A 52,333-nucleotide genomic window follows, 5' to 3' on the forward strand; every position below is an offset into this window, starting at 1 on the left:
AACCATTGGGGTTCTCATCCCCAGAACGCAAAAAAACTTCCCGAAGGAAGTTTTCTTTAATACGTCCCAGGAGGGATTCGAACCCCCGACCGACGCCTTAGAAGGGCGTTGCTCTATCCAGCTGAGCTACTGAGACATGATTTTTTCAAGCAAAATTGATTTTATCACATGCATACAGGAATATCAAGCATTTTATTTTGATGTATTTTTCGTATATGATATTTGGCGGCAGTAACGTTTTTTTCATTATATTTAAGGTTATGTTAGAATATCAGGAGAAATCAAAAATAGATCGACATTCAATATAATATATACATCTATTTAGGTTAATTCCAACTGGAAATTCAGGATATAGAGGAGGTGCTCCCATTAAGGAATCCACGACCCCGGAAACCGAGCATAACAACAATATTGTGCTGTTTCCTAAGACGCTGGACTATTACCAGATTCAATTGACAGTTATGCTTGAAAATGAACGGTATGGTGAAGCGATGAAATTGCTTCACTTTTTGCTGCAATGTCAGGGACAGGAAGAGCGCCACTATGATGAATGGCGAGCTCTGCTCGAATGGCTTCAGGCTGCGTTCCCTCAATATGAAGAAACCTCGCCTGCCTTTCTTGAAGAACGAGAAGAGGAAGAAGAGATCAGTGAGGAAGACATGGCACGGCATCATGCCCGAATGAAGCTTCAACAGGATGATGGCTATGCAGACAAGATGCTTCGCACAGCCATGGAAGAGCCGCTGTCTGAACAGACGATGCTGGCTTTGGAGCAACTGGCCTATCTTGATCTGCCGAAGATTGACGAGGCACTTACGAGTTGGTTAAGAGATAAGTCGCTTCACCCTCTTCTTCAATTTCGGGTGCTGCAGACCTTGCGTCGGCGAGGTGTTCAAGGTATGATCCAGTTTACGAGAGGCGAAGAGCAGGTTGAAGTCGAAATCGATACCGTACCTCTTAGACCAGAGGAATTCCCGCTCCAAATTGTTCAGATTCTGGAACGAGTGGCAGATCAGACGGAGGTTCATGAACCTACGCTCTTTTATTTTGCCCAGGAACTGTGGATACAATATGTCATGGCGGTGTATGGAACCCGCGATTATGTATCGATGCTGGAAGAAAATGATTCCATGACAGATATATGGGCAGCAGCTCTACATATGACCGTTGCAGACAGTTTGGGTGGTTCGCATGATGAGGAGAATACACGCTCAATGTATGCTGTGACAGGCGCGATGCGCTTTCGTCTGGAGCAGGCTTATCGTTCCATGAAACAGTTTGTATCAGCCGGTTTGGACGGTTAATCGAGGTCGGAAACGTTTTCCTTAAACTGTATCAAGGGATTCCCCTTGAAAAAGAATCTAATCTTGTTTATACTAAAATGGTTATTTTGTACGTGATTGCCTACGTGAACATGTGAATTTTGGAGGGGAAAGTATACAATGAAAGCAACTTGGGAAAAGATAGAGAAGAACCTTGGGGTTCTTGAGGTTGAAGTGGATGCGGATCGTGTAACTGCAGCACTCGACAAAGCTTTTAATAAAGTGGTTAAACAAGCAAACGTACCTGGATTCCGTAAAGGTAAAGTACCACGTTCCATCTTCGAAGCACGTTTTGGTGTTGAGAGCCTTTATCAAGAAGCAATCGACATTTTGCTTCCTGAAGCTTATACAGAAGCAATCGACCAAACGGATATCTTCCCGGTTGATCGTCCTGACGTAGATGTTGAACAATTCGCTAAAGGACAAACATTCAAGTTCAAAGCGAAAGTAACTGTGAAACCTGAAGTTACTCTGGGTGAGTACAAAGGAATCGAAGTTGCTGTAGCAAAAGGTGAAGTAACGGATGCAGAAGTGACTGAAGAACTTGAGCGTCTTCAACAACGTCACGCTGAACTCGTTGTAATCGACGAAGGTTCCGCTGCTAACGGTGACGTTGCAGTAATCGACTTCGACGGTTCCGTTGATGGTGTACCTTTCGAAGGTGGACAAGCTGAGCGTTATTCCCTGGAACTGGGTTCCAACACATTCATTCCTGGATTTGAAGAGCAAGTTGTGGGTCTGTCCACAGGTGACTTCAAAGACGTTGAAGTGACTTTCCCAGAGAGCTACCATGCAGCAGAACTTGCTGGCAAACAAGCGGTATTCAAAGTGAAAATTCACGAAATCAAACGCAAACAGCTTCCTGCATTGGATGATGAGTTTGCTAAAGATGTTAGCGAATTCGACACACTTGAAGAGTACAAAGCTGACCTGAAAACACAATTGGAATCCCGTAAAGCTGACGAAGCCAAAGCTGCACAGGAAAATGCAGTTGTAGAAAAAGTGGCTGAGAACGCTGAAGTGGACATTCCGGCTGCAATGGTTGACAGCGAAGTACAAAACATGATGCGTGATTTCGACAACCGTCTGCGTAACCAAGGTATGAACCTTGAAATGTTCCTGAGCTTCTCTGGCCAGACTCAAGCTGACCTGAGAGGACAAATGCAAGAAGATGCTTCCAAACGTGTTCGCAACAACCTGGTGCTTGAAGCTGTAGGTAAAGCGGAAAACATTGAAGTATCTGACGAAGAAGTGAATCAAGAACTCGAGAAAATGGCTGAATCTTACAAGCGTCCTGCTGAAGAGATCCGTGGCATCCTCGAAGGTAATGGTTCCCTGGACAGCCTTCGCGATGAAGTAAAACTGCGTAAAACAATTGACGTTCTTGTTGAGAACAGCACAGTTGTTGAACCAGTTGAAGCTCCAGCTGAAGAGGTTGTTGCAGAAGCTGACGAAAAATAAGACAAGCTGTAATCAACTTGTCAGTTGAATAAACGATAAGGCACGTGAACTATTGCGTGCCTTATTTTTAAATTATGACATCCATTTTATAGAAACTGAAGTAATTATATGGATGAATACTAATTTTATTGATCGGTGTACACTTTTTACATACCTATGTACTTCATGCAAATAAAAAACGGCAAGACGGCATAGGATGGCTTCAATTTGCACATACATAGAAAACATGGTTAAATATGATCAGGCTAAAAAAGTAAACAAACGGTTGTCTGACCTCTCTTGTGAAAAATGACATTGTCACAGGAAAGTGTTAGAATGAATTTGGGTTTGCTTTACAGGTGGCCTATGTCTAATTACATGTAGAAAAGAGGTTGGTCTCATGAGTCTGGTGCCAATGGTTATAGAACAAACCAATCGAGGCGAACGGTCTTACGATATATATTCACGTTTGCTGAAAGATCGCATTATCTTTCTAACCAGTGCGATTGATGACGATGTAGCCAATCTTGTCATAGCACAGCTTTTGTTTTTGGCAGCCGACGATCCTGAGAAGGATATCAGCTTGTACATTAACTCACCTGGTGGTTCTGTCACCGCAGGGATGGGTATATACGATACGATGCAGTTTATCAAGCCGGATGTATCTACCATTTGCGTAGGGATGGCAGCAAGCATGGGCTCGTTATTGCTAACAGCCGGTGCACCTGGCAAAAGATATGCGCTGACAAACAGCGAAGTAATGATTCATCAGCCGCTTGGCGGTATTCAAGGACAGGCTGCGGATATTAAGATACACGCAGAATGGATTATTAAAACACGTCAGAAACTGAATCAAATATACGTCGATCGTACGGGTCAGCCTCTTGAGAAAATTGAGCGGGATACAGACCGTGACTTCTTCATGAGCGCTGAAGAAGCTAAGACGTACGGCATTATTGACCAGGTGCTCAGTAGACCGATCAATTCCTAAAGGGGTGGTTTCATGTTTAAATTTAACGATGAAAAAGGGCAATTGAAATGCTCTTTTTGCGGTAAATCTCAGGAGCAGGTACGCAAGTTGGTCGCTGGACCAGGCGTGTACATTTGTGATGAATGTATCGAACTTTGCACTGAAATCGTTGAGGAAGAACTCGGTCATGATGAAGAAATAGACCTGAAAGATATTCCGAAACCAAAAGAAATTCGTAATATTCTGGATCAATATGTTATTGGACAGGAACAAGCGAAAAAATCATTGTCTGTTGCGGTGTATAATCATTACAAACGGATTAACACACAAAGCAAGATTGAAGACGTTGAATTGTCAAAGAGTAACATTTTGCTGTTAGGACCAACAGGTTCTGGTAAAACGTTGCTTGCGCAAACGATGGCAAAAATTCTGAATGTTCCTTTTGCGATTGCAGATGCTACTTCATTAACAGAAGCGGGTTATGTGGGTGAGGATGTAGAGAACATCCTGCTTAAGCTGATTCAAGCTGCTGATTATGATGTGGAAAAAGCAGAGCGTGGCATTATTTATATCGATGAGATTGATAAAGTAGCACGTAAATCCGAAAACCCATCCATTACTCGTGATGTATCGGGCGAAGGTGTGCAACAGGCTCTCTTGAAGATTCTTGAAGGAACTGTGGCTTCTGTACCACCACAAGGTGGCCGTAAGCATCCTCATCAAGAATTCATTCAGATCGATACAACGAACATCCTGTTCATTTGCGGCGGTGCCTTTGATGGTCTGGAGCAAATGATCAAACGCCGGATCGGTAAAAAAGTCATTGGCTTCAATACCGTTTCTGAGCAAAAAGACCTGAAACCAGGTGAATATCTGGGTATGGTATTGCCGGAAGATTTGCTGAAATTTGGTCTGATTCCGGAGTTTGTAGGCCGTCTGCCAGTCATCTCCACTTTGGAGCCGCTGGATGAAGATACATTGGTACGGATTCTTTCCGAACCGAAAAACGCGCTTACGAAACAGTACCAAAAACTGCTTGAGCTGGATAATGTGAACCTGGTATTTGAACCAGCTGCATTGCTCGCGATTGCCAAAGAAGCGATCAAACGTAACACGGGTGCACGTGGATTGCGTGCCATCATTGAAGGTATCATGCTTGAAATCATGTATGAAGTGCCTTCACGTGAAGATGTTACGAACTGTGTCATTACTGAAGAAGTGGTTGAGAAAAGAGTCGTGCCTGAACTAAGCCAATCGAAGGACGATAAGCAGGAAGAAAGCGCCTAATAAAGGTCTGAATCCCGTTGAACTCTGAATTATAGACTTGTCAGTTCTCCACTCTGGCAGAAGGCGAATTCATGTCTCTGTCAGGGTGGAGCTTTGACGTTGTGGGGAGAGAAATCACTCATGTATTTAAGACAGGATACACGTCCCGTAAAAGTGGGAAACGTAACGATCGGTGGCAGTAACGAAGTTATTATCCAAAGTATGTGTACAACCAAAACGGCAGACGTTGAAGCAACGGTAGCAGAGATTTTGCGACTGGAAGAAGCCGGCTGTCAAGTGGTACGTGTCACGGTGAATAATGAGGAAGCTGCTGCAGCCATCAAGGAAATCAAGAAACGCATTAATATACCGCTCGTAGCGGACATTCATTTTAACTATAAGCTGGCTTTGCTTGCGATTGAGAATGGTATTGATAAAGTACGGATTAATCCAGGCAACATCGGTAAACGTTCCAAAGTGGAAGAAGTTGTGAAAGCATGTAAAGAGCGTGGTATTCCAATTCGGATCGGGGTAAATGCGGGGTCTTTGGAAAACCATCTTCTTGAGAAGTATGGGTATCCTACGGCCGATGCTATGGTAGAAAGTGCATTGTATCACATTGGTATTCTGGAAGAGCTTGATTTTCACGATATCATCGTGTCACTCAAAGCATCGGATGTGCCGATGGCCATTGAGGCATATACCAAAGCAGCTCAGATCATACCGTATCCGTTGCATCTCGGAATCACTGAAGCAGGTACACTGTTCTCGGGTACGATTAAAAGCTCAGCAGGTATGGGAGCCTTGTTGTCCATGGGCATTGGTTCTACGATGCGGATATCACTGAGTGCAGACCCGGTAGAAGAAATCAAGGTTGCTCGTGATCTGCTCAAAACATTTGGACTAATTACAAATGCAGCCACATTGATCTCTTGCCCAACCTGTGGACGTTTGGATATCGATCTGTTCTCCATTGCCAACGAAGTGGAAGAGTATATCTCCAAACTGAAGGTGCCCATTAAAGTATCCGTGTTGGGTTGTGCAGTGAATGGTCCAGGTGAGGCAAAAGAAGCGGATATCGGGATTGCCGGTGCTCGTGGAGAAGGTCTCTTGTTCCGTCACGGCAAGATGATCCGTAAAGTGCCTGAAGAGATTATGGTTGAGGAATTGAAAAAAGAGATCGATAAAATCGTCGAAGCCTATGAAGAGACAGGTGTCATTCCTGGTCGTTCGCACTGATTGATTCATATCTGGTTACAACAAAAGCCCGCCAGCGATGGCGGGCTTTTGATATTCTCGCATACAAATTCCGCATCGCCCGTTTACGTCTCGCTGAAAAGGCTATACTACCAAGTATTAGCACGATCTCATGTGAGAATAGCGACAAAATAGGAGGATGTGAAGACATGGAATTTGGTATGGTCATCATGTTGATTCAGTTATTTTTTGGAGTGGTGATTGGTTTATATTTCTGGAACCTGCTGCGTGGCCAGAAAACGAACCGCAGTGCCGTTGAGCGAGAATCTCGCAAGGAACTGGAGAAGTTGCGCAAGCTGCGTTCAATCTCACTCACCAAGCCGTTGTCGGAGAAGACGCGTCCCGCGACCATTAACGATATTGTTGGACAAAAAGACGGGCTTCGTGCCCTTAAAGCTGCATTATGCAGTGCGAATCCGCAACATGTTATCATTTATGGTCCTCCCGGAGTCGGGAAGACAGCTGCCGCAAGGGTTGTGCTGGAAGAAGCGAAGAAGAATCCATCTTCTCCTTTCAAACCGGACGCCAAATTCACCGAGCTGGATGCAACAACAGCCCGTTTTGATGAACGTGGTATTGCGGATCCTCTAATCGGTTCGGTTCATGATCCGATATATCAGGGAGCAGGAGCCATGGGCGTTGCAGGTATTCCCCAACCGAAACCGGGGGCTGTGACGAAAGCGCACGGAGGCATGCTTTTTATTGATGAAATTGGTGAATTGCATTCCATCCAGATGAATAAGTTGTTGAAAGTGTTGGAGGATCGCAAGGTGTTTTTGGAGAGTGCGTACTATAACTCGGAAGACACGCATACTCCTGCTTATATCCACGATATTTTTCAAAATGGTTTGCCAGCCGACTTCCGCCTTGTTGGAGCAACGACACGTTCACCGCATGAACTGCCACCAGCTTTGCGTTCGCGCTGCATGGAAGTTTATTTCCGCCCTTTGTTGCCTGAGGAGATTGGACAAATTGCAGAAGATGCAGTTCAGAAAATAGGGTTCAGTCCATGTCCGGATGCCGTTGATGTGGTTAAGCGATATGCAACCAATGGGCGTGAAGCCGTCAATATCATCCAGCTTGCTGCTGGACTTGCGTTGACAGAGAAGCGTGAGACGCTTCAGGCGTCCGATGTGGAGTGGGTGGCTGGTAGTAGCCAGATTCAGCCCCGGCCTGACCGAAAGGTCCCCTCACAGCCGCAGGTGGGGTTTGTGAACGGCTTGGCGGTATATGGACCGAATATGGGAACCATTTTGGAAATTGAAGTGTCTGCTGTTCCTGCCCTTAAGGATCAAGGCCGAATCAACATTACAGGCGTTGTGGATGAAGAAGAGATTGGAGGCGGTTCGCGTACACTCCGGCGAAAAAGTATGGCTAAAGGCTCGGTTGAAAATGTGTTAACCGTATTAAAAGCCATGGGTATTCGTCCGAATGATTATGATTTACACGTGAATTTCCCAGGTGGGACACCTATTGATGGACCATCCGCCGGGATTGCCATGGCGACGGCCATTACATCAGCCATTCAGGGACGCCCTGTGGATCATGAGACAGCGATGACTGGCGAGATCAGTATTCATGGTCGGGTAAAGCCTATTGGTGGGGTGCTGGCCAAGGTGGAGGCTGCTTTTCAGGCGGGAGCAAAGACGGTTATTATTCCTGCGGAGAACTGGCAGTCCATTTTCGAGAATCTGGATGGCTTGCGCGTTATTCCGGTAGATACGGTACAGGACGTATTCCGTGAAGTGTTCGCCTGGGTTCCGGAATCACAACAGATGGAACAGACGAAGCTTGCAGAGGAGGCAATTGCACCTGCACCGGAGATTTTTCCACCGGCATCCGCTTCCTATTTGCGTGCTGACGTGCCTCGTCCAGGACAGGTTACAGATTCGGGAAGCTGCTAAGCGCTTCCCTTCATTGGTTTTTTATGTGAACATTTGATAGAATAATGAATGACTACAACCTGAGAGCCATTGGAGGTGCGAAAGCGATGGGACCGAGCAAAGTAAAAGGTCGTCGTTTTCCTTTACTGCCTTTAAGAGGACTTCTCGTCTACCCGAGTATGGTACTGCATCTCGATGTGGGCCGGGAGAAATCGGTCAAGGCTTTAGAAAAAGCGATGGTAGAAGAACATTTGATTCTCCTATGTTCCCAAGCCGAAGTAAATATTGAAGAACCAACACAAGAGGACATTTTCAGAATCGGAACCGTGGCCAAGGTCAGACAGATGCTGAAGCTTCCGAACGGTACGATTCGTGTACTCGTGGAAGGCTTGGAACGGGCCGAAATTATTGAATATACGGACAATGAGGAATATTATGAAGTACTGGCCAAAGAGCTGCCTGAAGAGGAGAATACCCATCCAGAGACGGATGCCTTGATGCGTACTGTTCTGAACCAGTTCGAGAATTATATTAATCTGTCCAAAAAGGTGACACCAGAGACACTCGCAGCGGTGTCTGACATCGAAGAACCAGGGCGACTGGCTGATGTCATCACGAGTCACCTGTCCTTGAAGATCAAGGATAAACAGGAAATTCTGGAGACCATCGATGTGCGGGAACGTCTGGAGAAATTGCTGGATATCCTGAACAATGAGCGCGAAGTGCTGGAGCTTGAACGCAAGATCAGCCAACGTGTGAAGAAACAGATGGAGAAAACGCAAAAGGAATATTATCTGCGCGAGCAGATGAAAGCGATCCAGAAAGAACTGGGTGAAAAAGAAGGTCGTGCAGGTGAGGTTGAGGAACTTCGCAATCAGATGGAAGAACTCGGCTTGCCGGACAAAGTGAAAGAAAAGGTTGAGAAAGAAATTGATCGACTGGAGAAAATGCCTGCAAGCTCAGCCGAGGGCGGAGTCATTCGCAACTACGTGGATTGGCTGCTCGGCCTTCCTTGGAGCCAAATGACAGCAGATGATCTGGATATCCAAAAAGCCGAGGATGTGCTCAACGCAGATCATTACGGGTTGGAAAAGCCCAAAGAACGTGTGCTTGAATATCTGGCTGTCCAGAAGCTCGTCAAAAAGCTCAAAGGGCCAATTCTCTGCCTGGTTGGACCTCCGGGGGTCGGTAAAACATCACTTGCCCGTTCGATCGCAAGATCACTGGGGCGGGAGTTTGTTAGAATCTCTCTTGGCGGCGTGCGTGATGAAGCTGAGATTCGTGGACACCGACGCACCTATGTAGGAGCTATGCCTGGTCGTATCATTCAAGGGATGAAAACGGCGGGTTCACTTAATCCGGTATTCCTGCTCGACGAGATCGATAAGATGGCTTCGGATTTCCGCGGAGACCCTTCGGCAGCGTTACTTGAAGTCCTGGATCCGGAACAGAACAATACGTTTAGTGATCATTTTGTAGAATTGCCGTTTGACTTATCCAACGTTATGTTTATAACAACTGCCAACACGGTACACAATATTCCGCGTCCATTGCTGGATCGGATGGAAATGCTCAACATCCCTGGTTACACAGAGCTGGAGAAGCTGCAAATTGCTAAAAACTATTTGTTGCCCAAACAGAAGCAGGACCATGGTCTGGAAGAAGAGCAACTGGAAATTCCGGATGACGCGCTCTTGCGTGTAATTCGTGAGTATACACGGGAGTCAGGTGTGCGTAATCTGGAACAACAGATGGCTTCGTTATGCCGGAAAGCTGCCAAGAATATCGTATCTGGTGCAGAGGGGCAGATTAGTATCACATCAGATAAGATCAAAGACTACCTTGGACCTGGCAAGTTCCGTTATGGCATGGCCGAACTGGAGGATCAGATTGGTACCGTAACGGGTCTGGCGTGGACTGAAGTGGGCGGAGATACCCTTGTTATTGAAGTGACAGTTGTGCCTGGAACAGGTAAATTGACTCTGACGGGTAAACTGGGGGATGTCATGAAGGAATCGGCACAAGCCGCATTCAGTTACACGCGTTCCAAAGCTACTCAGCTCGGGATCGCGCCAGACTTCCATGAGAAGAACGATATCCATATTCACGTTCCGGAAGGAGCGATTCCGAAGGATGGTCCATCTGCTGGAATTACGATGGCAACAGCGTTAATCTCAGCCCTGACGAACAAACATGTGTCCAAGGATATCGCGATGACTGGTGAAATAACATTGCGTGGACGTGTATTGCCAATTGGTGGTTTGAAAGAGAAATCACTGGCAGCCCATCGTGCAGGTTATAAAAAAATATTATTGCCCAAGGATAACGAACGGGACCTGCGTGACATTCCAGACAGCATCAAGGAAGATGTGGAGTTTGTCCCTGTAGCCCATATGGATCAGGTATTGCAGCATGCGCTTGTTGAGCAGGCAGGAATTCACCTGTAATCCATGTATCCGAAAGGTTCGTATGAAGATTAGACCGTTCTGCGGAGGCTTCGGCGTCCGCTGGAACGGTTTTTTTGGTATGATAGAACAATCCATGGCATAATAACTTTAACAGGTTATGCATAGCAAAGGCGTTCAAGAGAGGAAAGATACAATATGAAAGTAAATCAATCTGAATTTATTATCAGTGCCGTTCGGCCTGAACAATACCCCGATGACGGTCTGCCAGAGATTGCGTTGGCGGGACGCTCCAATGTGGGGAAATCTTCCCTGATCAACCGTTTGATCAATCGTAAAAATCTGGCTCGGACGAGTGCAACACCAGGTAAAACACAGCAGCTGAACTATTATAAAATTAATCAGGATCTCTACTTCGTCGATTTCCCGGGATATGGCTACGCTAAAGTTTCCAAAGAGCAACGCTTTGCCTGGGGTAAGATGATGGAGAAATACTTGCTCGGACGCGAGGAATTGAAACTGGTTATGCAGATGGTGGATATGAGACATGAGCCATCCAAGGAAGACAAGATGATGAATGAATGGCTTCGTCATAACGGATTGCCTTTGGTTGTGGTAGCAACCAAGATGGACAAGATCCCCAAAACACGCAGAGCCAAACATATCAAAGTCATTAAGGAATCTTTGGGTCTTCGTTCAGGGGATTTGTTTGTACCGTTTTCATCCGAAGAGGGATTGGGGAAAGAAGAGTTATGGGACATCATTACCCGCCATGCCCGCATTGATAAGTATGCACCAGTGCCGGATGCAGAGAGTGCTTCTGAAGAGGAAGAAAACAATCAAATTAACGGATAACCGAGCTAGCATACTATTTTAGTGCGCGAATGGGAGCATGCTAAGTGAAACGTTGTTGAGATCAAGATTAATCCGGTTTTTTATGGGATTTCGTGAGGATTCATTATCTGGGTCTGGAGCATATTAGCGTTAGGGTAGTGTATAATGAGCATAGGTGCATGTTGCCAACAGTACCAAAAATACCGGCTTTGCCGGCCTGAAGAATTTTGAGATTACTGCTTCATGTGCAGGAAGGCAAAACAATCGGGAAAGAATTGAGGGATTTGTATGGCTCAGCGGTTAGCCACAGAGTATGTTAAGGCGACTATGAAATTGTCAGAACCCCAGATGCATCAGTTTTTGCGCATGACAGAAGACGGCCGTCTCCATCATCGGGTTAAGGTGTTGGACAATGGATGTCAGGAGATTGTGCTGGGGGATGTAAGTGGAGAAGAGGTTCATTTCCCATTTGACCGCATAGAAGGATTTTATATCTGTGAGTTATCTTGCCGCCTGGTGAATCTGCATCTGACCAACGTTGTCCGAAAACTCTTTATGACTTTTAAGGGTGACGGGGTTGTTCATCGGATCTATAAAGGGTTCACCATGACGTATGTTTATGCTCAAGGCACTGTCCGCAAAATTGTGGAGACAACCGGGGAGAACACCCGAGTGATCTATGAATACAAAAATACGTTGCTTGAATTGCAACATCTGTTCCAGGCGAGAGATGTAGAACGCGAAATCAACCGTGTGTATGCCGAGATTGATTCACTGCTGGACAATAGAAAAGATGCGACTGCTGAACAGCTTCAACAGATTGATCAGAGACTTGTGCGTTATCAAAAACGGTTGTTTGAGCTTGAAGCTTATTAACCTGAAATTGTATGTTTATACATGTATATGAATGTAATAAATCCCCTTGTTTCTTCCGGGCAGTGGTACTTGCCAATGCGGAGGTTTCAGGCGGATTTTTTTATTTTACAATCTTCTGGAAAAGGGTTGATTTCACGCTGATTCAATGTTATTTTTAATCTCGTTGAAAACAATATAGGAACCAGGATTCACTCAGGACATTATATGTTGCGGGAGATTTTTCCCTCGGGAAGTGAATGACGTAGGTCCTAGCGGATGAAATTTTTCAAACATTTTATTCCTAGGAAGGGGGAACCGAAGGATGGAATATTCAACTTTCGGAAGACACGTTGCTGTTGATACTTGGGGTGTCGACTTTAATCTACTGAACAATGCGGAGTACTTGCAAGCCCAAATGGTTGAAGCAGCGGAGGCATGTGGCGCGACAGTAATGTCCGTGCAGTCCAAGCAGTTTGACCCGCAGGGAGCAACCGTACTAGTACTATTGTCTGAGAGCCATCTCTCCATTCATACGTATCCTGAGAGAGGTTTTGCAGCGATTGATTGTTACACTTGTGGGGATACCGTTGACCCACAGCTGGCCATTGACTATCTGGTATCCGTATTAAAGCCTGAAAAAACGTATGCAAAGAAGCTGGTACGTGGATTGGGCGAATTGCAAGTGGAAACACCAGAGATGAACAACCAGATCGAACGGGTTTAAATAATTATAAGTATATTGCATACAAAATGTTCACATATCGGGATGGGCTCATAACCTCCCAAGCTCAAATAGTCATGGAATTATTCCATGACTATTTGTTTTAATATCCATATCGTTATGAATATGAGAATCGACACATTTTAACGCATAACGGTGAACTTTGGTGAGACACTACAATAAATGACAGTGCATATGATGATGAACATGGGGATTTCATAAACATTTCATAAAAATGACCCGGTCAAGGCTATGATGTGTGATATAATTAACCATGTCAATCATAAATGGATAGACATATGCAGTAAGCACTTTGATTGGAAATTTATTAGGCAGGTGAACTTGCAATGCACATCGTTGTCGTTGGTTTGAATTATCGCACGGCGCCTGTAGAGGTTAGGGAACGATTCACATTTGCAGAAAAGGACTTGTCTGAAGCGCTGCAGCAGCTCAAGCTGACCAAGAGTGTATTGGAAGGTGTAATCGTAGCCACATGTAACCGTACCGAGTTGTATGTTGTGGTGGACCGTCTTCACATGTGTGGTTATTTTATTCGAACATTCATGGAACAATGGTTTAATGTACCACGGGAAGAATTTACGCAACACTTATATATATATGAAGATGACCAAGCCATGCGCCATTTGTTCCGTGTGATCTGCGGACTGGATTCCATGGTCATTGGTGAGACTCAGATTCTTGGACAGGTGAAACAGGCTTTTCTTAAAGCGCAGGAAGAGAAATCAACAGGCACCTGGTTTAATATGCTGTTCAAGCAGGCAGTTACGCTGGGCAAACGGGCACATTCGGAGACTTCCATCGGGGAGAGCGCCGTATCTGTCAGTTATGCTGCTGTTGAGCTCGGTAAGAGGATTTTTGGCATGTTCACAGACAAGAAGGTGCTCATTTTGGGTGCCGGCAAGATGAGTGAACTAACCGTGAAACATCTTTATGCGAACGGGGCATCCGAAGTCATCGTAGCGAATCGTACGCTCGCAAGAGCCGAAGAATTGGCAGCCAAGTTCCGGGGTACACCTTGTACGATGGAACAGGCATTAGATCGGCTTAATGAAGTTGACATTGTAATTAGTTCCACTGGAGCTGAACGATATGTCATGGATGCAGCAGTGGTACGGGAGAGCATGAAGCGTCGTCAATCTCGTCCATTGTTCCTGATTGATATTGCGGTTCCGCGCGATATTGATCCGGCGATTGGTGAATTATCCAACGTATTTCTCTATGACATTGATGATCTGGAAGGAATCGTGGAGAGTAACCTGGAGATGCGTAAGGCGGAAGCTGCCAAAATTGAGAGAATGATCGAGCTTGAGATGGAAGATTATTATCATTGGCTCAAAACGTTGGGGGTTCGTCCCGTTATTCGTGCTTTGCAGGAAAAAGGTGTCTCCATTCATGAAGAAACGATGGATAGCCTGTTTAATAAACTGCCTGAGCTTGATGAACATCAACGTAAAGTCATTCGTCGTTTGACCAAGAGTATTGTGAATCAAATGACGACAGATCCGATTAATCGGATTAAGGAAATGGCAGGCACGAAGCAAGGTGACGAAGCTCTGCGCATGTTTACTCAGATTTTCGCTCTGGAAGATGCAGTGGAGATGGCTGCTGAAAAAGTGAGTCAGAGTGATGCTACAGCTTTGGCAAAACCAGCCGCTCATCTTAACGAAAACCGGCAAGACCCCGTGCCGGCTTATGCTCCGGCAGGCGTATAAGGCGGGTGGGCAGCTTGACCCTTGCTGAACAAGTCTATGAAGCTCTAATCTATATGTATGCCCTGAGCCTACTGTTCTATTTCTCGGACTGCATTCGACGCAATGCGGGGGCGAAGCGGACAGGCACAGGGTTTCTTGTTGTTGTTTGGGGACTGCAGGTTACACATGTCATACTGCGCATGTGGACCGAAGGCCATTTCCCAATTTACACGACCTTTGATTTTTTGTTTATCTTTTCATTCAGTATTGTGCTGATGTCTCTCGTCATGACCCGTATCCAGCGTTCCGAATTTGTGATTTTGTTGCTGAATGTTGTAGGTTTTTCCGTTACTGTACTAAACCGATTATGGTTTACGGCCGGAGAGATATCACTGCATAACTGGCAGACGGTACATGGATTACTCATCATGCATATCACCTTGGCGAATCTTGGTTTTGCGGCGTTGACCGTCGCTACGGTATTTGCCTTGTTATATCTGTTCCTGCACCATAAGTTGAAGAAAAAAAAGTGGAATGATACGATGCGACGGCTGCCAAGCCTGGAAGTGATCGGTAAGTATATGGACGGTGCTACGTTGATCGGAACACCGCTCCTAGGTGTTTCTGTGATGCTTGCCGTATTATCCATTGTGGCGGAAAGACGCTGGATTCTACTCCTGGATCTCAAAGTTATTGCGACAGGCCTTGCCATAGCCATCTATGTAGGTTACTTCGTATCCAAGAAAAGAAAACAGTTCTCTACGATGATCATGGCAAGATGGACATTGATCGGGTACGGATTTGTCATTGTGAGTTTTTTATCCAATGCGTATTCAGCGTTTCATCGTTGGACGGGAGAGTGAAGGGGATGGAACGTTACACACCGATATTTGTGAATACTTCAGGCAAGAATTGCTGTGTGGTTGGTGGTGGACGTGTTGCCGAGCGCAAAATTAAGGGATTGCTGCATGCCGAGGCACAGATTACGGTGATTAGTCCGGAGCTTACTCCCGTATTAAAACAATTGCATCATGAATCCCGAATTCAATGGATAGATCGGTCCTACCGCAATGGAGATTTGCGGGGGGCCTTTCTCGTATATGCAGCGACTGACCGGTCAGAGGTCAATGCAGCTGTGGTTCGGGATGCTGAAGCTGAGGGCATACTGGTGAATGACGCGATGTCCTCGGAGCACAGCAGTTTTATTACGCCCAGCGTGGTCAGGCGTGGGAGATTAAGCATAGCGATATCCACCGCAGGAGCAGGGCCGGCAGCAGCTGCAGAGATACGTGCCACACTAGAACGACAGTTCGGTGATGAGTATGAGACGTACCTTGAGTTTTTGCACCAGATGAGGACCGAGGTGAAGGCACGCGTATCTTCTTCTAGGCAGAGAAGCACTTTGCTTCGGCAGTTAACTGAGATGCACATATTAGAAGACATTCGTACAGGTCATTTTCAGTGGTGGACCGAAGAAGAAATCGGGAACTGGATATCCCGCAATCAGGAGGAAGTATAGATATGCGTACAATTAAAGTTGGTAGTAGACAGAGCGCGCTTGCGCTAACCCAGACAGGCCATGTCATTCAGGATTTACGCGACATTTGTGAGCGGGAAGGATTAGTTTTTGACTTTGAAGTACATAAGATTGTTACGAAGGGAGATCTCATTCTGGATGTAACGCTGTCAAAAGTGGGAGGCAAAGGATTGTTTGTCAAAGAGATTGAACAGGCGATGCTTGATCGTACCATTGATATGGCTGTGCACAGTATGAAGGACATGCCTTCCGAGTTACCTGAAGGATTAGTTAATGGTGCTGTTCCCCGTCGTGCAGATCCACGGGATGCGTTAATTTCAAATGGTGGACTTACTCTGGATCAACTGCCAGAAGGGGCAAGAGTTGGTACAAGCAGCCTGCGCAGGTCCAGTCAACTGAAGGCCTATCGCCCGGATTTGCAATTGGAATCGCTTCGCGGCAATATCGATTCCCGTCTGCGGAAGCTGGAGACCGAAGGTCTTGATGCGATTATTCTGGCTGCTGCAGGGTTGTACCGGATGGGGTGGGAAGACCGGATTACCGAGTACTTGACCGAGACAGCTTGCCTTCCGGCTGTGGGCCAGGGTGCGCTTGGTATTGAATGTCGTGAAGACGATGAGGAATTGTTACACTTGTTGCAGCTGTATAACGATCCCGAGACAGCATTTCCTGTACTGGCGGAACGCCGTTTTCTCAGTGTATTGAATGGGGGCTGTCAGGTTCCGATTGGTGCTCATGCGGTATGGCTGCCTCAGCAAGATGCAGATTCCCTCAATGGCAAAAACACGTTACAATTAACAGGTATGGTCGGTACACCGGATGGTGGACTGATTCTTAAGGAAGCTCTGACTGGCAAAGACCCGGTTCGTCTGGGAGAAGAAGTGGCTTGGAGATTGATCGAACGGGGAGCAGAGCAGATACTGGCAGAAGTTAGGGGATGAAGACATGGTGGGGAAGGTTTTTTTGGTAGGAGCAGGTCCTGGGGATGCAAAGCTGATTACGGTAAAAGGGTGGGAATCCATCGGTAAAGCCGATGCTGTAGTCTATGATCGTTTGGCAAGTCCGAGATTGTTAAAACAAATGAAACCCGGCGCGGTTAAGATTTACGTGGGCAAGCGCCCGGATCGGCATACGATGAAACAGGAAGAGATCAATCAACTGCTGGTTGATCTGGCTCTCGAAGGCAAGGTTGTGGTTCGGCTTAAGGGCGGCGATCCGACGATCTTTGGACGCGTCGGCGAAGAGGCAGATTTGCTGCACAAGAACGGAATTCCATTTGAGATTGTGCCTGGGGTAACAGCTGCGATAAGTGTACCTGCTTATGCCGGAATTCCCGTGACACACCGTGACTATGCGTCCTCCATCTCTATCATTACGGGGCATGAAAGTCCGGACAAGCTCGATCGCAGCATCCATTGGGATAAAGTAACGAATGCAACGGGCACACTTGTATTTATGATGGGTGTTGCCAAAATTGGATATATCAGCGAACAGTTGATTCGTCATGGTCGTCCAGCGCAGACACCGGTAGCTCTTATTCGTTGGGGAACAAGAGCAGAACAGGATACCATTACAGGTACCCTTGAAGATATAGAAGCGAAAGTGATTGCGGCCAATTTCCAACCGCCAGCTGTTATTGTGGTGGGGGATGTCGTGAATCAACGGGAACAGTTGAAATGGGCAGAAGCGCTACCGCTGTTTGGCAAACGAATCCTGGTGACCCGAGCTCGCAGTCAGGCGAGTGAACTTGTGGATCGCATTGAGGAACTGGGCGGGGAGCCGTATGAGTTTCCGGTCATTGAGACGGTTATGCCGTCCAGTGAATCTGCGAAGCAAAGTGTCAAAGACGCGTTCAGTGCTTTAAATACCTTTGACTGGGTATTTTTCACAAGTGTGAACGGCGTGGAGTTTTTCTTCCGCCATCTGGAACAGGAAGGCAAGGATATTCGCTCAATTCATCAAGCGAGAATTGCTGCCGTAGGACCTGCTACAGCAGACGCTTTGCGTAAACATGGAATCGTTGCTGAGGTGGTCAAAGGACCTTTCCAGGCCGAAGGTATGCTTGAGGCTTTTGAAAGTGAATTGAAGGAAGGCCAGAAGGTACTGCTTCCGCACGGTGATCTGGCCCGTACGTGGTTACGTGACCAGTTGAGAGAACGAGGGCTTCAAGTCACTGAAGCCATCATCTATGATACGATCCTCGCCGGTGAGGATGATGATGAACTGCTCAAGCTGCTTGAAGAAGGCGGTATTCACGCGGTGACCTTTACAAGTTCATCGACGGTAACCAACTTCATGAGTATGTTGAAACGTATGGGGTTGCAAGATCCGTTGTCTTTATTAGAAGACGTAGAGGTTGCATGTATCGGACCGGTTACAGCGAAGACCGCAGAGGCCGCTGGACTAAAGGTTACTCTGATGGCAGAGGAAGCGACGATGGATAGCTTGATCACAGTTCTGTGTGACTGGAAACGGACAGGTACCCAAGAAGGAGCTCTTCGGAATTAATACACATGTAATATGTCAACAATGAAGCGTGCTGAATTCGACAAGATACCAGCGCGCTTCCCTTTTTGCTCTATTTAACTATCAGGGAGGTTTAACACATATGAGTTTTCCAATTGTACGGCATCGCCGTTTACGCCAATCCACAGGTATTCGCAATATGGTCAGAGAGACCCATCTAACCGTGGATGATTTTATTCAACCAATCTATGTAACGTATGGAGAAAATGTAAAATCCGAAATTAAATCCATGCCTGGCGTATTCCGCTTCTCACTGGATCGACTTCAAGAGGAAGTAACAGAAATTGCCGAGTTGGGAATTCCGGCGGTGTTATTGTTCGGTATACCGGAGACCAAGGACAGTGTGGGTTCATCTGGCTTCGCTGAAGATGGCATCGTGCAGGAAGCGACGAGATTGATCAAATCCTGGTACCCAGAGTTGCTGGTTGTTGCAGATACTTGCCTGTGTGAATTCACGGATCACGGTCACTGCGGCATGGTACACACCGTGGAGATTGACGGTCACATCTGCGGAGATGTGTTAAATGATGAATCACTTGATCTGCTCGTGCAGACGGCAGTGTCTCAAGCCAAAGCAGGAGCGGACATCATTGCACCATCCAACATGATGGATGGATTTGTACAGGCGATCCGTGCCGGGCTGGATGAGAATGGATTCAGTCATATTCCGATCATGTCCTACTCTGTCAAATATGCGTCGGCTTTCTATGGCCCATTCCGTGAAGCAGCAGATTCAACGCCGCAATTCGGGGACCGCAAATCATATCAGATGGACCCGGCCAATGCACGTGAAGCTTTGCGTGAAGCTGAAACAGATGTGCTGGAAGGAGCGGACATGTTGATGGTAAAACCATCGCTCTCCTATCTGGATGTTATGCGCACCATCAAGGATCAATTTGATCTTCCGCTTGTCGCTTATAACGTTAGTGGCGAGTATGCCATGGTGAAGGCAGCGGCGATTCAAGGCTGGATCGATGAGAAAAAAGTCGCCATGGAAATCCTGCTCAGCATGAAACGCGCAGGTGCAGATATGATCATTACCTATTACGGAAAAGACGCTTCACGCTGGTTGGCTGAGAAATAAAATAATCGTTATTAAGGAGGATACTCATGACAGCACAACAAGGTAATCGTCGTAATGATGAGCGCTCACGTAGCGCGTTTGAGGAAGCTAAGCAGTACATACCCGGGGGGGTGAACAGCCCTGTGCGCGCATTCAAATCGGTGGGACTGACGCCGATCTATGCAGAGCGCGGCGAAGGGTCCAAGATTTACGATATTGATGGCAATGTTTTTATTGACTATGTGGGTTCGTGGGGTCCGCTCATCATGGGACATGCACACCCTGACGTAGTCGAAGCTTTGCGTGAGACAGCCCTTAAAGGAACAAGCTTTGGTGCACCTACCTTGCTGGAGACCGAGATGGCGAAGCTGGTCTGTGAGCGTGTACCTTCCATCGATATCGTGCGGATGGTTAATTCCGGTACGGAAGCAACCATGAGTGCCATTCGATTGGCACGCGGGGTAACCGGTCGCAGTAAAATTTTGAAGTTTGAAGGATCATATCATGGACATGCAGACAGCTTGCTAATCAAGGCTGGGTCGGGTGTTGCAACGCTGGGCCTGCCAGATAGTCCAGGTGTGCCTGAAGGCGTAGCTGTGAATACCATTACGGTACCGTATAACGACCTGGAGTCTGTGACGCTTGCTTTTGAACGTTATGGTGAAGAACTGGCCGCTGTTATTGTGGAACCTGTGGCGGGTAACATGGGGGTTGTACCTCCGGCTTCCGGCTTCCTTGAAGGCTTGCGCAGTCTGACAACGCAATATGGCAGCCTGCTTATTTTTGACGAAGTTATGACCGGTTTCCGCGTGGGGTTGAACTGTGCCCAAGGACGGTTTGGCGTTACACCTGACCTGACTTGTTTGGGTAAAGTGATCGGTGGCGGACTTCCGGTTGGTGCTTATGGTGGTCGTCGGGATCTGATGGAACAGATTGCCCCTTCGGGACTGATCTATCAAGCAGGTACACTAAGCGGGAATCCGCTGGCTATGGCAGCAGGATATACCACGCTCAAATTGTTAACACCAGAGGTCTATGACCGTCTGGAGACATTGTCTGCACGTCTGCAAGCCGGATTCGAGAAAAATGCAGCTGAGACGGGGGTTGCGATAACCATTAACCGTGTGGGTTCCATGGTTTGTCCATTCTTCAGTGCTGTTCCAGTAACGAATTATGATATTGCCAAAGAAAGCAATTTGGATCAATTCCGTCGTTATTTTGCCGCCATGATTGATCACGGTGTGAGTGTTGCACCTTCGCAATACGAAGGCATGTTTGTCTCTGGTGTGCACACGGAGCAGGATATTGACGATACGATCGAGGCGAATCGTAAAGCTCTTCAATCGCTATGACGCTCAAAAGTTGGAAACGCCGCGGGGAATGGCTTGAACTGATGCCCGGGAAAGCCGTCACAGGCAGTTCGGACAAACAGATGGCTGCGGAGCAATGGCTATTGTCCGAGCTTCAGTTCCCGGAGAAACTGCTCCGTCAGCTGAAAGCAAATCGAGGAATACAACTTGCAGGGGACCGGCTTCGGCTGGCCCTTTTTGCGTCCCAACCGATTGATGTTGAACCACGCTGGGCTGACGTGGATGTATTGTATGAGGATGATTTCTGTCTGGTTATGCACAAACCGGCAGGCATGAAACTGCATCCGGATGGAAGCCGTGCTGATCAGGCCATTACGCTGGATCATGCGGTTGCTTCCTATTATGAAATGAATGGAATACAGGCAAGTGTGCGTCATGTTCATCGACTGGATGAGGATACAACCGGACCTGTCCTGTATGCCAAAAATGCGTTTGCCCTCACCAAACTTGATGAAGCGATGCGTCGCAAAGAGATTGGCCGCCATTATGTTGCCATTGCAGGTGGACAAATTCCCCTTGAACTCCACAAAATTGATGCTCCCATTGGCAAGGACAGACATCACAAACAGCGCAGACGTGTCTCGGAAGGTGGTCAAGAAGCTGTTACTCATGTGGAGATCGTCGAAGTATGGGAACGAGCAACCCTTGTGCGATTGAAGCTGGATACAGGACGAACACATCAAATTCGTGTACATCTGAGTTACGCGGGACATCCGCTCATCGGTGATGAGTTGTATGGAGGAAAAGCGGATGCCATTGGTCGGCAGGCGCTTCACGGAGAAGTGCTGAAGTTTAACCACCCGTTAACTGGAGTCATGATTGAAGTGAGTGACCCTTGGCCGTCCGATTTTACACAATTGGCAGAGCGTGAAAAGGGATATTAATAATGATATAAAGCGAACTTTAATAGCTACACGCAGCAAGGTTTTTCAAAAGGTGGCATGCTCATCTCATTCAAGGCATATAGATGGGGTAACGAAGGATTTGGACCATGGATCAGTCCCATGAGAAGGATCATGGTGAACATATGCCGAAAGGAGGACGCCACCTTTGTTGAATCAACCTTATGGTTTGCGGTTCGATATTTATGAGCGCGTTCATTTGTCTGAGGGAGTCCCTGCGATTGAGGAATTGGAGGAGATTGAACTATACCCGCGCATTCAAGTCATAGGGCAGGATGATCATGCCACGTTAAGAGGGCATCTTTTACTTACAGGTGCGTACAGAGGAGAAAATGAGGCTTCAGAGGAACTCAAACATTTCATTCCCGTGGAGATCACAGTGCCGCTGAACCGGGTCAGATCAATTGAGGATATTTCCATCGAAATCGAGAATTTCGACGTGGATCTCTTATCCAATCGCAGTCTGAACATTACTGGCGTGTTGTCGCTGCGAGGCATCGAGGGCTTTCCTGTTGAAGAGCCGCAAGTGTGGTCAGCAGATGAGTTTACAGTTGTCCACTCACCTGATGCCCAGCATACCAACCGTTCCGATGAAGCAGAACAGACAGATAGCGATCCTAACACATTTGCACAAGAGTACCTGCTCCAGCGAAGTGAGGAAGAGCAACTTGCGAATGCAGCAGAACTTGCATATGGTGCACCGGAATATGCTGATCTGTCCACAGAAGAAGAAACATTAAGGAACAGTGAAGAGTGGCAGCAGGGAAATTCAAATGCATCATCGGCTGAGTCACTTCAATCTGAGGAGCAAATTGCGGAGTACGCTAACGAAAACAGACAACCTGAAGCAAACGGAGATTCCGCTTCTCTGACAGCGAATGCAGATGAATTGGCATCTCAAGAGCAATACAGCGAACCTTCTCCGATCTCGTCGTTTATGGCTGAGACCGCTGATCGGTTAGCCTCTTATCCTGAGTCGGAACCGTTGTTGCCTCTGGAAGAAGAGTCTTCGGCGTGGTCCGAGCCTTCCGTGGATGCATTGCCTGCCAACCCGAGAAATTCAGAACAAGCAGTCCAGGAGTCTAGTGCTCAATCATCTAATGAGTTGGCAGCACCGGATGTACCGGACGCACCGGATGTATGGCACTTCGAATCAGCGAGATCTGTACCTCAGCAGGAGAATCAGGAAGCTGCTGATGTTCCGGTCGAATCACAGGCGGAGAACTGGCAAGGTGTATTTGCTTCGTCCGAACCAGGCAACGCTGAGGAAGACCGACCGTCTTTTGAAGTGACTGGGGCAGACGAGTTCGTGCAGAACGAAGCATTTGTTCCTGAACCTGTGGCTGAGACGGAAGACAAGCCGGAGCTGAAGGTTGCTTTTGGAAGCAAAAAGGAATCCGCACCACGGCAAGAGGAGGGCGTAGGTATCTCTTCCTTGTTATCCTCCGGCAGAGCGGCACGCGATGCTGAAGTGGAGCGAGGCGATGAGGTTCCTGCGGGTGTGGTGCAGGAAGAAACGTATCCTCCTGATGATGTAGAATGGAAGAATCTGTTCCTGGGAACGATTGTCGACCAGACCCCATTCCGCAAAGTGAAACTGTGCATCGTCCAGCGAGAAGATACACTGGATGCCATTGCAGATCGATACCAATTAAGCACGAGGGAACTTCAGTTGTATAACCGATTGTCTGAACAAGTTGTGGAAGAAGGCCAGATATTATACATTCCTTAATTCGTAGTTAAAGCCTTCGTTAAGACCCGTGACCCCCTTGGGGATTGCGGGTTTTTGCTTGATTCGCCCTAAACCTGCATTCCAGCGCTCTTTATCCGCTGTTGCCAGGTTGACTATCGTGCACGAGCAAGGTATGATGTGTGTAGGTTTTTTGAAGAACAACGTGGAACGGGAGTAGTAGACAGTATGACCTTTCAGAGAGTGGAATCGCAACGCTGTGAGATTCCGCAGGAACCAACTGATCGAAGTCGCCCGGGAGTTGCCTGTTTGAATACAGGGGATGAATGAGATCTATCGTCATTTATTTCTGAGGTAGGATGGGCCGGTAGCAGCCGTTATCTGCTTGAAGTGTCACGTCATGAACAGAGGGTGAAGTCTATCTTGCTGTAGGCGTGAAACAAAGGTGGTACCGCGAAAGCTAACCTTTCGTCCTTTGATGGATGAAAGGTTTTTTTTGTTTTTTTTGGCGAAGATGATGAAGTAACGGAGGAATGACACATGTCTGAGGAAAAAAAATCAGCTGCAACAGAAATGCCGACCACTTACGATCCTAAGGCGGCAGAGGACAAATGGTACTCCACCTGGATGGAGCGTGGATATTTCAAAGCCGGTCAACGTAAAGATGCCGAGCCGTATACGATTGTAATTCCACCCCCGAATGTAACGGGGATGCTGCACATCGGACATGCGCTCGATTTTACACTGCAGGATATTCTGATCCGTACCAAACGGATGCAGGGTTACGACGCACTGTGGCTCCCAGGTTCCGACCATGCGGGAATTGCTACCCAAACCAAAGTGGAGCAGAAACTGCGTGAAGAAGGTCTGACTCGTTATGATCTGGGACGCGAGAAGTTTCTGGAAAAGGTATGGGACTGGAAAGATCAATATGCTACGACCATTCGTCAACAATGGGGCAAAATGGGGTTGTCACTTGACTACTCACGTGAACGTTTTACGCTGGATGAAGGTCTGTCCCAAGCGGTTCGCAAAGTATTTGTTCAGCTGTATGAAAAAGGCCTTATTTATCGAGGCAAACGCATCATTAACTGGGACCCGGTGAACCGGACAGCTCTGTCCGACATTGAGGTTGAATATAAAGAGGTTCAGGGTCACCTGTACCATCTGCGTTACCCGCTCAAAGACGGAAGTGGCTACGTTACAGTGGCAACAACGCGTCCTGAAACGATGCTGGGGGATACAGCAGTTGCTGTTCATCCGAAGGATGAGCGCTATGCAGATATGATTGGCAAAGTCCTTGTACTGCCTATCATCGGACGCGAAATTCCAATTATCGCTGATGATTACGTGGATAAAGAGTTCGGAAGTGGTGCAGTTAAAATCACGCCTGCGCATGATCCGAATGACTTTGAAGTAGGTCTTCGTCATGATCTGCCTCAAATTACGGTCATGGATGAGAGCGGCACAATGAATGCAGAGGCCGGCAAGTATCAGGGACTGGATCGCAGTGACTGCCGCAAGCAGATTGTTGCTGACTTGAAAGAGCAGGGTGTGTTGATCAACATCGAGGATCACACGCATCAGGTTGGACACAGTGAACGTACCGGGGCTGTTGTTGAACCGTATCTGTCTACCCAGTGGTTTGTTGAGATGAAGCCACTTGCAGAGCGAGCGATCAAGAAACAACAGAGCGGTGAAGGGGTTAATTTTGTTCCAGACCGTTTTGAGAAAACGTATCTGAACTGGATTGAGAACGTTCGTGACTGGTGTATTTCCCGTCAACTGTGGTGGGGACACCGAATTCCTGCCTGGTATGATGAGGAAACGGGTGAAATTATCGTATCTGCTGAAGATCCGACATTGCTGCCAGAGAATGCTGGTCGCAAGTTGAGACAGGACGAAGACGTACTCGATACCTGGTTTAGCTCCGGCTTATGGCCGTTCTCGACACTAGGCTGGCCGGAAGATACGGAAGATCTGCAACGTTATTATCCGACAAGTGTTCTTGTGACAGGGTATGACATCATATATTTCTGGGTTGCACGTATGATTTTCACTGCATTGGAATTTACGGATGAGATTCCGTTCAAAGATGTACTGATGCATGGTCTTGTTCGTGATGCGGATGGACGCAAAATGTCCAAATCACTGGGCAACGGTGTAGATCCGCTGGATGTGATTGAGAAGTACGGCGCAGATGCGATGCGTTACATGATTTCGACCAGCAGCACGCCAGGTCAGGATTTGCGTTTCCGTTGGGAACGGGTGGAGCAGGCACGTAACTTTGCCAACAAGATCTGGAATGCTTCGCGCTTTGCATTGATGAATTTGGAAGGATTCACTTATGAAGAACGGGACATTAGCGGAGAGCTTGGTACAGCGGATTATTGGATTTTGCACCGTCTGAACGAAACTTCCCGCGATATTACGCGTCTAATCGAAGCGTATGAATTTGGGGAAACGGGTCGTGTACTGTATAACTTTATCTGGGATGACCTGTGTGACTGGTACATTGAGTTTGCCAAGCTGTCCTTCTATGGGGAAGATCCGGTTGCCAAGAAGAAAACACAATCCGTGCTGGCTTATGTGCTGGATCAGACGATGCGCCTGATTCATCCGTTTATGCCATACATCTCCGAAGAGATCTGGCAGCATCTGCCTCATGAAGGTGAGACCATTACGCTGGCAGCGTGGCCGGTATATGATCCTGCTCTTGAGAATCCGGAGGCTGTTGCCGAGATGAACCTGCTCATGGATACCATTCGTGCAGTTCGAAACATTCGTGCAGAAGTGAACGTACCGATGAGCAAAAAGATCGAGTTGATGGTCAAAGCAAATAGTGCTGAGACGTCCAGCATCATTGCGCGTAACAGTCACTACATCAAACGTTTCTGTAATACATCCGAGTTCGATAGTGGGCTTGATTTGAACTCACCGGATAAGGCAATGACTGCGATCATTACGGGGGCAGAACTATACTTGCCACTCGCAGGTCTTATTGATATCGAGCAGGAAGTGGCTCGCTTGGAGAAAGAGTTGCAGAACCTTGAGGGCGAAGTTCTCCGTGTGGAGAAAAAGCTGGCGAATGAAGGCTTTGTTGCCAAAGCTCCTGCCAAAGTAATTGAGGAAGAACGCGCCAAACAAGCAGATTATTCCGACAAACGGGATAAAGTGATTGCACGAATCAATGAACTAAAAGGTTAATATATTTGGGTCGGATGGAGAGCCATTATGCCATCCGGCCGCTTTTTTCACTCAAACTCGGGACCGAAGGTGAATCAGATGACGGAATTAGACGGGACAGACGCAGCAGCTCCTTTACTTACGTATAACGAGGCCGTGGAATGGATCAATGGCCTTATTCCTTTTGGCATACGACCTGGATTGGAACGAATCGAGAGTCTAATGTCCATGTTAGGCAATCCACACCAACGTCTCAAATTTATTCATGTCGCGGGAACGAACGGCAAAGGTTCGACTTGCGCTTTTTTGACGTCAGTGCTTCTTCAGGCTGGATATGATGTGGGTACCTTTACGTCGCCTTATATCACCAAGTTTACAAACCGTTTTCAATACAACGGTGAGGATATTCCTGAAGAAATCCTGCTTAAGCTCTCGAATCGATTACATCCACTGGTCATTGAAATGGCCTCCACTCCGCTGGGATCACCCACTATGTTTGAGGTGTCCACGGCTCTTGCGCTTCTGTACTATGCAGAGGAGTGTTACCCTGACGTTGTGGTATGGGAGACGGGGCTAGGGGGAAGGATGGACGTAACGAATATTGTCGCACCTGTTGTGTCCGTCATCACCAACATTGGTATGGATCATACGGATGTGCTTGGAGATTCGATTGAACAGATTGCTGGAGAAAAGGCAGGTATAATCAAGCCGGGAGTACCCGTTGTAACTTGCGCGACTCAGCCCGAAGCTGTGAAGGTGATTCAGGAGAAAGCACAGCAGCTTCAATCAAGCGTGTATTTGGCTGGAGACCAATTCTCTTATCATAGACTGGACAGCAATGAGAACGGACAATCTTTTCATTTTACAGGCCCGTTTCGTGATCTGGACGTTCGCATACGCATGCAGGGCTCACATCAATGTGACAATGCAGCGGCTGCACTTATGGTGCTTGAATTGCTTAGACAATACATGGCATTTATGCTGGATGACAACGATATCGCACTTGGACTGGAGAATGCTTTCTGGGCAGGAAGATTCGAAAAAGTCGTCGATGAACCTCGAATTGTGCTCGATGGAGCACATAATCCGGAAGGTGCAGAGTCACTGGCCAAGAGCATTACGGATGTCTATCCTCACAACAAGTTAATTTTGATGATGGGTATGTTGGCAAATAAGCATCACGAAGCGTATTTGCAGCATATACTGCCACTAGTGGATACGCTGATCCTGACCGAGCCAGATTTCCGACGCAAAATGGATGCAGCCGAATTGCTGCAGATTGTCGAACGGGTACGTCCCGCCATTGCGAAGCAGGAACTGGAAATCATCGTCGAGCCCGAATGGGCAAAGGCACTTGATCTATTGAAGTCACGGACGGAAGCGGAAGATCTGGGGGTGGTCTCCGGCACACTGTACCTGATTGCGGATGTGCGGGCAGCCCTTTTGCATCAAACCGATTCTGAAAAAGGTTGGTGAAAGTTTTGTTAAATACATCGGAACACGTTCATTTTATAGGGATTGGCGGATATGGCATGAGTGCCATCGCAAGAGTTATGCTGGAAATGGGATACACCGTTACCGGATCGGATGTCGCTTCACAGGAGTTGACCGAGAAGTTGGCAGCCAAGGGAGCGAAAATATATATCGGACATACGGCAGAGCACGTTACTGGAGCTGACCTGGTTGTCTACTCTACGGCAGCGCCTGCTGATAATGTGGAACGGGTAGCCGCAGCTGAGCTGAATATTCCGATTCTGCATCGTTCCCAGATGCTTGCACGTTTGTTGAACGAACGTAAAGGTGTGGCAGTGGCTGGAGCTCACGGGAAAACAACCACCTCATCCATGATTGCACTTGTTATGGAGAAATGTGATACGGACCCGACATATATCATTGGCGGAGAAATCATGAATGTGGGAACCAACGCCAAGGCAGGCCAGGGTGACTGGGTAGTCGCTGAGGCGGACGAGAGTGATGGATCATTTTTACAGTACCACCCATGGCTCGGAATTGTAACGAATATTGAGGCAGATCATCTGGAAAATTACAACAGTGATTTTGAGGAGCTTAAAAAGGCTTATGTGCAGTTTCTGAGCCAGATTCGTCCGGAAGGAACAGCCATTGTGTGTTCTGACGACGAAAATGTTCAAGCGATTTTGCCAGCACTCAAGTCACGGATTACAACCTATGGTATTGATCGTGCTGCAGATTATACTGCAACCGATATTGTGCTGGGGGATCGTCGTATCTCCTTTACGATGAATCATCAGGATACTGCTATGGGCACGGTTGAATTATCAGTGCCGGGTAAGCATAACGTTTATAATGCGATGGCTACTGTGATTACCTGTCTGGAAGCAGGCATTCCATTTGAGAAGATTGTGGAGGCTATCATCCAGTTCCACGGAGCCAAACGCAGATTCCAGGTATTGGGTGAGGCACGTGATATGCTGATCATTGATGATTATGCTCATCACCCGACTGAGATTGAAGCTACCATTAGTGCAGCCAAAGCAACAGGCAAACGCATTATTGCGGTATTCCAGCCACAGCGTTATACGCGTACGTTCTTCCTGCTGGATGCGTTCAGTCGTGCTTTTGCGGAGGCAGATGAAGTGCTTATTACGGATATCTATTCTCCTGCTGGCGAAAAACAGATCGAAGGGGTAACCTCAGCCAGACTGGTTGAACTCATCGTTCAAAACAGTAATGCTTCTGCTCGTTACCTTCCTACGAAAGAAGAAGTGGTAGCTGACCTGCAGCATCGTCTGCAGCCAGGAGATCTTGTGATTACAATGGGTGCAGGTGATATCTGGAAAGTTGGCGATACACTCGCCAAAGGTTTGAAATAAGTCAATTGAGAAAACGCCTGTCTTCAATACGAAGCAGGCGTTTTTTTACTTTATATGGAATGTTTACTGCCTTCTCTGCATATAGCTGATATAAATGGGACAAAGGAGAGGGTACGGGTGAGCAATGCTAGAATGACGTTTCGCTTCGGGGATCATGAGTCGGACAAGCCTGAAAACAAGAGGATATCCGCGTCCAGTCCATTGGTGACGTTAAGTGAAGAATTACCGCAGCATCAACCGCTAACGCCAAAACAGATAGATACAACCCCGTCATGGACACCTGAGGATATCCCCGGAGACTGGGGAGAGACGGTGCTGACAAGCTCTACTGTACCTGAACCTGACGAGCGGGTGAGTCATGATTCGAACTTGAACTTGGATGAGCCCCATTATTCCGGGAACCGTTCCGGCTATGGTTATGTTAATCACGCTGACGATCCGGAGGCAGAGCGTCGTGATTTGTCCAATATCCATGATGATCAAGGCCACGACTGGCTTGCAGATTCCGAGAACTATTCCTATAAACGCAACCGCCCTCCAAGGGGATGGAAAATGATTGGTTCTGTCACCGGGGCACTTGTTACCGGAGCACTTTTTGGCATGGTTATTCTTTCATTTTTCAATAAAGAAGGAGTCGCCAAACCAGACGATATTCTGCCTGTCAATCAGGCAGTTTCCACTGTGACTGGTCAGGAGGGTACTGCAGGTGCAGAGCAGCAGCTTCAGACAACGGGTACTGGCAGCACGTATTATGCACTTCAATACGGTGTATTCAGTTCTCCTGAACGAGCGGAGCAGGCCAAGCTTGAGCTGGCTCAGGCAGGTATAGCCGCAGGGTCTGATCCTGAAGACGGCAATCGAGTATATGCAGGCATTTCGGCTGATCGTGAAGAGGCCAAGCTACTTAGCTCCAGACTAAAATCCCAGGGAGTCGAACTGTATGTCAAGGAGATCGTGAACCCGGAGATCAATCCGGCTATATTCGGTGGCAAGCAAGAGGATGTGCAGCTTTTCTTCACAAACAGTTCTGCACTGGTCGAACAATTGTCTACCTTGTCCATTCAGCAGTTGGGACAATCCGCACCGACAGCAGTCTCTACTGAAACGATGACCGCGATTCAGAATAAGCACCAGTCATGGTTAACCGGTCTGAATAGCCTCTCACCCGGCCTGACTGCGGAGGTACAACCTATTGTTGGTGGTATGGAGAAATCAATGAACAGTGCAATTACGGCTATTGCAGAGTACAACAAGAACCCGGATGATGTGCACATGTGGTCCGTGCAGTCCGATCTGATGGAATATGTTCTACAGCAGAAAAAATGGCTCGAAGCGATTAAGCAGTAACACACACTTTCCCATAACAACGCTTGGAAAGACCCTTCCGGCAAGGAACTGGAAATAGTTCCCCTTGCCGGATTTGTGTTTGTATTGACGTACAAAACCCCGTATAATAATGTGGGTGTCAAAAAATGGCGAGGGAAGATTACCGATGAAAAAAAACTTCGGCATGTTATTGCTGTTTCTGCTGCTCGGCTGGATGGCCGGAGCGTGGATCGCCAAGGCACTGCAGCCTGTTAAGGCAGTAGCCTTTCTTACGAAAGCCACGACCATACGTTGGTCGCCACAGGCTGATATGGATATTATCAGTTATGATATTTCACTTCAATTTCAAATGAGCCTCCTGAGTCTGATCGGTATAATTGCCGCTGTGTGGCTTTATCGCAGACTGTAGGAGAATGACGAGTTATGACGAAAAAAAATTAACCAGTGACATCTATTATCGTGATCCGGACAGGATGTTGCCGTGGCATAAGGAGCCGTTCATTTTGGATAACACAAAGCAACGCCCTATTATTCTGGCCTCTACATCGCCTCGGCGCAAAGAACTGATCGCATCACTCCATCTAGCGTTTGATGTAATACCAAGTCATGCCAATGAAGATACACCACCAGAGTGGACACCTGAACAGACGGTGCAGGAACTTGCTTTGCGCAAGGCGTTAGCCGTGTATCGCGGGCTTGAAGGCCGCGAGCAGGAAGCCATTATTGTTGGTAGTGACACCGTTGTTGTTCTGGATGGTGAGATTCTAGGAAAACCCGTAGACGAAGCGGATGCTGAACGTATGTTATCCCGGTTGCAGGGGCGTGTACATCGTGTGTTTACTGGGGTCGCCTGTATCGATGCAGGCAATGGACAGTCTGTCGTTCATTACCGACAAACCGATGTAACGATGAAAGAACTGTCGGATGCGACCATCCGTGCTTATGTGCAGACAGGTGAGCCTTCAGACAAGGCAGGATCATATGCCATTCAGGGCATAGGTGCTTCACTGATCGACCGCATTGAAGGATGTTATTTTAATGTGGTTGGCTTGCCACTATCCCTGCTGAGTGATATGTTGGATGGGTTTGGCGTACATGTGTTGCCGCGAGCATGAATGAAGCCAATTGACGTTTTGAAATGAAAAGAGGGAACATATGGAGTCGCCTCAATACATGATGCGCGACATCCCCCAAGAAGAACGCCCGAGAGAACGCATGATGGAATACGGGGCGGGCGCCTTAAGCCATGCTGAATTGCTGGCCATTTTACTTCGAACAGGCACAAGACAGGAATCCGCGGTGCATATGGCACAGCGGATTCTGACCGAAGCGGGTGGCATTCGCTCGTTAATGGATCTGAGTCTGGAAGAGTTAACTGCGATGAAAGGAATCGGCAATGCCAAGGCTGTACAATTGAAAGCTGGCATTGAGCTGGGTCATCGGATTGCTAAGAGCAAACTAACACAGTCCACTTCAATACGTACACCGCGTGATGCAGCTGACATTCTGATCGAACAATTGCGATATTTGCAAAAAGAACATTTTGTGTGTCTCTTTCTAAATAGCAAAAATCATATTATTGCCCAGGAAACACTCTCCATGGGCAGCCTTAACGCTTCGATTGTACATCCACGTGAAGTGTTCCGGGCTGCTATCAAATGCAGCAGCGCATCGATTGTGTGCGCACACAACCATCCGAGCGGTGATCCTACGCCCAGTCCGGAGGATATCCAAATAACCAAGAGACTGATTGAAGCAGGCGCTATTGTTGGTATTGACGTGCTTGATCATATTATTATCGGAGATGGAACGTACGTAAGTTTGAAGGAGAAGGGCTTAGTATAATATAATGGTTGGCGTTGATGTTTTCCTATGAATGTTAACGGCGTTGTCCGTAAAAGATAGGTTCACTTTACAAATGCAAAATAACAAATGCGAATATTAGCTCCACGTGTTACGTGGGAATGAAATTATCACGCTCTGAATCAGAATAGAGCGGCTATATGAGGCAGAAAAGGAGATTATGTTATGTTTGGTGGTTTTACGAAAGATTTGGGTATTGACTTGGGGACAGCAAATACGTTGGTTTATGTACGAGGAAAAGGAATTGTGGTGCGCGAACCTTCGGTTGTCGCAATACGTACAGATACAAAAAGTATCGAAGCAGTAGGTGAATCCGCCAAAAAAATGATTGGACGTACACCTGGTAACATTCGTGCCATTCGTCCAATGAAAGATGGCGTTATCGCCGATTTTGATACAACGGCAACGATGATCAAATATTTCATCCGCGAGGCGCAGAAACAACGCTCCATGTTCCAACGTCATCCAAACGTGATGGTATGTGTACCATCCGGGATCACTGCAGTAGAACAACGTGCGGTTGAAGATGCAACCAAACAGGCTGGAGCACGTGAAGCCTATACAATTGAAGAGCCTTTCGCGGCTGCAATTGGTGCAGATCTGCCAGTATGGGAACCAACGGGTAGTATGGTTGTCGATATTGGTGGCGGTACAACGGAAGTGGCTGTTATCTCGCTTGGTGGTATTGTAACGAGCCGTTCCGTTCGTGTAGCAGGTGACGAGATGGATGAATCCGTTATCCAGTACATCAAACGCCAATACAATCTGATGATCGGTGAGCGTACGTCGGAGCAATTGAAGATGGACATCGGATCAGCAATGCCATTGGAGCAAGTAGAAACGATGGAAATTCGTGGACGTGACCTCGTTACAGGTCTGCCGAAGACCATTACGATTACTTCGGACGAGATCAGCGAAGCGTTGGCTGATACGGTGAATGCGATTGTTGAAGCGGTAAAAGTAACACTCGAGAAATGCCCGCCTGAACTTGCAGCAGATATCATGGATCGTGGAATCGTTCTTACAGGCGGTGGGGCATTGCTTCGCAACCTGGACAAGCTTCTGGCTGGTGAGACAGGAATGCCTGTCATCGTGGCTGAGAATCCGCTGGATTGTGTAGCGATCGGAACAGGTAAAGCGCTAGAGAATATTCATTTGTTCAAAAGCAGAAGCAGTTCGGCAGTTCGTTCCAAACGTTAATGGGTATTTGCCTAACTTGGCATAGCGACTAAGTGGCAAGATATCTTTATAGAGGACCCGGTTAACCCCGGGGATGAGCTATTACCCGCTTAACAGGGGAGGATCGGCTGATATTCTCGCAGGGACTACAGGTCTGACAGTCTCCCCGCCGGGCATGGCTCGGAAGAGAATATGGATGTTAGAGGGTGTTCGAACTGTTTAAACTGCTAGGCAACAAAAGACTTTTTGTTTTGCTGGTGGGCCTTGTTACATTTATCGCGTTAATGGGCTTTACGCTCAGTCCGCGAACCACTCTATCCTGGCCGGAGAAATTCCTGAAGGATTCAGTTGGATTTGTACAATACGTATTTTACAAGCCCGCTTCCTATGTAGCGGGCTTTTTCAAAGATGTGGCGAACATGCGTACGGTATATGAAGAGAATGAAGAGCTTCGCATCGCGATGGGGCACTATACCCGGGACCGGCTGAAGTACAATGATATGGAGCAAGTGAATGAGCAGCTGCAGAAAGCGCTCAATTTTACCGAAGAACAGAAAAATCGGTATAATTACGGTTCACGAATTGCTCAGGTTATCAGTGCCAATTCGGATCCAAACAGCAGAACGATTAACATTGATATTGGTGAAAATGCGGGGATTAAGCCGGGGATGGCTGTTACCTCGCAGGAAGGGCTGGTGGGCGTGATTAGTCATGTCAGCTCATATACGTCAACCGTTAATCTGTTAACGTCCATGGACGCCAACGATCCGACATCCAACGCCATTGCAGCAACGGCTGTAGGTAAAGAGAAAGTATTTGGCATGATTGAGAGTTATGATCCGAAGACGGGCATGCTCAAGATGACCAAAATCTCGGAAGATTCTAATATCCAAAAGGGTGATGAGATCATCTCCTCCGGAATCATCAATAACTTTCCGAAGTACATGCGGATTGGTGAAGTGAAGAGTGTCGAGAAAAGTGAATATGGTTTGACCAAAACAGCTACAATTGAGCCATATGCAAGCTTCCTAGATTGGAAAGAGCTGATTGTCATTATCCCGCCTGAGGTAAAAGAATAATGGTGACGCGCAAGCAAGTCTTGTTCCTGTTGTTATTCGTTTTGTTCATTGCGGAAGGTACGATTTTGCCACTGCTCATTCCTTCTGGATGGCAGATGCGTATTTCTGCCAACCTGGTCTATATCGTAATTTTGTTTATCGCTGTGTATCATCATCGGCACACGGCACTGGTGCTTGGTATATTTTTTGGACTATTGCATGACGTCGTATTCTACGGTGAGATGATTGGACCTTATGGATTCTCGATGGGATTATCGGCCTACATGATGGGACTCATTTTTCAAGCACCGCGTGCACCACTGCCGGTTATGGTATCGGTTGTCATTTTGGGAAGTCTGCTTAATGACACCATGCTATTCTTCCTGTACAAGCTCTTCCAACTTAACCACGTGACCTTTGACTGGGCTTTGATTGAATACATGATTCCTAATTTGTTCATTCATTTTGTGTTTGCCTTGATCATATATGTCCCGCTTCGGAAACAATTGGAGCGGATCGGCAAGAGACGGAGCAAGACAGAAGAAGCTTCCTAAATACATTTATGGAGCGCAAAGCAGGAACTTGGGGCCCGGGGCACGAAATGTAATGAGATGGGAGGGACAGGCTTATGACGGTAAAATCGAATCACGTAACGATTAAAGGCATCCGAGACGGCCTGGTTTTCCTGTTGGACGATCAATGTGAATTCGAGGAATTGCTCTATGAGCTCCGCTATAAGCTGGAACACAGCCATCAAAATATTTTGACCGGACCAATTGTTCATGTGGATATCAAGTTGGGTGCCCGCGAAGTGACAGAGGACCAGAAAGAAGCAATCCTCGATATCTTGAAGCAAAAAGGGAATCTGCTTATTCGATCCATCGACTCACCTGCACTCCAACCGGAGGTTAAAGGACCGCCGCCGATTGTAACCATGTGTGGCATGGTGCGTTCAGGTCAGGTGCTTCATCATGAAGGAAATCTCCTGTTTCTTGGGGATATCAATCCGGGGGGCACAGTGACGTGTACCGGAGATATATATGTGTTGGGTTCACTCAGAGGCATGGCTCATGCCGGAATTGGCGGGGACGAGGAAGCAATCATTGCCGCTTCGGTATTTGCACCGACGCAGCTACGGATTGCCGATATCATCAGTCGTCCTCCCGATGAATGGGAGAGCCGAGAGACCGGAATGGAATTTGCTTACTTACAGGACAATCAGATGCAGATAGACAAAATGAGCAATATCGTTCGGTTACGCCGAGATTTTAATGTGTTTAAAGGAGTGTAGCTCATGGGAGAGGCGATCGTGATCACTTCGGGTAAAGGCGGCGTGGGTAAAACAACCACCTCAGCAAACATCGGGACAGCGCTGGCGCTGCTCGGCAAAAAGGTTTGTCTGGTAGATACCGATATCGGCCTTCGTAATTTGGATGTCGTGATGGGACTCGAAAACCGTATTATTTACGATCTGTGCGACGTTGCGGACGGCCGCTGCCGTCTGAATCAGGCTTTGGTCAAAGACAAGCGTTTCGAAGAATTATACATGTTGCCTGCGGCGCAGACGAGAGACAAAAACTCAGTATCGCCAGAACAGGTGAAGGATATTATCCTTGAATTAAAAAAAGATTTTGAATACGTCATTATTGATTGCCCAGCCGGGATCGAGCAGGGGTTCAAAAATGCGGTAGCAGGAGCAGATCAGGCCATCGTGGTTACTACACCGGAAAATGCTGCAGTACGTGATGCTGATCGCGTCATTGGACTGCTGGAGAGTTCGCACATTCAATCACCAAAGCTGGTCGTGAATCGAATTCGCAATAATATGGTGAAATCGGGTGACATGTTAGATATCGATGGTATTTTACAAGTACTTAATATTGATCTGATTGGCATCGTGCCTGATGATGAACTGGTCATCAAAGCTGCCAATTCAGGAGAACCTACGGTCATGAATCCAGATTCACTTGCAGCGATTGCATATCGGAATATCGCACGCCGCATTCTGGGAGATACGGTTCCATTAATGCAGCTGGAGCAAAAAAAGGGTGCTTTTTCTCGTTTCAAAAAGTTCTTCGGAATGGGTTAACTCGTTAAACGAACTTATTCATAACCTGAATACATGACAGCCGCGGCGCTTAGCCCCGGCTTTTTTTGTTACCTGCCCGCAGGCTTGTTCATATTATCATCCACCTCTTCATAGGATGTAGTAAACAAGCCTCGGCGGGAGGATATTCCATGAACACGAAACTCAGAATCAAGCAGAGACGAGAAGAGCGCATTCGGCGGCTGATGGACGGTGCGGCTGTGGAGGTCATACAGGAGCAAAAAGTAGGTTCACTGTTGGACAAGAATGAGATCATGCACCGGAAACCGTTTATGTCTAGTGAGGGGATACAAGAACGAGATCCAGAATGGTTATGGAAAAAAGAGAATGGTCATTTCGTTCCAGGGGGGAATTCGAGATTCAACCTTTTCAAGTCACTTCTAAAACGAACGGTCATTAGCGCTTTCATATTTGGCGGAGTATGGGGACTGTTTCAATTAGATACATCGTGGACAACATCCCCCAAAACAGTCATTGCCGATGCACTCCATCGAGATATGGATTTTGCCTCTGCAGCAGCATGGTATGAGCGGCATTTTGGAGGAACGCCTTCGTTTCTGCCTGTTCTTGGACATACGACGGATGCTGTCAATGGTTCAGGTATTCGGCAGTTACTCGGGAAACCAATCTCAGGAACAGTGGTTCAGCCGTTCGCACTGAGCATGAAGGGAATTGAGATTGTTCCGGATGCCGCAGGTGCAGAACTTATACAAGTTGCAAGTTCGGATGCTGGGCGTGTCATGGAGGTTATCGGGGATGCAGCAAGTGGATTCACAGTTGTCATTCAGCATACAGGTAATGTCACGGCAATATACGGTCGGCTGAACGAAAGTGAAGTGAATGTGAATGATTGGGTGGAAGCGGGGAATCCGGTGGGGAGTCTCAAGGCTATGGGTGGTCAACAACCGGCCACGCTCTATTTTGCAGTCAAAGAGGGCGAGGAGTACGTAGACCCAGCGGAAGTTGTTGCCCTTGATTAGGGTATGGGGAGTCCGTATAACGTTTCATCCGTTTTTTGTAATTATCATGATGGCCTCCCTTCTGACTGGACATTTTATTGAACTTATTACGTTGTTTGCCATCGTATTTATCCATGAATGTGGACATGCGGCGGCGGCGGCCCTTCTGGGATATCGTGTCTTGTCGATCCAAATGCTTCCTTTTGGAGGAGTAGCGGTTATCGAAGATGGCGGTACGATCACGGCTTACCGGGAGATCGTGATTGCTCTGGCAGGTCCATTACAAAACATGCTGATGGTTGGCGTGGTTATGCTGTTACAGTATAGCCATCTGGGCGATCCGGTTTTTCTCAATTATATCATTCAGGGGAACCTGCTCATTGCCCTATTTAATCTGCTGCCAGTACTTCCTCTGGACGGAGGGAAAATTGTTCAGGCGCTTGTCAGTCTGTGGGCACCCTACTATACAACATTAATGTGGACTTACAGAATTAGCATTCTGTGTAGCGCAGGGGTTATTCTATATGCGATAAGCCGGTGGTTTACTGGGGACTACGGCCTACCGCTTAACATTCTGTTAATTGGCCTTTTTTTGTTCTATTCGAACTTGACGGATTACCGAAATGTACCCTATCGCTTTATCCGTTTTCTCATGAATCGAGAGGGTTCGTTCGCTCGTCACGCGGCTACTGGCAGTTTGGCGCAGCCAATAATCTCATTTCCGGCGAAACCTTTGGACACTATTTTGCGTCTATTAAAGAGAGAAAGATACCATATGGTATACGTGATGAACAGACAGGGTCGAATTATGGCCGTCTTGCCTGAGCAACGGATTATCGGTTCCTATTTTCAACAAAATAGTGATAAATTGTAGTGTTCTGGTGGACCTGTTCCGAAATGGGTTAATACATGTACAATGAGAATTGTAAAGATACTGAAATGGATGTGGATGAATTGAAATGTCTTCTAGAGGTGAAGCCATGAAACAAATGATTGTACATAATGAACATAACCTCATGCAAATGGCGCTTCTGGAAGAAGGCAAAGCTGTGGAATTTACGGCAGAGCGTACACGCGAGCGTGGACTGCTGGGTTCCTTTTTCAAGGGACGGGTCGTGAATGTGTTACCAGGTATGCAGGCTGCTTTTGTGGATATTGGTCAGAAAAAGAATGCGTTTCTGTATGTGGATGATGTGTTACATCCCCATCTGGAGAAGCAGCCTAAGGTGAAGCCTTCCATCTCGGAGTTGCTCCGTCCAGGTCAGGAAGTCATTGTTCAGGTGCTGAAAGAACCGGTAGGAGGCAAGGGAGCCCGGGTGACGACTCATTATTCACTCCCGGGCCGCTGGCTTGTCTACATGCCTATTGCCGACTACGTAGCGGTATCCAAGAAAATTGCCCGTGAGGGGGATCGTTCACGCCTTAAGGCACTTGGGGAGCAACTGAGGCGCGATGAAGAAGGACTTATAATTCGAACCGTATCTGGAGAAGAGCAGCATGAAGCCATTAAATCGGACTTGGAAACATTACGCGCGCAGTGGTATCTGATTCGTGAAAAAGCGGACAGCTTGCCTTCGCCAAGTCTCTTGCATCGGGATCACAGCATGGTACAGCGAATCATCAGAGATGTGTATACGCCAGGAAGTGACGAGGTCATCACGGATAGTGAAGGACAAGCCCGTGAGGTAAAGGCGTTACTGGAGGAGATCAGTCCCGGTCATCAACCCAAAGTACAGGTGTATCGGGGAACAGAATCCATCTTTGCTGCCTATGGTGTGCAGGAACAGTTGAACAAGGACTTTGCCCGTAAAGTGTGGCTACCGGGTGGCGGATATATTGTCATTGATCATACGGAAGCTCTAACTGTAGTGGATGTGAATACAGGTAAATATACGGGAGCCGGCGGTGACAGTCTGGAAGAGACCGTGACGGAGACCAACATGCAGGCAGCAGTAGAGATTGCCCGTCTGATGCGCCTTCGTGATATTGGTGGTATGATTATTGTTGACTTTATTGATATGGAGGAAGCCTCGAATCGGCATGAAGTCGCGTCAACCTTGGAGAGCGAGCTCAAAAAGGATCGGACCAAAGCGTTTGTAATTGGCTGGACCAAGCTGGGTTTGCTCGAACTTACCCGTAAGAAAGTGCGGGAAGAGAGTACATTGCCATATGTGGAGCCGTGTTCTTCCTGTCATGGAACGGGGAAAAGATATATTTCACCTTTGCATTGATTTTTGATATATTCCGTGATATAATCTTCAAGTATGTGTTTAGCCTATTGGTCTTGCACATGCTGTAACCGCACTGGCCAGGTATAAGAACAGTTCCGCAAGGAGGCTGTCACCTGAGAACGGGCGAGTCTGAGACATGAGGAGGTGCAAGGCAAATGTACGCAATTATTGAAACAGGCGGCAAACAGTACAAAGTCCAAGAGGGCGATGTTCTGTTCATCGAGAAATTGACTGCGAACGATGGCGAAAGCGTAACGTTCGACCGTGTCCTGGCTGTATCTAACGATCAAGGTTTGACAGCAGGTACACCATTGGTTTCCGGAGCTACTGTAACGGCTAAAGTGGAGAAACATGGCAAAGGACAAAAGGTTATCGTATACAAATACAAACCTAAAAAGAACTACCATGTGAAGCAAGGTCACCGTCAACCGTACACTAAAGTAACTATCGAAACAATCAAAGCGTAAAGAAGGTGCGATAAGTGATTATCGTTCAAATCTTTCGTAATGAGGACGGGAGCATCGAACGCTTTTCCATCGAAGGGCATGCCAATTTTGCCAAGCGGGGAGAAGATATCGTATGTGCCGGGGTATCCGCTGTTACAGTGGGTACGGTGAACTCAATTGAAACATTGACCGGTGTCGAAATGGATGCCAAGATGAAGAATGGCTTTTTAAGTGGTTCTTTACCTTTGTTAGAGAGAGGGGAAACCTCGTCCCAGGTACAATTGTTACTCGAATCCATGGTGGTTATGCTCTCTAATATTGCAGAGTCATACGGGAAGTATATTAAAATACAGCAATTCAAATAAGCAAAGAAGGAGGACAACCAATCATGTTGAAATTAAATCTTCAGTTATTCGCATCGAAAAAAGGTGTAGGTTCCACGAAGAACGGACGTGACAGTAATGCTCAACGTCTGGGTGTTAAACGTGCTGATGGTCAAACAGTAACTGGTGGTAGCATTCTCGTTCGCCAACGCGGAACGAAAATTCACCCAGGAACTAACGTTGGCATCGGTAAAGATGACACTTTGTTCGCGAAAATCGACGGCGTTGTAAAATTCGAACGTTGGGGACGCGACCGCAAAAAAGTAAGCATCTATCCTGTTAATGTTGCTCCTGTAGCAGCAGCAGTAGAAGCGTAATATCGGCATTCCGCCTAAGGAGCCTTCGGCATTTTTGCCGAAGGTTTTTTGTATTCAATGGTTATTCGATAATGAACTGGCAGAAAAGACATGTTATACTTGGTTACGGTGGGTGTAGACCAACCGAGTTTTGTAGAACGGGGAGAAGCCATGAAATCTTGGAAAAGAGTGCCGTGGATTGCGGCATGTTCACTTCTGATTCCTTTGGTTTTCGTTATGTTGTATCCGGCGATGATCTCAAGCGTCGTATGCGCATTGTGGTCCGTCGCAGTAGTGCTCATTTCTGTGAATGCGATGAAGAAACAGGCGGAGGCGGAACGCAGAACCATCATACAATCCATGGAAAAGACAGCAATTGCTTCATTAAATCATCATCGACACGACTGGATGAACGACCTTCAGGTGTTATATGGATATCTTCGGCTGGGCAAACTTGATAAATCCCTGCAATGTGTGGAAAGAATAAAAGAACGGGTTACGGAAGAGAGCCGAATCTCCAGGTTGGGCATTCCCTCCCTCGTATTTTATCTTCAATCTTTTCGGGCCAGTGGAATGGCGCTGGAATTGCATGTGGAAATAGAAGATGAGTTGCAGCTTAGTGCTCTGGTCTCTCCCGAGGATGGCGAGTCACTTACCGGGGCGATTGCGGATGCAATCAGGGCCTATCAATATGGCGGCGGCCGGTCTTCTTGGGGAGAGGTTCGCAAACTGACCTTGAACTTCGGACAGGATCATGGAGATGTGGTTGTCCGACTGGATGGGGATCAAACACCCGATCCGGAAACACTGCGGCAGCTTACTGCCGTACTCAAAGGAAATAAAGTCAGAACGGAGCAATTTCCGTCTGAGGATACGTTTATACAATTCAGAATGCCGTGTGGAATATAGGAAGAAGGGGTTAACCAATGTTTGTAGATAAAGCGAAGATTTATGTGAAAGCCGGAGACGGAGGGGACGGAATTATTTCATTCCGTCGTGAGAAGTACGTACCAAACGGCGGACCTGCTGGAGGCGATGGAGGCAGAGGCGCTGACATCATTTTCCGTGTGGATGAAGGTCTGCGGACGTTGATGGATTTCCGTTACCAGCGCCACTTCAAAGCCCCGCGTGGTGAGAAGGGACGTAATAAAAGTCAGCATGGTGCAAACGCTGAGAACATGATTGTGCGTATTCCACCAGGAACGGTCATTTTGGATGAAGACAGTGGAGAAGTACTGGCGGATATGACACGCCACGGTCAACAGGTTGTTATTGCTCGTGGTGGCCGGGGCGGACGGGGCAACATCCGATTTGCCACCCCGAACAACCCTGCGCCTGAACTTGCCGAGAACGGTGAAGAAGGACAAGAGCGTTACATCGTGCTCGAATTGAAAGTTATGGCCGATGTGGGTCTGGTTGGTTTCCCGAGTGTCGGAAAATCCACATTGCTTTCTGTCGTTTCGTCAGCGAAGCCAAAGATTGGTGCTTACCATTTTACAACCATTACACCGAATCTGGGTGTAGTCGGTGTAGGTGAAGGCCGCAGCTTCGTTATGGCCGATTTGCCTGGTCTGATTGAAGGCGCACATGAAGGAATCGGACTGGGACATGAGTTTTTACGTCATGTCGAGCGTACCCGTATTATTATTCATGTGGTAGACATGTCGGGTTCAGAAGGACGCGATCCATTTGAAGACTGGCAGAAAATCAATGATGAACTGAAACTGTACAATCCGCTTCTGGCTGAGAGACCGCAGGTTGTAGCGGCCAATAAAATGGATATGCCGGACTCCGAAGCAAACTTGGAGCAATTCTTGCAGCAAGTTCGCGAGGTGCAACCGGATATTGAAGTGATGCCTATTTCATCTCTGACTCGTAAAGGGATTCAAGAGCTCTTGTATCGTGCCGCTGATCTGTTGGATCAGATTCCGGACGAGCCAGTGGTTGAAGAGGTAGCAGACGTATCCGAACGTAAAGTGTACAGCTTGGACAAAAAAGAGGACGAAGGTTTCCGTATTGTGCGTGAGAATGAAATATTCGTTGTGGAAAGTGCCAAGATTGATCGCATGATGAAACGGATGCAATTGAACTCGCATGAAGCTATATTGAAACTCGCACGTACACTGCGTTATATGGGTGTGGATGATGAGTTGCGTAAGCGCGGAGCTGTAGAAGGCACCATCGTGCGCATTGGAGACTTTGAATTCGAATTTGTGGAAGGCAGCAGTTATTACTAAGTGGCTTTCTTTCATTGAGAGACATATCGATATAACAACGCAGAGAAGTGGGAAGTGGACCCGCACTCTGCGTTTTTTTGTTTTTTCCTGACATGAGAGAGGGATAAACTTGTATACTGTGAGGAACGTATTTTCAAAAATAGGCGTGTCATGTATTGCCCTTTTGTCATAGTTCCTATATAATGTCCACTATATGAATACATGAGTCTTTGAGGAGAGGACGTTCTGTGAACGAACGCTATTACTTAGTACGGGAAGATATTTTACCAGAGGCTGTGGTCAAGACCATGCAGGTAAAAGAACTATTGGCTTCTGGTGATGTAAAAACAGTGCATGAGGCGGTTGAACAGGTCGGTTTAAGTCGGAGTGCCTTTTACAAGTACAAGGATGGAATTCATCTAATCAACCAGCTTGAACGCGAGAGAATTGTAACGATCTCCATTGATCTGGAGCATCAGTCAGGGATATTGTCTCGTGTGCTTGGACATGTCGCTGGTTATGGAGCCAATGTACTCACGATTAATCAGAGTATCCCGCTTCAGGGTAGAGCCAATGTTGTCATTTCAGTTGAAACGACACATCTGCATGGGGAAATTGGTGAAATGCTGGATCGAATGCAAGATATGCCGGGAGTAAGACGCACGCGTATTGTAGGCCAAGGTTAATTGGGCTTTAACATACAGGACTGACAGACAAGAATAGACATTAGGGGGTAGATCGTTAGTGAAACCAGTAAAAGTCGGATTGTTGGGTCTGGGAACTGTCGGAACGGGAGTCGTTCGCATTGTGGAAGGGAATCAGGAAGATCTGAGCAGTCAGGTTGGATCACCGATTGTCATCGAGAAGATCGCAGTGAAAAACACAGAGAAAGAACGTGTTATTGCTGTAGACCGTGCCAAGCTCACTGAAGATCCTTGGGAAGTCATTCGTCATCCGGATATTGATGTCATCGTTGAAGTCATGGGCGGCATTGATCAGACGAAAGAGTATATTCTTGAAGCGTTGGAGCGTGGGAAACATATCGTAACAGCGAACAAAGATCTCATGGCACTGCATGGTACAGAGATCCTGGCGAAGGCGCAGGAAAAGCAATGTGATGTGTTCTATGAGGCGAGTGTTGCGGGAGGGATTCCAATCATTCGTACGCTAATTGAAGGTTTCTCTTCCGACCGGATTACCCGTATTATGGGGATTGTGAATGGAACAACGAACTTTATTCTGACCAAAATGAGTCAGGAAGGTGCATCCTATGAAGAAGTGCTGGCTGAAGCACAGGCGCTGGGATACGCTGAATCGGATCCAACCTCCGATGTGGAAGGACTTGATGCAGCTCGCAAAATGGCAATCTTGAGCACGCTCGGTTTCCGTACCAATGTGGAGTTGAAGGATGTAACGGTTAAAGGGATATCCTCCGTAACCCGTGAAGACATAACGTATGCCAGAAGACTGGGCTATGATATGAAGTTACTTGGTATTGCGGACCGGATTGACGATGAGATCACGATTAGCGTACAGCCGACTATGGTTAGACAGAATCATCCGATTGCTTCAGTCAATGGTGTGTTCAACGCAGTATATGTACATGGTGAAGCTGTAGGGGAGACCATGTTCTACGGTGCGGGTGCTGGAGAACTGCCAACGGCAACTTCGGTTGTAGCTGATATTGTGGCGGTTACCAAAAACCTCAAACTTGGTGTGAATGGCCTTAAAGCAATTGTGCCTTATAAGACGAAGCGATTGCAAAGTGACGAGCAGATCGTGTCGAAAAACTTTATTTTACTGCACGTAGACGACAAAGCCGGCGTATTGGCACAAATCACACAAATTTTCGCAGAATATGATGTCAGTCTGGCCTCGGTTGTGCAACAGCCGAATGAGCACAACCCGGATGCCGAGATCATTATCGTTACACATAATGCAAGTAAGGCAAGCATGGACAAAGTGTTAAAACATTTTGAATCACTCAGCGTCATTCGTCGCATTAAGAGTGTATACCGGGTTGAAGGATAACTCTCCGCATCCCTTGCTGCATCTCGATTATTTCAGTAATGTACAAGTTAATCATATCCGCATCAATCCGTTATCATTTCAGATTATTAAAACATAAAGGAGTTTACCCACAATGAGATATCAAGGACTTTTGCAAACGTACAGAGAGCACCTTCCGGTTAATGAAAATACACCCCTGCTTACGCTTCAGGAAGGTAATACACCGTTGATTCATGCGGAGAACCTGTCCGAGGAGCTCGGCTTAAATGTATATTTCAAGTATGAAGGGTTGAACCCTACGGGATCTTTCAAGGACCGCGGTATGGTTATGGCTGTTGCCAAAGCGATGGAAGAGGGCAGCCGTACGATCATGTGTGCATCCACAGGTAATACGTCAGCAGCTGCAGCGGCCTACGCAGCACGTGGTGGCCTCAATTGTATCGTGCTGATCCCGAATAACAACATTGCGCTGGGTAAACTGGCCCAAGCCATGATCTATGGTGCTAAAGTTATTGCGATCAATGGTAACTTTGACCGTGCACTGGAGATTGTGCGTGAGATCACAGCCAAACATCCGATCACACTTGTAAACTCTGTGAATCCGTTCCGGATTGAAGGACAGAAAACAGCAGCGTTTGAAGTCATTGAACAACTTGGCGAAGCGCCTGACGTTCTGGCTATTCCAGTTGGTAATGCGGGTAATATCTCGGCTTATTGGAAAGGTTTCAAAGAATATAAAGAGGCAGGTAAATCCAGCACGCTTCCACGTATGGTTGGTTTCGAAGCTGAAGGTGCGATGGCCATTGTCAAAGGAGAGCCGATCCTTGAACCTGAAACAGTAGCAACGGCAATTCGAATCGGTAATCCGGCGAGCTGGAAAACGGCAGTAGCTGCAGCTGAGGAATCTGGTGGACAGATCAACTATGTAACGGATGAACAAATCCTGGCAGCGTATCGTACACTTGCTTCTCGGGAAGGGATTTTTGCTGAACCTGCTTCTGCGGCTTCTCTTGCCGGTGTATACAAACTGAAGAGTGAAGGGTACTTTAAAGGCGGAGAGACTGTAGTTTGTGTGCTTACAGGCAATGGTCTGAAAGATCCTAATATTGCCATCAAAACAGTAGCGACAGAGCCACTTGTTGTTGAAGATACGGAAGAAGCGGTAATGGCGGCCATTGCACAACTGGAGCAGCAATCTGTATGAGTTTGCGTGAAAAGGTAACTGTAAAAATACCTGCAAGCACAGCTAATCTCGGCCCGGGGTTTGATACCCTGGGCATGGCATTGTCTCTATACGCCTGGTTGGAAATGAAACCTGCCGAGCAGACGACATTTCATCTTCACGGCGATCATCTGACAGGCCTGCCGACGGATAAATCGAATTTGATCTATGAGGTCGCACAGATGGTATTCGATGAAGCTGGGGTATCTGTACCTGAATTGGAGATATCCATGTATTCCGATATTCCGCTTACGCGGGGGCTCGGGAGCAGTGCATCAGCCATCGTTGGTGCGCTGGCGGCAGCAAATGCATTTATTGGTGCCCCTTTATCCGATGCGAAACTTCTGGATATGGCCACATCCCTTGAGAAACATCCTGATAATGTGGGGGCATCGCTATTTGGGGGTATTATTACAGCTGCTTGGAATGGTCAGAAGGTTGATCATATTCGCATTGAACCACACCAGGATTTGCAGGCTTTGGTTATTGTACCTGAGTTCCAGCTGTCTACTTCAAAAGCAAGGAATGTGATTCCGGAGCAATTTGGCATGTCTGATGTAGTGCATAACATTAGCAGATCCTCACTGCTCGTTGCCGCTTTGGCGAGTGGACGACTGGATATGATTCAGAAGGCGATGTCAGATCGAATTCACCAACCGTATCGGGCATCATTGGTGCCAGGCATGGCTGAGATATTGGAACATGCTGTCGATCATGGAGCGTTGGGAGCTGCCCTGAGCGGAGCTGGACCGACCGTATTGACTTTGGTAGATCGTCATGACACCCGCAAAGCGGAATTAGAACAATATTTGCTTAATACCATGGAGCGGGAGGGCATATCTGCTTCTGCACTGTGGCTCGATCCGGATTTGGACGGTGTAACCGTGCTGCCTGATCAAGATGAACGTCCTTTTCTGGACAGAATCAAAGGGGAAGTTAATGCATGAAACGAATTGCAGTATTACCTGAAGGCTCAGTTTCCCATGAGGCGATTGATTTCCTTTTTAACAGTGAACCGTTAGATTTGCAACACTCCAAGCTGATTTCGGATGTTTTTCGAGCAACAGATAGTGGGAAAACACAATACAGTGTCATTCCGATTGAAAATACAATTGAAGGTTCCGTTAGTCTTCATATGGACTGGCTTGTGAATGAAGTCGATATTCCAATGCAAGCGGAGTGGGTATACCCATCCATCCAGAATGTTATTGGACATGGCTCGGAGTTTAGGACGGAGAGCGGCGAATATGATTTCGGTAAAATTACCAAGATCATGTCTCATCCTGTGGCTATCCCGCAGTGTCAGAACTTTATTCGGCTTCATTCGCCTGGGGCGGATCTTGAAGGTGTGAACAGTACAGCCGAAGCTGTAGAAATTGTGAAAAAAAATCCGGGTAAGGGTTGGGTAGCAATCGGTACCAAGCTTGCTGCCCAAAAACATGGCCTGGACATTATGGCTGAACGGGTTACAGATCATGACAACAACTATACCCGTTTTGTGCTCATCGGCCATGAACCTGTGGACATACCTCGTGAACCGGATCATGTGAAAACCAGTCTGCTGGTGACGTTGCCAGAAGATGCACCGGGAGCGTTGCATCAGGTATTGTCTGCTTTTGCCTGGCGGAAGCTGAATTTGACTCGTCTCGAATCTCGTCCAACGAAGAAACGATTGGGCAGTTACTATTTCTATATTGATGTGGTGGAAACGGTCGATTCGGTATTGCTCACCGCAGCCATGGCCGAGATAGAGGCGTTGAATTGTCAGGTGCGCGTTCTTGGTAGCTATCCTTGTTATACATATCCTTCGAGGTAATCGACCTTTATGGTGGTTGTGAATGTCAGAAGGTTGTCATAATTCTGGGTAGAATGAACAAGTAAGGGCTTGTCATTTGGTGTACAATGTACGGGTTAATAACTTCGGAGTATAGGGAATGGATATTTTATGGAGGTGCAGTCATCGGTGGCAGAACAATGGATCTATTTGGATGGTCAGTATGTGACCAAAGAGAATGCAACGGTTTCGGTATATGATCATGGATTTTTGTATGGAGACGGGATTTTTGAAGGTATTCGGATCTATAACGGAAATATTTTCAGATGTAAAGCCCACTTGGATCGTTTGTATGATTCAGCAAAATCCATCAGTTTGAACATCCCACTGTCCATGGATGAGATGCTGGAAGTGATGGCTGAAACGGTGCGCCGCAATGATATGCGTAATGGTTATATTCGTCTTATTGTATCGCGTGGCCCGGGTAATCTGGGGTTGGACCCGTTACGTTGCCCCAAGGCATCCGTTATCATCATCGTGGAGCAATTGGCCATTTATCCGGAGGAAGCGTATCTTACTGGATTAAAAGCTGTGTCCGTATCCCAACGCCGGAACATCCCGGACGCCTTGAATCCGAAAATTAAATCCTTGAATTATCTGAATAACATTCTTGTTAAACTTCAGTCTAACTATTCAGGTGCTGGAGAAGCAATTATGTTGAATTCCCAAGGTTACGTTACTGAGGGTTCAAGTGATAACATTTTCATCATCAAAAATGGTGTAGTGTACACGCCGCCTTGTTATCTCGGAGCACTTGAAGGGATTACACGTCAAGCCATTATCGATCTATGTGGCGAACTTGAGCTTGAATTAAAAGAAGTGCCATTCACCCTGCATGATGTATATATCGCAGACGAAGTCTTTTTCACCGGGACAGCTGCAGAAGTTATCGCTGCATATGAAGTTGATGGAAGAACAATTGGTACGGGTGTAGCAGGTCCGGTAACGCTGAGACTGTTGGAAGCATTCCGTCAGATTGTTGACAAAGATGGTTATAAAGTGTGGGAATCTTAAGTTAGAATCGTATGACATAGGGAACAGGAATCCTCCTTGTCCGATAAAATTCAGCATACCTGGTGTATGGGGATTTTAGAGACAGGAGGATTTTTTTTGTTTTAGTTGATGTCATTAGCCCGGTTTCTGCATAGGATGTAGTAACGGTATGGGCGAATGTACTGCCCAAGTATGACGTCTAGGAGGTTAGTTCCCTGTGAAAATACACATGGTGAAAAAAGGCGACACATTATATCTGCTGTCCCAAAAATACAATGTTGCGCTGGACAAATTGATCGCGGCTAATCCGCAAATCACAAATCCCGACAAGCTGGATATTGGCATGAAGGTCAAAATCCCTGCAGAGCCAGTGACACCGAAGCCAGAAGGTGTGCTGCACAGTCACAAGGTTCAGCAAGGAGATTCATTATGGAAGTTGGCACAAGCCTGGGGAGTTCCTTTAAAAGATATGATCAATGCCAATCCACAGTTGAAGAATCCGAATGCTCTTCTGGTAGGGGAAACCGTCTATATTCCTTCGATGCATGCACAAGGAAACACCACATCTAATTCGGGTGCTGGCAATATTGCTGCTCATGAAAAGTTGTCGCCAGAAGGTAAGGAATACACGGGAGTCAAAGAACCGGAACCACCGGCTCCAGTTGCACCAACTCCTCCTGCACCCGTATCAGAGGTTCCAGTCCCAGTACCTGCGCCACCACCAGCTAATCCAGAAAAGCCGAATGTGAAGCCTGAACTGGAAGCACTGCCGCAGTTGCCAGAGCTTCCTGAAGTGAAACCGGAAAAGGAAACGCACAAAAAAGAAGAGGTTAAACCTGAAGTTCATGTTAAACCGATAGAAGAATCCAAGAAATACACAATGCCTAATCTTTCGCCTGAAATTATGCCTTTGCCTGTAATGCCTAATACAAAGTCTCCAACTGAGGTTGCACCAGCAACGAAAAAGCCTTGTGGCTGTGGTAACAAGTTGCATCATGCGCCAGCAGAACATCCTTATGTTCAAGTCCCGGTTCCTGTACAAGAGGTGTATGGTGTTCAGCAAGACATGTACACGGCGGGAATGAGCAACAATGCGCCGTTTCCAGGCCTTTCGGAAGTTAGTCCTTACAGTGGCGGTGAAATGACTAATAGTCCTTGGACTGGTGCGGAGCAGAGTTATAACCACAATAACGTTATGCCCAATCTGTCCGCAGAAATGCAAAATAACTCATTTCCGATTGCGCCAGCTAGCGAAGTGAATAGTCCATTTCCAACGTATGCAGCACCTAGTCATATGAATCATCAGCCACCTTTCATTTCCCCATACTCGATGCTTCCGTATCCTCCATGCGGATGTGGCTCACATACACATGTCCCTCAGTATACTTATCCTTCGCATGGTTATCAGGATCCGGCTTGGGGCATGTATGGTCCTTCGTATGGTATGCCGCCTGAAATGTCTACATCGACGATGCCAAACCAGCCAATTGAGTATGCTTATCAGAATCCATACCCTACTCAGAATATGGTCCCGCCATTCCCACTTGGAGCGTTTGGTGAGATGTATCCTCCTCAAGGGCAAGGCACGGGTGGCAAAAAAGGGGGGCGTGAAGACGCTAACTTAAGTCAGGTAGCGATTGAAGAGGTTGGATCAGAGTCGGAGTCGAAGTCCAAGCAAAGCGGAAATAAGCCAGCATCCGCTAAACGCAGAACGAGCAAGGCTCCTCTGAAGAATAAATCCAAGGTATCCGTGTCTGGGAAAACATCCAGAGAGGGTATAGCTACATCTAACCAACGGAAATCAAATAAAAAGCGTCGCAATCCATGGATACAAAACTAACCAGAGAATTGCGAAAGATGAGTAAGTAAGGTACTAGTTTACGTCAGCGGGAAGTTCACTCTCTATAGAGAGTGAACTTCCCGTTTATATGAATAAATAATGTGATAGTATAACGGAGATATGTTCAGAAATAATGGAACATATTTTATTAAGATATTATTGAAAACCCTTTCATGGATGTGTTAGAATATTTATACCCTTTGAGAGATCATACCATTATGATAGGACAAGATAGGGAACCGATATGATAGTTTTTGCTAATGGAAAACTACTAAAGAAAAGAAATGAAAAAAACTGTTGCATTAGTTTCAGCCATATGATATATTATTTAAGTCGCCGCTGAAACACACGGCTGACAAGGGAAACACAAGTAATGATGAAATAAGTTTGATCTTTGAAAACTGAACAACGAGTGAGTAAACATTCTGATTGCAGAATGAACGCGAAAGTTCGAGACAAGCCTTGGCTTGAATCAGCTGGAGCACAAATGAGATGTTTAATCTCGTCAGATTCAAAATGAGCTTATCGCTCTTTTCAATACTTTATTGGAGAGTTTGATCCTGGCTCAGGACGAACGCT

46 protein-coding genes, 1 tRNA gene and 2 other annotated features are annotated in these 52,333 nt (G+C 47.0%); of the genes, 46 read left to right on the forward strand and 1 reads right to left on the reverse strand.

Translation table 11 applies throughout. The annotated features are described in order from the left end of the window. Positions 1 to 62: 62 nt before the first annotated feature. Positions 63 to 136 (reverse strand) — tRNA-Arg (locus tag ACTHPG_RS22515). A gap of 232 nt (positions 137 to 368) precedes the next feature. Between ACTHPG_RS22515 and ACTHPG_RS22520 the strand changes: the two genes are divergently transcribed. The 46 genes from ACTHPG_RS22520 to ACTHPG_RS22745 all read left to right on the forward strand — a co-directional run bounded on the left by ACTHPG_RS22520 (position 369) and on the right by ACTHPG_RS22745 (position 51,754). Then, on the forward strand, positions 369 to 1,304 hold the full coding sequence (locus ACTHPG_RS22520) for a hypothetical protein (protein ID WP_440391657.1): 936 nt from the start codon (positions 369 to 371) through the stop codon (positions 1,302 to 1,304). Between the two features lie 138 nt (positions 1,305 to 1,442). Then, positions 1,443 to 2,783 (forward strand): trigger factor, encoded by a 1,341-nt coding sequence (tig, locus tag ACTHPG_RS22525; protein ID WP_440391613.1) that lies wholly within the window; start codon positions 1,443 to 1,445, stop codon positions 2,781 to 2,783. Between the two features lie 379 nt (positions 2,784 to 3,162). Continuing rightward, positions 3,163 to 3,753: an ATP-dependent Clp endopeptidase proteolytic subunit ClpP gene (gene clpP / locus ACTHPG_RS22530; RefSeq protein ID WP_036605886.1), complete on the forward strand. Its 591-nt coding sequence runs from the start codon at positions 3,163 to 3,165 to the stop codon at positions 3,751 to 3,753. A gap of 12 nt (positions 3,754 to 3,765) precedes the next feature. After that, positions 3,766 to 5,019, forward strand: a complete 1,254-nt coding sequence (clpX, locus tag ACTHPG_RS22535) for an ATP-dependent protease ATP-binding subunit ClpX (RefSeq protein ID WP_253440333.1) — start codon at positions 3,766 to 3,768, stop codon at positions 5,017 to 5,019. A 120-nt stretch (positions 5,020 to 5,139) separates the two neighbouring features. Next, positions 5,140 to 6,237, forward strand: a complete 1,098-nt coding sequence (ispG, locus tag ACTHPG_RS22540; protein ID WP_339237119.1) for a flavodoxin-dependent (E)-4-hydroxy-3-methylbut-2-enyl-diphosphate synthase — start codon at positions 5,140 to 5,142, stop codon at positions 6,235 to 6,237. Positions 6,238 to 6,404: 167 nt separating this feature from the next. Beyond that, on the forward strand, positions 6,405 to 8,159 hold the full coding sequence (gene lonB, locus ACTHPG_RS22545; protein WP_440391614.1) for an ATP-dependent protease LonB: 1,755 nt from the start codon (positions 6,405 to 6,407) through the stop codon (positions 8,157 to 8,159). 86 nt (positions 8,160 to 8,245) lie between these two features. Further along, entirely contained in the window at positions 8,246 to 10,585 is a 2,340-nt protein-coding gene (gene lon / locus ACTHPG_RS22550) for an endopeptidase La (protein ID WP_440391615.1), read from the forward strand. 156 nt (positions 10,586 to 10,741) lie between these two features. Beyond that, positions 10,742 to 11,398, forward strand: coding sequence for a ribosome biogenesis GTP-binding protein YihA/YsxC (gene yihA, locus ACTHPG_RS22555; RefSeq protein WP_440391616.1), 657 nt, complete (start codon positions 10,742 to 10,744; stop codon positions 11,396 to 11,398). Between the two features lie 267 nt (positions 11,399 to 11,665). Then, the gene (locus ACTHPG_RS22560; RefSeq protein WP_440391617.1) at positions 11,666 to 12,253 is read left to right on the forward strand and encodes a non-ribosomal peptide synthetase module; all 588 of its coding nucleotides are present in this window, start codon (positions 11,666 to 11,668) and stop codon (positions 12,251 to 12,253) included. 301 nt (positions 12,254 to 12,554) lie between these two features. After that, positions 12,555 to 12,956 (forward strand): adenosylmethionine decarboxylase, encoded by a 402-nt coding sequence (gene speD, locus ACTHPG_RS22565; protein WP_440391618.1) that lies wholly within the window; start codon positions 12,555 to 12,557, stop codon positions 12,954 to 12,956. A 344-nt stretch (positions 12,957 to 13,300) separates the two neighbouring features. After that, positions 13,301 to 14,686: a glutamyl-tRNA reductase gene (gene hemA / locus ACTHPG_RS22570; protein ID WP_440391619.1), complete on the forward strand. Its 1,386-nt coding sequence runs from the start codon at positions 13,301 to 13,303 to the stop codon at positions 14,684 to 14,686. A gap of 14 nt (positions 14,687 to 14,700) precedes the next feature. Continuing rightward, the gene (gene ccsA / locus ACTHPG_RS22575) at positions 14,701 to 15,528 is read left to right on the forward strand and encodes a cytochrome c biogenesis protein CcsA (protein ID WP_440391620.1); all 828 of its coding nucleotides are present in this window, start codon (positions 14,701 to 14,703) and stop codon (positions 15,526 to 15,528) included. A gap of 5 nt (positions 15,529 to 15,533) precedes the next feature. Further along, on the forward strand, positions 15,534 to 16,184 hold the full coding sequence (locus ACTHPG_RS22580; protein ID WP_440391621.1) for a precorrin-2 dehydrogenase/sirohydrochlorin ferrochelatase family protein: 651 nt from the start codon (positions 15,534 to 15,536) through the stop codon (positions 16,182 to 16,184). A gap of 2 nt (positions 16,185 to 16,186) precedes the next feature. Then, positions 16,187 to 17,143 (forward strand): hydroxymethylbilane synthase, encoded by a 957-nt coding sequence (gene hemC, locus ACTHPG_RS22585; protein WP_440391622.1) that lies wholly within the window; start codon positions 16,187 to 16,189, stop codon positions 17,141 to 17,143. Between the two features lie 4 nt (positions 17,144 to 17,147). Further along, the gene (gene cobA, locus ACTHPG_RS22590; protein WP_440391624.1) at positions 17,148 to 18,710 is read left to right on the forward strand and encodes a uroporphyrinogen-III C-methyltransferase; all 1,563 of its coding nucleotides are present in this window, start codon (positions 17,148 to 17,150) and stop codon (positions 18,708 to 18,710) included. 100 nt (positions 18,711 to 18,810) lie between these two features. Then, a complete protein-coding gene (hemB, locus tag ACTHPG_RS22595) occupies positions 18,811 to 19,812 on the forward strand; it encodes a porphobilinogen synthase (RefSeq protein ID WP_017692601.1) in 1,002 nt (333 codons plus the stop codon). 26 nt (positions 19,813 to 19,838) lie between these two features. Continuing rightward, positions 19,839 to 21,143 carry a glutamate-1-semialdehyde 2,1-aminomutase gene (gene hemL / locus ACTHPG_RS22600; RefSeq protein WP_440391625.1) on the forward strand — a complete coding sequence of 435 codons (1,305 nt, stop codon included), beginning with the start codon at positions 19,839 to 19,841 and terminating at the stop codon, positions 21,141 to 21,143. Then, positions 21,140 to 22,045 carry an RluA family pseudouridine synthase gene (locus ACTHPG_RS22605; RefSeq protein WP_440391626.1) on the forward strand — a complete coding sequence of 302 codons (906 nt, stop codon included), beginning with the start codon at positions 21,140 to 21,142 and terminating at the stop codon, positions 22,043 to 22,045. Before hemL ends, ACTHPG_RS22605 begins: the two co-directional genes overlap by 4 nt. Positions 22,046 to 22,211: 166 nt before the next feature. Continuing rightward, complete coding sequence (locus tag ACTHPG_RS22610) at positions 22,212 to 23,795, forward strand: LysM peptidoglycan-binding domain-containing protein (protein ID WP_440391627.1); 1,584 nt, start codon at positions 22,212 to 22,214, stop codon at positions 23,793 to 23,795. A 155-nt stretch (positions 23,796 to 23,950) separates the two neighbouring features. Continuing rightward, positions 23,951 to 24,232, forward strand: a binding site (T-box leader). Positions 24,233 to 24,293: 61 nt separating this feature from the next. Next, on the forward strand, positions 24,294 to 26,960 hold the full coding sequence (locus tag ACTHPG_RS22615; RefSeq protein ID WP_440391628.1) for a valine--tRNA ligase: 2,667 nt from the start codon (positions 24,294 to 24,296) through the stop codon (positions 26,958 to 26,960). Positions 26,961 to 27,038: 78 nt separating this feature from the next. Beyond that, a complete protein-coding gene (locus ACTHPG_RS22620) occupies positions 27,039 to 28,415 on the forward strand; it encodes a bifunctional folylpolyglutamate synthase/dihydrofolate synthase (protein WP_440391629.1) in 1,377 nt (458 codons plus the stop codon). Between the two features lie 56 nt (positions 28,416 to 28,471). Beyond that, positions 28,472 to 29,791: a UDP-N-acetylmuramate--L-alanine ligase gene (gene murC / locus ACTHPG_RS22625; RefSeq protein WP_440391658.1), complete on the forward strand. Its 1,320-nt coding sequence runs from the start codon at positions 28,472 to 28,474 to the stop codon at positions 29,789 to 29,791. Between the two features lie 117 nt (positions 29,792 to 29,908). Beyond that, positions 29,909 to 31,138 (forward strand): SPOR domain-containing protein, encoded by a 1,230-nt coding sequence (locus ACTHPG_RS22630; protein ID WP_440391631.1) that lies wholly within the window; start codon positions 29,909 to 29,911, stop codon positions 31,136 to 31,138. A 145-nt stretch (positions 31,139 to 31,283) separates the two neighbouring features. Then, on the forward strand, positions 31,284 to 31,526 hold the full coding sequence (locus ACTHPG_RS22635) for a DUF4321 domain-containing protein (protein ID WP_440391632.1): 243 nt from the start codon (positions 31,284 to 31,286) through the stop codon (positions 31,524 to 31,526). A gap of 94 nt (positions 31,527 to 31,620) precedes the next feature. Next, positions 31,621 to 32,232, forward strand: a complete 612-nt coding sequence (locus ACTHPG_RS22640) for a Maf family protein (protein WP_440391633.1) — start codon at positions 31,621 to 31,623, stop codon at positions 32,230 to 32,232. Between the two features lie 40 nt (positions 32,233 to 32,272). Next, a complete protein-coding gene (gene radC / locus ACTHPG_RS22645) occupies positions 32,273 to 32,962 on the forward strand; it encodes a RadC family protein (RefSeq protein ID WP_440391634.1) in 690 nt (229 codons plus the stop codon). A gap of 183 nt (positions 32,963 to 33,145) precedes the next feature. Further along, positions 33,146 to 34,180, forward strand: coding sequence for a rod shape-determining protein (locus ACTHPG_RS22650; RefSeq protein ID WP_076290777.1), 1,035 nt, complete (start codon positions 33,146 to 33,148; stop codon positions 34,178 to 34,180). Between the two features lie 185 nt (positions 34,181 to 34,365). Then, a complete protein-coding gene (gene mreC / locus ACTHPG_RS22655; RefSeq protein ID WP_036605905.1) occupies positions 34,366 to 35,238 on the forward strand; it encodes a rod shape-determining protein MreC in 873 nt (290 codons plus the stop codon). Then, entirely contained in the window at positions 35,238 to 35,771 is a 534-nt protein-coding gene (gene mreD / locus ACTHPG_RS22660) for a rod shape-determining protein MreD (protein WP_036605906.1), read from the forward strand. The genes mreC and mreD overlap by 1 nt, the downstream gene beginning before the upstream one ends. A gap of 74 nt (positions 35,772 to 35,845) precedes the next feature. After that, complete coding sequence (gene minC, locus ACTHPG_RS22665; RefSeq protein WP_017692615.1) at positions 35,846 to 36,508, forward strand: septum site-determining protein MinC; 663 nt, start codon at positions 35,846 to 35,848, stop codon at positions 36,506 to 36,508. Between the two features lie 3 nt (positions 36,509 to 36,511). Continuing rightward, on the forward strand, positions 36,512 to 37,306 hold the full coding sequence (gene minD, locus ACTHPG_RS22670) for a septum site-determining protein MinD (protein WP_024633965.1): 795 nt from the start codon (positions 36,512 to 36,514) through the stop codon (positions 37,304 to 37,306). Positions 37,307 to 37,455: 149 nt separating this feature from the next. Continuing rightward, the gene (locus tag ACTHPG_RS22675; RefSeq protein WP_440391635.1) at positions 37,456 to 38,304 is read left to right on the forward strand and encodes a peptidoglycan DD-metalloendopeptidase family protein; all 849 of its coding nucleotides are present in this window, start codon (positions 37,456 to 37,458) and stop codon (positions 38,302 to 38,304) included. After that, positions 38,297 to 39,157: a M50 family metallopeptidase gene (locus ACTHPG_RS22680; RefSeq protein WP_440391636.1), complete on the forward strand. Its 861-nt coding sequence runs from the start codon at positions 38,297 to 38,299 to the stop codon at positions 39,155 to 39,157. Before ACTHPG_RS22675 ends, ACTHPG_RS22680 begins: the two co-directional genes overlap by 8 nt. A gap of 106 nt (positions 39,158 to 39,263) precedes the next feature. Then, positions 39,264 to 40,514 carry an Rne/Rng family ribonuclease gene (locus tag ACTHPG_RS22685; protein ID WP_440391637.1) on the forward strand — a complete coding sequence of 417 codons (1,251 nt, stop codon included), beginning with the start codon at positions 39,264 to 39,266 and terminating at the stop codon, positions 40,512 to 40,514. 56 nt (positions 40,515 to 40,570) lie between these two features. Beyond that, positions 40,571 to 40,655 (forward strand) — a sequence feature (ribosomal protein L21 leader region). A 14-nt stretch (positions 40,656 to 40,669) separates the two neighbouring features. After that, on the forward strand, positions 40,670 to 40,981 hold the full coding sequence (gene rplU, locus ACTHPG_RS22690) for a 50S ribosomal protein L21 (protein WP_342570894.1): 312 nt from the start codon (positions 40,670 to 40,672) through the stop codon (positions 40,979 to 40,981). A gap of 14 nt (positions 40,982 to 40,995) precedes the next feature. Next, positions 40,996 to 41,325, forward strand: coding sequence for a ribosomal-processing cysteine protease Prp (locus ACTHPG_RS22695; protein ID WP_440391638.1), 330 nt, complete (start codon positions 40,996 to 40,998; stop codon positions 41,323 to 41,325). A gap of 23 nt (positions 41,326 to 41,348) precedes the next feature. Continuing rightward, the gene (rpmA, locus tag ACTHPG_RS22700; RefSeq protein WP_017692622.1) at positions 41,349 to 41,660 is read left to right on the forward strand and encodes a 50S ribosomal protein L27; all 312 of its coding nucleotides are present in this window, start codon (positions 41,349 to 41,351) and stop codon (positions 41,658 to 41,660) included. A gap of 150 nt (positions 41,661 to 41,810) precedes the next feature. Then, complete coding sequence (locus ACTHPG_RS22705; RefSeq protein ID WP_440391639.1) at positions 41,811 to 42,548, forward strand: Spo0B domain-containing protein; 738 nt, start codon at positions 41,811 to 41,813, stop codon at positions 42,546 to 42,548. Between the two features lie 17 nt (positions 42,549 to 42,565). Beyond that, entirely contained in the window at positions 42,566 to 43,876 is a 1,311-nt protein-coding gene (gene obgE, locus ACTHPG_RS22710) for a GTPase ObgE (protein ID WP_278298514.1), read from the forward strand. 227 nt (positions 43,877 to 44,103) lie between these two features. After that, a complete protein-coding gene (locus ACTHPG_RS22715) occupies positions 44,104 to 44,541 on the forward strand; it encodes an ACT domain-containing protein (RefSeq protein ID WP_017692625.1) in 438 nt (145 codons plus the stop codon). Positions 44,542 to 44,599: 58 nt separating this feature from the next. Further along, a complete protein-coding gene (locus ACTHPG_RS22720; protein WP_440391640.1) occupies positions 44,600 to 45,886 on the forward strand; it encodes a homoserine dehydrogenase in 1,287 nt (428 codons plus the stop codon). Positions 45,887 to 45,998: 112 nt separating this feature from the next. Continuing rightward, the gene (gene thrC / locus ACTHPG_RS22725) at positions 45,999 to 47,069 is read left to right on the forward strand and encodes a threonine synthase (protein WP_440391641.1); all 1,071 of its coding nucleotides are present in this window, start codon (positions 45,999 to 46,001) and stop codon (positions 47,067 to 47,069) included. Further along, complete coding sequence (gene thrB / locus ACTHPG_RS22730; RefSeq protein WP_440391642.1) at positions 47,066 to 48,034, forward strand: homoserine kinase; 969 nt, start codon at positions 47,066 to 47,068, stop codon at positions 48,032 to 48,034. Before thrC ends, thrB begins: the two co-directional genes overlap by 4 nt. Then, on the forward strand, positions 48,031 to 48,903 hold the full coding sequence (gene pheA / locus ACTHPG_RS22735; protein ID WP_440391643.1) for a prephenate dehydratase: 873 nt from the start codon (positions 48,031 to 48,033) through the stop codon (positions 48,901 to 48,903). The genes thrB and pheA overlap by 4 nt, the downstream gene beginning before the upstream one ends. A gap of 147 nt (positions 48,904 to 49,050) precedes the next feature. After that, a complete protein-coding gene (ilvE, locus tag ACTHPG_RS22740; RefSeq protein ID WP_440391644.1) occupies positions 49,051 to 49,935 on the forward strand; it encodes a branched-chain-amino-acid transaminase in 885 nt (294 codons plus the stop codon). A 196-nt stretch (positions 49,936 to 50,131) separates the two neighbouring features. Then, positions 50,132 to 51,754: a LysM peptidoglycan-binding domain-containing protein gene (locus ACTHPG_RS22745; RefSeq protein ID WP_440391645.1), complete on the forward strand. Its 1,623-nt coding sequence runs from the start codon at positions 50,132 to 50,134 to the stop codon at positions 51,752 to 51,754. Positions 51,755 to 52,333: the final 579 nt, after the last annotated feature.

Source organism: Paenibacillus sp. SAF-068 (assembly GCF_051967555.1).
Classification (GTDB): domain Bacteria; phylum Bacillota; class Bacilli; order Paenibacillales; family Paenibacillaceae; genus Paenibacillus.

Coding starts and splice junctions, on each gene's coding strand:
- murC (WP_440391658.1), top strand. CDS start 28,472: ATGAGTGCCATCGCAAGAGTTATGCTGGAAATGGGATACACCGTTACC.
- yihA (WP_440391616.1), top strand. CDS start 10,742: ATGAAAGTAAATCAATCTGAATTTATTATCAGTGCCGTTCGGCCTGAA.
- clpP (WP_036605886.1), top strand. CDS start 3,163: ATGAGTCTGGTGCCAATGGTTATAGAACAAACCAATCGAGGCGAACGG.
- ACTHPG_RS22650 (WP_076290777.1), top strand. CDS start 33,146: ATGTTTGGTGGTTTTACGAAAGATTTGGGTATTGACTTGGGGACAGCA.
- rpmA (WP_017692622.1), top strand. CDS start 41,349: ATGTTGAAATTAAATCTTCAGTTATTCGCATCGAAAAAAGGTGTAGGT.
- ACTHPG_RS22615 (WP_440391628.1), top strand. CDS start 24,294: ATGTCTGAGGAAAAAAAATCAGCTGCAACAGAAATGCCGACCACTTAC.
- rplU (WP_342570894.1), top strand. CDS start 40,670: ATGTACGCAATTATTGAAACAGGCGGCAAACAGTACAAAGTCCAAGAG.
- ACTHPG_RS22705 (WP_440391639.1), top strand. CDS start 41,811: ATGAAATCTTGGAAAAGAGTGCCGTGGATTGCGGCATGTTCACTTCTG.
- clpX (WP_253440333.1), top strand. CDS start 3,766: ATGTTTAAATTTAACGATGAAAAAGGGCAATTGAAATGCTCTTTTTGC.
- ACTHPG_RS22605 (WP_440391626.1), top strand. CDS start 21,140: ATGACGCTCAAAAGTTGGAAACGCCGCGGGGAATGGCTTGAACTGATG.
- hemB (WP_017692601.1), top strand. CDS start 18,811: ATGAGTTTTCCAATTGTACGGCATCGCCGTTTACGCCAATCCACAGGT.
- ispG (WP_339237119.1), top strand. CDS start 5,140: ATGTATTTAAGACAGGATACACGTCCCGTAAAAGTGGGAAACGTAACG.
- obgE (WP_278298514.1), top strand. CDS start 42,566: ATGTTTGTAGATAAAGCGAAGATTTATGTGAAAGCCGGAGACGGAGGG.
- tig (WP_440391613.1), top strand. CDS start 1,443: ATGAAAGCAACTTGGGAAAAGATAGAGAAGAACCTTGGGGTTCTTGAG.
- ACTHPG_RS22620 (WP_440391629.1), top strand. CDS start 27,039: ATGACGGAATTAGACGGGACAGACGCAGCAGCTCCTTTACTTACGTAT.
- ACTHPG_RS22685 (WP_440391637.1), top strand. CDS start 39,264: ATGAAACAAATGATTGTACATAATGAACATAACCTCATGCAAATGGCG.
- minC (WP_017692615.1), top strand. CDS start 35,846: ATGACGGTAAAATCGAATCACGTAACGATTAAAGGCATCCGAGACGGC.
- hemL (WP_440391625.1), top strand. CDS start 19,839: ATGACAGCACAACAAGGTAATCGTCGTAATGATGAGCGCTCACGTAGC.
- thrC (WP_440391641.1), top strand. CDS start 45,999: ATGAGATATCAAGGACTTTTGCAAACGTACAGAGAGCACCTTCCGGTT.
- ACTHPG_RS22580 (WP_440391621.1), top strand. CDS start 15,534: ATGGAACGTTACACACCGATATTTGTGAATACTTCAGGCAAGAATTGC.
- lon (WP_440391615.1), top strand. CDS start 8,246: ATGGGACCGAGCAAAGTAAAAGGTCGTCGTTTTCCTTTACTGCCTTTA.
- cobA (WP_440391624.1), top strand. CDS start 17,148: ATGGTGGGGAAGGTTTTTTTGGTAGGAGCAGGTCCTGGGGATGCAAAG.
- ACTHPG_RS22560 (WP_440391617.1), top strand. CDS start 11,666: ATGGCTCAGCGGTTAGCCACAGAGTATGTTAAGGCGACTATGAAATTG.
- ACTHPG_RS22635 (WP_440391632.1), top strand. CDS start 31,284: ATGAAAAAAAACTTCGGCATGTTATTGCTGTTTCTGCTGCTCGGCTGG.
- speD (WP_440391618.1), top strand. CDS start 12,555: ATGGAATATTCAACTTTCGGAAGACACGTTGCTGTTGATACTTGGGGT.
- hemA (WP_440391619.1), top strand. CDS start 13,301: ATGCACATCGTTGTCGTTGGTTTGAATTATCGCACGGCGCCTGTAGAG.
- thrB (WP_440391642.1), top strand. CDS start 47,066: ATGAGTTTGCGTGAAAAGGTAACTGTAAAAATACCTGCAAGCACAGCT.
- radC (WP_440391634.1), top strand. CDS start 32,273: ATGGAGTCGCCTCAATACATGATGCGCGACATCCCCCAAGAAGAACGC.
- ACTHPG_RS22675 (WP_440391635.1), top strand. CDS start 37,456: ATGAACACGAAACTCAGAATCAAGCAGAGACGAGAAGAGCGCATTCGG.
- lonB (WP_440391614.1), top strand. CDS start 6,405: ATGGAATTTGGTATGGTCATCATGTTGATTCAGTTATTTTTTGGAGTG.
- pheA (WP_440391643.1), top strand. CDS start 48,031: ATGAAACGAATTGCAGTATTACCTGAAGGCTCAGTTTCCCATGAGGCG.
- hemC (WP_440391622.1), top strand. CDS start 16,187: ATGCGTACAATTAAAGTTGGTAGTAGACAGAGCGCGCTTGCGCTAACC.
- mreD (WP_036605906.1), top strand. CDS start 35,238: ATGGTGACGCGCAAGCAAGTCTTGTTCCTGTTGTTATTCGTTTTGTTC.
- minD (WP_024633965.1), top strand. CDS start 36,512: ATGGGAGAGGCGATCGTGATCACTTCGGGTAAAGGCGGCGTGGGTAAA.